Genomic DNA, 55969 nt, shown 5'->3' with positions numbered 1-55969 from the left:
CGTTTACCGACCTGCAGCGCATGACCACCCTCACGCATGAACAGCTCAACGCTTTGTGTCCTTCCCAGATCCGCCAGGTGATCGACCTGTGCAAGGAACTGAACCCCGATTTTTTCGCGTTCATGGGGCTCCTGGCGGGCGCCCCGGAGATGGGCTGAGAGAGCTGGACGAGTGCATAGCGGCCATGGTTCGCCTTGGTCACGTGCACGCCCCGTACTACCCCTGGTCGTTTTTCCTGGCCGCGATGAAGGCCTCAGGAGGCAAGAGTGTCGGACGTTGAACTGACGGTTTCCGCGAACGTCGACGCGGCGATGAAGGAGGTGGCCGGCTTCCGCAAGGAGTACGCCGACCTCGTCAAGCAGGTGGAAAAGCCCCTGCGCCAGGTCAACAGCTTCCGCGAGCTGGAAACCACCCTGGAGCAGACCGGCCGCAAGATGGCCGAGGCCCGCGAGCGTGTGCGCGACCTCGGCACCGCCATGGCCAGTGTCGAGCAGCCGACCAAGCAGATGACCGCCGACTACCGCCAGGCAGTCAACGAGCTGAAGCGCCTCGAGCGACAGGAGCAGGCGCAGATCGGCAAGCTCGGGGCAATGCGTCGCGAGTTGCAGGCCTCAGGCGTCGACACTCGCAACCTAGCTGCCGAACAGCGCCGGCTCGCCCAGGAGCTGTCGGCAGGCCTGAGCGCAGGACGTGCAGACGCCTCGATGTCTGCTGCCAAGGATGCGCTTGGCGTCGGAGCCATCGAGGAGACTCAGCGCGGGCTCGTCGAGCTGCGCCGGCAGTACCAACTGGTCACCAGTGACGGCACGCTGTCTGGCAAGCAGCGCGCGGAGGCAGAGGCGGCCTATCGCCGGAACGTTGCTGCCACGCTGGCAAAGCTGCGTGAGCTTCGCCAGGCGAATGCCCAGCAGGCCAGTAGCGCCGAGCGGGCGGCTACGGCAGAGGCGGCTCGGTTCGCTCAGGCCAGGGAGGGTATTCGTCGTGTCGCCGCAGAGCAGAAGCGGGCTGCGATCGAGGCCCGCGGCGCCGCTGTCGAGGCCGCGCGAAACGACCTTGGAGTGAGCCAGGCACGCGCCGCAGAGGCTGCCATTGGCCGCCTGCAGCGACAGTACCAACTCCTCAAGAGCACCGGCGGCCTGACCAAGCGTGAACTGGCCCTGGCGCAGGAAACGCTGAACAGCAAGATCCGCGAAGCGAGGCGCGAGCTGTCAGGACTGAACAACGATCAGCTCCAGATCGCCTACAGCGCGAAGGTTGCTGGCGGCCTGATTGCGGCGGCGATGGCTGGCGGAGCGTTCGCCGGCTGGATCAAAGGGGCCTCCGATGCCGCGGCGGAGATGGGGCGGTTGGCCAGGGTGGCCAACAGCACGTCCGAAGTGTTCAGCGCCTGGACGTATGCGGCCAAGTCGGTAGGCGTCGGCCAAGACCAACTGGGCGACATCCTGAAGGATACCCAGGACAAGATCGGTGACTTCATCGCCACCGGTGGCGGAGAGCTGAAGGACTTCTTCGAGAACGTCGCCCCGCTCGCCGGGGTGACTGCGGAGCAGTTCCGCAACCTGTCTGGCCCTGATGCCCTGCAGCTGTACGTCAGCACGCTGAAGCGGGCGAACCTCTCCAATGCGGAAATGACCTTCTACCTGGAGGCCATCGCCAACGACTCGACGAAGCTGCTCCCACTGCTGGAAAACAACGCCGCGGGCCTGAAGAAGCTCACTGCCGAAGCGGAGGAGTTCGGGGTCGTCGTCAGTAGCCAGACCTCCGCCGAGGCCAAGGAGTTCAACGCCCAGCTCCAGAAGCTCGGCGCTGCGACGAGCAGTGTCGGCCAGCAGGTCACCGCCGAGATGCTGCCGGCGATGACCGACATGACTGGCCTGATGGCGGATTTTGCCAAGGACTCGGAGGCGGCCTCGACAGCTGCGGGCGTGATCAGCACTGCGATGAAGATCCTGGCAACCGTGACGATCATGGGAGCCACCGCCTTTGCGAATCTGGGCAGGACAATCGGCGGTACCGCCGCATCAGCCTACGCGGCGCTCAGGGGGGACTTCAGCCAGGCCGCGGGCATCATGCGTCAAATCGGAGCCGATACGGAGAGAGCGGCCAGGGACGCCGCCATCCGGGTTGGGAAGCTGTGGGACGGAACCTACGCCACCCAGGCCGCGACCAAGGCGGCCGAAGGGCAGAGGACGGTGCTGTCGGAAACCGAGCAAAGCATGGTCAACCATGTGAAGCAGATGAAGGGACTGCAGGAGCAGGCGGTCAAGAATGCCGAGGCGGCGCTGAAGAAGCAGGTTTCAGCCGAGAAGGAGGCTGCGAACGAGCTGGAGCAGGCCAAGAAGACCCAGCTCGAAACCCAGAAGCGCTATGCCGAAGCGCTGGCCGGCCTGCAGGGCGCCGGTGGCGAGGCGAGCTATGCCGCCGCACAGGCGCTGAAAGCGAAGGCTGCGCAGGCCCTTGCTGCCGGCGATGTCGAAGGCGTGAAGCTCAATGCTCAGGCCGCTCTCGAGATGCTGCAGGAGCTGGCCGATGAAGGGGAGAACACCTTCGGCTTCGAGGGCTTCATCAAGTCCCTGCGGCGCATTGAGGAGGCCGCCGACCAGATCAACGTCGACAAGGCCAAGAAGGCGCTCGACGAGGTCAAGCAGAAGGGCGTCGACCTGAAGAAGCTGCTCGACAGCGTCAAGACCACCACCATCACGGTGAAGATGGACGATGCGGCGCTGGCCAAGGTGCGGCAGGACATCGTCAATCTGAGCAGCCTGGCTGGAAAGCCTGTTGAGCTTCCGGCCCCTGTAGCGTGGCCTGCGGGCGGCCGCGTGGCGCCTGCTGCGGCATCAGCGAACGTCTCGGTCAGCATCCCTCCGGCTGCTGCGGACCAAGCCACCAAGCAGGCCGCCGAGCTCGCCAGTCGGATGGAAGAGCAGCTCAAGGTAGAGCCGACCGTCGAGCCGCCGAAGATGTACCGGGACGGCAACAGCTTCACGCAGTTCCCGCCGGTGGCGGTCACGCCCGAGCTCGACCAGGCCGCAGCGGCAGCAGCTCAGCAGCAGGTTGCAGGCCTGGCGCAGAGCCTCCAGCAGCAACTGGTGGTTCCGATCACGCCTGTGCTCTCTGGCGGTGGAGCACCGGCCTACTACCGGGATGGCAACAGCTTCAGCCAGTTCCCCCAGCCTGATGGCTATGCCTCTGGCGGCTATATCACCGGCCCTGGTACCGGAACCAGCGACAGCATCCTGGCGCGCTTGTCGAACGGGGAGTATGTCCTCAGGGCAGATGCGGTCCGGCACTACGGAAAGGCGCTGCTCGACCAGATCAACAGCCGGCGCTTCCCCGGGTTCGCTACCGGTGGGTTGGTGACCAGCCGACTGAGCCCGCCCAGCATCCCAGCAGGCATGGCTGGCGCTGTGCAGGCCGCAGCAGCGCCGCAGGCTCCAAGCTTCCCGTTCCTGGGCGAGGTGAAGCTCGAAATCGGCGGGCACTCCGGGACCGTCTATGCCACGGAGGACTTCGCGCAGACCCTGCGCAGAACAGCCATGAAGCTCGGCAGAACGCACAGGCGCTGATGGCTCGGTTCGGAGCCATGCCGGCGGCCAGGGTCGGCCTGTGCTGATCGAAGAGCAGGGCACAGCGGATGTGCCCATCCATCGCTGGGGGCGAAACCTCCGCCCACCCTCGCATAATTACATTAGACGGGCCTTTACCCATTTCGCTGCGCCAGACTCTGCAGCCAGAATCAGCCGGTTTCAGATGGCTCGGCACGCCCTCGATCCGTTCGCGCCTGGCGCACCCTCCGGCTCGAAGATGTCTCCAGGCTACGCATCGTCGGCGAGTGGCCAACGCTGCCGGCTGCCGGGGTTCGCCCTGTTGGTCGCACCTGCCCCGTTAAAGCGACGGGGTAGGCGTCACGCGCTGGCCGAACCCATTCCCGGATCCCGCCCCGGATTGAAATACCACCGATCGGTGGAGTTTCCGGCCTGGCCGTACATATCTGGAAAGCCGGGTATGGTAGTGCGCCCGGCGAGCTGCCGGAGAACCGGGAGAATCCCTGAATAGCATCGCGGTGGGCGAGGGGAAGCCGCAGGCAATCCGGAGAGCCGCCCCGGAATACTCCGGTTTGAAACCGGAAAATCCGGCATCAACCATGACGGGCGGGCAGCCCTCAAAGCAGGAATTCCTGCTTTGCCCACCCGGTCTGGCCTCCTGAGGTCCGAAAATCGGACATCAACCGGCGAGCAACTGTCGGCTTGCAAAGGTGTCTCCGAGACAGATTTGCCCAGCTACGGAAACCCACCCGGTTTGCGCTGGGTTCCGATCCGCTTCCTGTGGCAGCGCAAACTACCCAGAATCGGGGTAGTTTCCCCATCGGCCCCTGTGCGCGATGAGCTGGCGCCGGCTGGTAACGTTGGCACCGTTACTTCGCCGTTACAGCAACGGGGCCAGCACTGCCCGCACCATCGGAAAATTCTCCTACCCAGCCGAGCACATCGGAGAAGCGTTCCGCCGATCTTCCAGCGCCGCCCGCGCGCCGGTCTGGGCTGGCGGATGGGGTGGCGAACACCACCCCGAGGAGCCGGCGCTACATCGCCGTTACAGCAGCAGGCGCCGCACTGCCCACAGTATCGGATTTTTTTCCGACCCCCAGAGGGGCGACAGCCGCGCCCTGCCTGGTGGCACACTACGCCGACCAGACCACCAGCGAGGCCTACACCATGCCCATCATCCAACGCGACTACCTGGACGAGTACGACCGCCAGCGCCAGCCGGTGCCGTTCCCCCGCGCCCTGGCTGCCGGCATCGCCCGCAAGGCCGAAGCGTTGGCCCGCCGCTTCGAGGAGCAGGCCACCGCGCAGCTGGTGAGGGATGCTCAGCGCGCTCTGCTCCGTGGGCAGTCGCCGGAGGAGGTCGCCGAGCAGTTGGGGCTGTGAGCACCCTGGCCCAGCTTGGGCCGTTGCGCGCCACGAAATGACGCGCGCGAAAACGTGGCGCAGAGCCCCGTAGCCGTGAAGTCCGAGCGGGTGAGACTAGGATAAATCGGGCGAATAGGGCAGAATCTCTGGCCATAAATAGCGCCCAGAACGTTGGTACCTCCCAGTTTAGGGATACGTTTAGGGATACGAGGCATCATCAGCAGCACTTGAACGACCATTTTTCGCGCTCTACAGATGGCTTGTTCGAGTCCGGCTTCGGCACCATACAAGTCGTTCTGCCTCTGCAAGGCAGTGCGGCAATCCGAGGAACCGGCCCTTGCGGCCGGTTTTTTGTTGTCTGTGCTGGCAGGCGTCAGCCCGCACATCCAGCGTCGATGGTCGCCAATGGTTGTCTTTGGTATTTCGCAGGCAGGGGCACGCCCATGAGCAATGGACAACAACCACGCTGGACCTCGAGTCGGATCAGGGATGGCATCGAGGAAATCCACATCCGCAAGTGGAACTTCTTCATCGACTACATCCAGGAAGCCTTCTCGCCGGGTTGCGGCTGGGTCCATCGCGGGCATCGCAAGGACTACTACAAGCTCGAGTCGACCATCGATCGCAAGATCGCCGACAAGTCCAAGACCGAAGAGCTGCGCCGCCAGCAGCTGGAGCGCTTCAAGATGGCGATCCGTGGCAAGCGTGGCGCCAACCCGCCGCAGTACGAGGAGCCCTTGGAGTGGTGGGCGCTCGGCCAGCACTTCGAGCTGCTGACGCCGTTGCTGGACTGGACGCACTCGCCCTATACCGCGGCTTTCTTCGCCTTCGCCAATACCGGCAAGGACGACACCCGCAAGCGCATCATCGTGTCGCTGAACAAGAACGAGGTCGAGCGCTGTCCGAACCTGGCGAAGACGGTGCGCTTCTATACGCCCAACTCCGACGAGAATGCGCGGGTCCTCGGCCAGAACGGCCTGTTCTCGTTCTCGGAGTCCGGCGAGGAGCTGGAGTCGCTGATCGCCCAGGAATTCGCTGGCGCGAAGAAGGCCATCCTCAAGAAGATCTACCTGCCCAATGCCGAGCGGATCAGCGTGCTGCGCGGCCTCGAGCAGATGAACATCAACCATCTGACCCTGTTCCCCGACCTGAGCGGTGCGAGCAACTACGCCAACATGCAGTTCGAGCTCTACTCCAACCAGGCCGTGCCGGAAGAGTCCGAGCGGGAGTCGGCCTGAGCCCGCCTCAGCGCTGGTGCACCGATACCCCGGCGGCGAAGCTCTCGCGCACCGCGCGGTCGTCGCCGAGGATGGTCAGGGCGAACAGGGTTTCCGCCAGGCTCTGCGACTGCGCGAGGCGGTGTTCGAGCAGCGGGGTGGCCTTGAGGTCGAGGACCACGAAGTCGGCGTCCTTGCCCGGCAGCAGGTTGCCGATCCGCTCGTCCAGATAGAGCGCGTGGGCGCCGCCGAGGGTGGCCAAGTACAGCGCCCTGAATGGATCGAGCCGCTGGCCCTGCAGCTGCAGCACCTTGTAGGCCTCGTCGAGGGTGGCCAGCGCCGAGAAGCTGGTGCCGGCGCCGATGTCGGTGCCCAGGCCGACGCGCACGCCGTGGGCGTCCATCCGCGCCAGGTCGAACAGCCCGCTGCCGAGAAACAGGTTGGAGGTCGGGCAGAAGGCCACCGCCGAGCCGCTTTCGCCCAGGCGCCGGCATTCGGCGTCGCACAGGTGGATGGCGTGGGCGAACACCGAGCGTGCGCCGAGCAGGCCGTGGTGGTCGTAGACGTCCAGGTAGCCGCTGCGCTCGGGGAACAGCTCCTTCACCCACGCGATCTCCGCCTGGTTCTCGGCCAGGTGGGTATGCAGGTAGAGTCCCGGATACTCGCGCAGCAGGCGGGCGGCCAGATCGAGCTGCTCGGGCGTGCTGGTGGCGGCGAAGCGCGGCGTCACCGCGTAGTGCAGGCGGCCGCGGCCGTGCCAGCGCTCGATCAGCGTCTTGCTCTCGTCGTAGCCGGAGGCGGCGCTGTCGCTCAGCTCCTCAGGGGCGTTGCGGTCCATCAGCACCTTGCCGGCGATCATGCGCAGGCCGAGCCGCTCGGCCTCGACGAAGAAGGCGTCCACCGACTGCGGGTGCACGGTGCAGAACACCAGCGCGGTGGTGGTGCCGTTGCGCAGCAGCTCTTGCAGGAAGAACGCCGCCTGCTCGCGGGCGTGCTGCGGATCGGCGAAGCGCGCCTCGGCGGGGAAGGTGTAGGTCTGCAGCCAGTCGAGCAACTGGGCGCCACAGGAGCCGATCACTCCGACCTGCGGGAAGTGGATGTGGGTGTCGACGAAGCCGGGAACGATCAGCGCGTCGCGGTATTCGCTGACCGGCACGCCGGCCGGGAGCTGGGGAAGCAGTTCGGCCGCATCGCCGATCTGCGCCACCTTGCCGGCCGCGACGACCAGCAGGCCGTCGGCGAAGTACTGGCAGGCGGCGTCGCCGACCTCGCACGGGTCGGCCAGGCAGTGCAGCAGGGCGGCGCGGTAGGCGTGCATGGGGGCAGTCCTTGGTGGTGGCACTACGCTCATGATGGTGGCCGGGGCGCCGCATGGGAACCCCGTTGCCCGGATTGACGTCAGCGGGGCCGCTGCGTATACAGGCCGCCCCTCTATATCGGGATGCACAGGAGCGATCATGCAGGACGACTTCGATGCGGACGGCTACGAGCCGGAGCACGACCAGTACCTCGACAACGACGAGGAGCTTTCGCAGCTGTTCGACGACGAAGGCGACTTCGACGACGAGGATGCGGCTGGCGACCGCGACGAGCTGGACCCCGACGACGAGGAAGTGCCGGACGAGGACTATGACAGCCCGCACTGGGACGATCTGTAGCGCGCATCCTACGCGGGATGTTCCTCGGCCCGCACCGGCAGCGTGAGTCCGCTGCGCTGTTCGCCGTTGTAGCTGGCGATGATCTCGCCGGCCACGGCGATGGCGATCTCCATCGGCAGCTTGCCCTGCACCTGGGGCAGGCCGATCGGGCAGCGCAGGCGCGCGAGCGGCCCGGCGGCGATGCCGCGCTCGCGCAGGCGGTGCTCGAAGCGGGCGCGCTTGGTCTGCGAGCCGATCAGGCCGCACCAGGCGAAGTCGCCGCGGCGCAGGATGGCCTCGGCGAGCGCCAGGTCGAGGGCGTGGTCGTGGGTCATGACGATGAAGTGGCTGCCCGGCGGCATGCGCTCGACTTCCTCGAGCGGCTCGTCGTTGACCACCCGTTCGACCCCGGGCGGGATTTCGGCGGGGAACTCGCCCTCGCGCGCGTCGATCCAGCGCAGCTGACAGGGCAGGGCGGCGAGCAGCGGGGCGAGGGCGCGGCCGACGTGGCCGGCGCCGAACAGGGCGATGCGTGCCCGCGGCTGGCCGAGTGGCTCGAACAGCAGCAGGGTGGCGCCGCCGCAGCACTGGCCGAGGCTGGCGCCGAGGCTGAAGCGTTCCAGCTGAGGCGCCTGCGCGCTGCGCTCCAGCATGTCGCGGGCGATCTGCATGGCGCGGTATTCCAGGTGCCCGCCGCCGATGCTGTCCCAGGCGCGCTCGCCGGATACCAGCATCTTCGCTCCGGCGCTGCGCGGGGTGGAGCCGCGCTCCTCGACCACGGTCACCAGCACGCACGGCTCGCCGCGCCGGTGCAGTTCGGCGAGGGCGTCGATCCAGCCGTTCATGGGCGCGCCTCCCTGATTTTCTCGATGGCCCACAGCACCCGCTCCGGCGTGGCCGGGGCGTCCAGCTCGGCGTGCAGACAGTAGTCGGCGAGGCTGGCGATGGCGTCCTTGATCGCGCACCACACCGAGATGCCGAGCATGAACGGCGGCTCGCCGACCGCCTTGGAGTGGAACACGGTGTCCTCGGGGTTGCGGCGGTTCTCCACCAGCTTCACCCGCAGGTCGGCCGGCACGTCGCCGGCGGTGGGGATCTTGTAGGTGGATGGGCCGGCGGTGAGCAGGCGGCCGCGCTCGTCCCACACCAGTTCCTCGCAGGTCAGCCAGCCCATGCTCTGGACGAAGCCGCCTTCCACCTGGCCGATGTCGATGGCCGGGTTCAGCGAGGCGCCGACGTCGTGGAGGATGTCGGCGCGCAGCAGGCGGTGCTCGCCGGTCAGGGTGTCGATGACCACCTCGGCGCAGGCCACGCCGAAGGCGAAGTAGTAGAAGGGGCGGCCGCGCGCCTGCTCGCGGTCGTAGTGGATCTTCGGCGTGCGGTAGAAGCCGGTGGCCGACAGCGACACCTGGCCCATGTGCGCTGCCCGGGCCAGCTCGGCGAGCTCGATCTCCAGCGCGCCGACGCGCACCCGCCCGCCCCGGAACTCGATGGCCTCCTCGGGCTCCTGCCAGTGCCTGGCCGCGAACTCCACCAGGCGCTGGCGGATGGTCAGCGCCGCGGCCTGGGCGGCCTTGCCGTTGAGGTCGGCGCCGCTGGAGGCGGCGGTGGGCGAGGTGTTGGGCACCTTGGCGGTATTGGTGGCAGTGATCTGGATGCGCCCGATCTCCACCTGGAACACCTCGGCGACCACCTGGGCAACCTTGGTGTTGAGGCCCTGGCCCATCTCGGTGCCGCCGTGGTTGAGGTGGATGCTGCCGTCGGTGTAGACGTGCACCAGCGCGCCGGCCTGGTTGAGGAAGCTGCTGGTGAAGCTGATGCCGAACTTCACCGGGGTCAGCGCCAGGCCCTTCTTCAGCACCGGACTGCGCTCGTTGAAGGCGCGGATCTCGGCGCGCCGGCGGGCGTACTCGCAGCTCGCCTCCAGCTCCGCGGTCATTTCGTGGAGCACGTTGTGCTCGACGGTCTGGTGGTAGTGGGTGACGTTGCGACTGTCCGTGTCGTAGTAGTTGCGCTTGCGCACCGCCAGAGGGTCGAGGCCGAGCTGGCGGGCGATGCGCTCGATGATCTCCTCGATGACCAGCATGCCCTGCGGGCCGCCGAAGCCGCGGAAGGCGGTGTTGGAGGCATGGTTGGTGCGGCAGCGGTGGCCGGTGACCTGGGCATCGCCCAGGTAGTAGGCGTTGTCGGCGTGGAACATGGCGCGGTCGACGATGGCGCTGGACAGGTCCGGCGAGTAGCCGCAGTCGGCGGCCAGCTCGATGCGCACGCCGTGCAGGCGGCCATCGGCGTCGAAGCCGACCTCGTAGTCGCTGAGGAAGGGGTGGCGCTTGCCGGTCATCAGCATGTCCTCGCGGCGCGGCAGGCGCATCTTCACCGGCCGTCCGGTGAGGCGGGCGATCACCGCGCACAGGCAGGCCGGGCCGGCGGCCTGGGTCTCCTTGCCGCCGAAGCCGCCGCCCATGCGCCGGGTGTCCACTTCGACCTTGTGCAGCGCCACGCCGAGCACCCGGGCGACCAGTTTCTGGATCTCGCTGGGATTCTGCGTCGAGCTGTGGACCAGCATGCCGCCATCCTCGGTCGGCAGCACCGCGCAGGCCTGGGTTTCCAGGTAGAAGTGCTCCTGGCCGCCGCTGCGCAGGCGGCCGGCGAGCCTGTGCGGCGCGTTGGCCAGCGCCGCCTCGGCGTCGCCGCGCTGCTGGGTGTGGCTGGGGGCGACGAACTGCTGGCGGCGCAGCGCCTCCTCGATATCCAGCAGCGGCTCCAGGTCCTCGTAGTCGATCCGCGCCAGGGCGGCCGCCGCGCGCGCCGCCTCCAGACTGTCGGCGGCCACCGCCAGCACCGGCTGGCCGACGTACTCCACCACGCCCTCGGCCAGTAGCGGATCGCCCGGCAGCACCGCGCCGATGTCCAGCGCGCCGGGCACGTCCTGGCTGGTGATGACGATGGCCACGCCGGGCACCGTGTAACAGGGCGCGGTGTCGATGCCGAGGATGCGCGCGTGCGGGCGGTCGGACAGGCGCGCGTAGACGTGCAGCTGGTTGGGGAACTCCAGGCGGTCGTCGACGTACTGCGCCGCGCCGCTCACGTGGCGGGTGGCGCTCTCGTGGGGCACCGGCTGGCCGACGCCGCTGTGCAGGGCGGAGCGGAACTCGGCTTGCGGGTCGAAGGCGGGGGAGTCAGACATGGTCGGTCACCCGGGTCGGCAGGTCGGGTTGGCTGGTTTCGAGCCAGGCTTTGCGCAGCAGGTTCTGTGCCACGCGCAGGCGGTAGGCGCGGCTGGCGCGCAGGTCGTCGAGCGGGGCGAAGTCCTGCTCCAGCGCGGTAGCGGCGCGCTCCACCGCCGTCTCGCTCCACGGATGGCCGAGCAGCGCCTGCTCGCAGAGGCTCCCCCGCTTGGGGATCGCCGCCATGCCGCCGAAGGCGATGCGCGCCTCGCGCACCAGGCCGCCGTCGATCTGCAGGTGGACGGCGGCGCACACCGCGGAGATGTCGTCGTCGCGGCGCTTGGAAACCTTGAAGGCGCGGAACAGCTGGTCCGCCTGCGGGCGCGGCACCAGGATGCGCTCGATGAACTCGCCGGGCTCCAGCGCGGTGACCCGGTAGTCGAGGAAGAAGTCCTCCAGCGCCAGCATCCGCCGCCGCTGGCCCTGGCGCAGCAGCAGGCTGGCGCCGAGGGCGATCAGCAGCGGTGCACAGTCGCCGACCGGCGAGGCATTGCCGAGGTTGCCGCCGAGGGTGGCCTGGTTGCGGATCTGCGTGGAGGCGAAGTGGCCGAGCAGGGCGCCGAAGTCGGGGTAGTCGGCGGCCAGCAGCGGCGCGCAGTCGCTCAGCGGCACCGCAGCGCCGATGTCGAGGGCGGCCTCGTCGACGACGATGGTCCTCAGCTCCTCGACCTGGCCGAGGTGGATGATGAGCGGCAGGTGGCGGTGCTGCTGGGTGATCTCCAGCACCAGGTCGGTACCGCCGGCCAGCAGGCGCGCCTCGGGATTGGCCGCGTACAGAGTGGCCAGTTCGTCGAGGTCGCGCGGCAGCCGGCAGCGCGCGCCGTCGCCCTCCAGTTCGGCCGAGTCCTGCGCGCCGATGGCCGCCAGTTGGGCGAGGATGTCCGCCTCGTGGGCGCTGAACTGGTCCGCGCCGCCCTGGCCGAGGGCCTGCTCGGCAGCGGCCAGGATCGGCCGGTAGCCGGTGCAGCGGCACAGGTTGCCGGCCAGTGCAGAACAGGCCTGCTCGGGCTCGAAGCCGGCGGCGCTCTTGTACTGGGCGAACAGCGACATGACGATGCCGGGGGTGCAGAAACCGCACTGCGAGGCGTGGCAGTCGACCAGCGCCCGCTGCACCGGATGCAGGTGCTCGCCCTGCTGCAGGTCCTCGACGGTCAGCAGCTGCTTGCCGTGCAGGCTGGCCAGCAGGGTGATGCAGGCGTTGATCGCCCGGTAGCGCAGGCGTTCGAAGCCGGTGTCGTCCACTACCCGCTCGCCGATCACCACGCTGCAGGCGCCGCAGTCGCCCGAGGCGCAGCCTTCCTTGCTGCCGGTGCGCCGGCGCTGTTCGCGCAGCCAGCGCAGCACGGTGAGATTCGGGTCGAGCCGCTCGATGCGGCACGGCTCGCGGTTGAGCAGGAACTGAATCAAGAACGCCTCCCCAGGCTCTTGTCGTGTCCGGACGGGAGCGTCCCGACGGGAATAGGCCTTTTCCCTACTTTCGCTCGAATAACGCCGCCTGTCAGGTATCTGCTGCAGCGAGATGCTGGCCGGGGCGATGGGCGTGAGCGTGACGGGGTGAGTCGTCTGTAACAGATTCGTTACGCGGCGAGCTGTGGGAGGCTGATTCGGCGCAGCTTCCCGGATCTGTAAGGAAAAGCTGCCACTTTGCCCGGCTGGCGCCGCCTCCGTGGCCGCAGACGGCTCTTGTCCGCGCCGCGCGCACAGGGTGATATGCGCCCATCGCCGCGTGCGGCAGAACAACAACAAGTGGAGGCGCCATGAACGCTCTCACCCCGATCCGGCATTCCCCCCGCGTCGCGAATGTGACCCCAGCGGCCAGTCGCGCATCCCCTATGGCGCCGAGCGTGCCTCGCCCTCCACGGCCTTGTGCCTGAGCGGAGGTGCAGTCCGATCCATCCCGATCCTCGATACCTAAGGTGTATCCGCCTTGCCAATGCCGCCACACCACAAGCGTGGCGGGTGATTTCTCGTCACGATAAAAACAAGCAGGTGACGCATGTCCCGTGAAAAACCGAAGAACCTCTGGCAATCCCGCTGGGGCTTCATCCTCGCTGCAACCGGCTCGGCCGTAGGCCTGGGCAACATCTGGAAATTCCCCTACATCACCGGCGAATACGGCGGTGGCGCCTTCGTGCTGATGTACCTGGCGTGCATCCTCGCCATCGGCATCCCGGTGATGATGACCGAGATCGCCCTCGGCCGCCGTGGTCGCGGCAGTCCCATCGATGCCATCGCCCGCGTGGCCCGCGAGAACGGCAGCCATCCGCTGTGGAAGGCGGTCGGCGGCATGGCCATGCTCTGCGGCTTCATGATCCTCTGCTTCTACGTGGTGGTGGCCGGCTGGGCCTTCGCCTACACGTGGAAGATGGTCGACGGCTCCCTGGCCGCCACCAGCGTCGATGCGCTGGCCGGCGTGTTCGAGGCGCACAACGCCAATCCCTGGCAGCTGGGCGGCTGGAGCATCGTGGTGTCCCTGCTGACCATCTGGATCGTCGGCAAGGGCGTGCAGGCCGGCGTCGAGAAGGCCTTCCGCTGGATGATGCCGGGCCTGGCGGTGATGCTGCTGGTGCTGGTCGGCTACTCCTGGACCAGCGGCAGCTTCAGCCAGGGCTTCGACTTCCTGTTCACCTTCGACGCCTCGAAGATCACCGGCGAAGCGCTGCTGGCCGCCTTGGGCCACGCCTTCTTCACCCTCAGCCTGGCTTCCGGCGCGATCCTGACCTACGGCTCCTACCTGCCGGATGGCCAGTCCATCACCCGCACCTCCATCGTCGTCGCCATCGCCGACACCTGCGTGGCGCTGCTCGCCGGCCTGGCGATCTTCCCGGTGATCTTCGCCAACGGCATGAGCCCGAGCGCCGGTCCCGGCCTGATCTTCATGAGCCTGCCGCTGGCCTTCCAGCAGATGCCGCTGGGCACCGTGTTCGGCGTGCTGTTCTTCGCCATGGTCTCGGTCGCCGCGCTGACCTCGGCCATCTCGATGATCGAGGCGGTGGTCGCCTACCTCAACGAGAAGCACGGCATCAGCCGCGGTCGCGCCGCCATCGGCTCGGGCGTGGTGCTGCTGGTGATCAGCCTGCTGGCCATGCTGTCGTTCAACGTCGGCGCCGAGTGGAAGCTGTTCGGCACCACCCTGTTCGACGGCCTGGACTACGTGACCTCGCGCTGGATGATGCCCCTGGGCGGCATCCTGATGGTGATCCTTGCCGGCTACTGCCTGCGCAGCGACATCATGCGCGACGAGCTGCAGCTGCCCAATGCCGGCTACGCCCTGTGGCTGTTCATGGTGCGCTACGTCAGCCCGGTGATGATCGTCATGGTGTTCCTGCACGCCCTCGGCTGGCTGGGCTTCGACCCGCTGGAGCGCTGGTACTGGATCGCCGGCGCCATCGGTGCCCTGGCCGTGCTCGGCGAGGCGTTCGTGCCGCGCGTGCGCCTGGAGCTCGCCGCGCGCTGAGCCTGCGCCCCTTCGTGGTAACCCCGGAACCCGGCCTCGCGCCGGGTTCTGTCATTTCCGGGGCGCCGCTATACTGCGCGCCCCTTGCGCCGGCCATGGCAAAACGGCCGCGCTCGACCATGCTTGTAGCCGGCAGGCGCAGGCAACCCGTTCACCCGACGTGAATCACTCCGGCGCGTCGGCCCACGAGGCCGTTGCGGCGCCGATCTCCATCCTGAGGGACGCCAGACCATGGACACCCACCCGCATTCGGGCGAGCTGCAGCGCAGTCTGAAAAACCGCCACATCCAGCTGATCGCCCTGGGCGGCGCCATCGGCACCGGCCTGTTCCTCGGTTCGGCCGGGGTCCTGCAGACCGCCGGGCCGTCGATGATCCTCGGCTATGCCATCGCCGGTTTCATCGCCTTCCTGATCATGCGCCAGCTCGGCGAGATGATCGTCGAGGAGCCGGTGGCCGGCTCGTTCAGCCACTTCGCCCACAAGTACTGGGGCGGCTACGCCGGCTTCCTCTCCGGCTGGAACTACTGGGTGCTGTACATCCTGGTGGGCATGGCCGAACTGACCGCGGTGGGCAAGTACATCCAGTTCTGGTGGCCGGAGGTGCCGACCTGGGCCACGGCGGCGGCGTTCTTCGTGCTGATCAACGCGATCAACCTGACCAACGTGAAAATGTTCGGCGAGGCCGAGTTCTGGTTCGCCATCATCAAGGTGGTGGCGATCATCGGCATGATCGTCCTCGGCCTGTACCTGCTGCTGAGCGGCGCCGGCGGCGAGCAGGCCGCGGTCAGCAACCTGTGGGCCCACGGCGGCTTCTTCCCCAACGGCGTCGGCGGCCTGGTGATGGCGCTGGCCTTCATCATGTTCTCCTTCGGCGGCCTGGAGCTGGTCGGCATCACCGCCGCCGAGGCGGCCGAGCCGCGCAAGGTGATTCCCAAGGCGATCAACCAGGTGGTCTACCGCATCCTGATCTTCTACGTCGGCGCGCTGACCGTGCTGCTCTGCCTGTATCCCTGGGATGCGCTGCTGCAGACCCTCAGCGCCGCCGGCGATCCCTACAGCAGCAGCCCGTTCGTGAAGATCTTCGCGCTGATCGGCAGCGATGCGGCGGCGAACATCCTCAACTTCGTGGTGCTGACCGCGGCGCTGTCGGTGTACAACAGCGGCGTCTACTGCAACAGCCGGATGCTCTACGGCCTGGCCGAGCAGGGCGATGCCCCGCGGGTGTTCATGCGCCTCAACAGGCGCGGCGTGCCGGTGCTGGCCATCGCCGTGTCGGCGCTGATCACCCTGCTGTGCGTGCTGGTCAACTACCTGCTGCCCAAGGGCGCGCTGGAGATCCTGATGTCGCTGGTGGTGGCGGCGCTGGTGATCAATTGGGCGATGATCAGCTACTCGCACCTCAAGTTCCGCGCCAGCAAGGTGCGCGAAGGCGTGCAGCTGGGCTTCCCGGCGTTCTGGTATCCGTTCGCCAACTACCTGTGCCTGGCCTTCGTGCTGCTGATCCTGGGGGTGATGCTGCAGATCCCGGGGATCAACCTGTCGGTCTATGCGATCCCGGTGTGGCTGCTGCTGATCTGGGGCGGCTATCGCCTGAAGCTGGCGCTGGCGCGCCGCTGAGGGGGAGGGTAAACAGAAACGGGGCGCCAATCGGCGCCCCGTTCGTTTTCAGCAGCCTTCGTTCAGCAGACTTTGGCGATGGCCGCGGCAAGCTCGCCCAGGCGCTGCTCGTCGAGGCCGGCGACGTTGGCGCGGCCGCTGCCGACCATGTACACGCTGGACTCCTCGCGCAGGCGGCGCACCTGCTCGGGGCTGAGGCCGGTGTAGGAGAACATGCCGCGCTGCACGGCGATGTGGGCGAAGCGCTCGGCCAGGCCGAACGGCTGCAGGGCCTCGACCAGGCCCAGGCGCAGGCGCAGCACGCGCTTGCGCATGCTCTCCAGCTCGGTCTGCCACTCGGCGCGCAGCTTGGCGTCGCCGAGGATCGCGGCGACCACCGCGGCGCCGTGGGCCGGCGGGGTCGACCACAGGTTGCGGGCCAGCGAGGCCAGCTGGCTGCGCACGTCGAGCAGCTTGTCGTGATCGGCGGCGCAGACGATCAGCGCGCCGGTGCGCTCGCGGTACAGGCCGAAGTTCTTCGAGCAGGAGCTGGTGATCAAGAGTTCCGGCAGCTCGGCGGCGAACAGGCGCACCGCCCAGGCGTCCTCCTGCAGGCCGTCGCCGAAGCCCTGGTAGGCGAAGTCGATCAGCGGCAGCAGCTCGCGGCGGCGCACCACGTCGAGCACCCGATACCAGTCGTCGCGCGACAGGTCGAAGCCGGTGGGGTTGTGGCAGCAGGCGTGCAGCAGCACCACGTCGCCGCTCGGCACCTGCTCCAGGGCCGCCAGCATCCCTTCGACGTCGAGGCGGTTGTCGGCGCCGACGTAGGGATAGTGGTGCACCGCCAGGCCGGCCTCGGCGAAGATGGTCTCGTGGATCGGCCAGGTCGGATCGCTCAGCCAGATGCCGCGCCCCGGCAGGCAGTGGTAGAGGAAGTCCGCGGTCAGGCGCAGGGCGCCGGTGCCGCCCGGGGTCTGGGTGGTGCCGGCGCGCTGGCCGCCGCGTTGACCGGCCAGCAGCGGAGAGTCCTGGCCGAGCACCAGGCGCAGCAGCAGCTCGCCGAACTCGGCGTCGCCGTGGCCGCTGGTGTAGCCCTTGGTGGTCTCGCTGGACAGCAGGCGCTGCTCGGCCAGCTTGACCGCCGCCATGATCGGCGTGCGGCCCTGGGCGTCCTTGTACACGCCGACACCGAGGTCGAGCTTGGCCGGGCTGGGATCGGCGCGGAAGGCCTCCATCAGGCCGAGGATCGGATCACCGGGCACGCGGGCGACGGACTGGAAGTGACTCATGGATGTTCCTCTGCAGTGGGCCGGCGGTGCGGCCTCTTCTTGGCGTTGTCGGCGCCATGGATACCGCAAGGAGCGGGCATGCGCAGCCGGGGCCGGGGCAGGCGCCGGGCGTGGCAGTGGTGTATCTGTAATTTCGTCGTTACGAATCGCCGCCGATGTCCCGCCGGCAGCGGCCTGCGGGGGCTTTCATCCGTCCGGATTGTCACATATTCTTGACGCAAGAATGCGCCGCCAGGCGCTCCCCGTCCCGACAACAAGCACAACCCGGGCTTTCCCATGCGTCTCAAGGTTCACTGTCAGAACCGCGTAGGCATCCTGCGCGACATCCTCGACCTGCTGGTCGACTACGGCGTCAACGTCGCCCGCGGCGAGGTGGGCGGCGAGCAGGGCAACGCCATCTACCTGCTCTGTCCCAACCTGATCAACCTGCAGTTCCAGTCCCTGCGTCCCAAGCTCGAGGCCATTCCCGGGGTGTTCGGCATCCAGCGGGTCGGCCTGATGCCCAGCGAGCGGCGCAACCTGGAACTCAATGCGCTGCTCGGCGCCCTCGAGTTCCCGGTGCTGTCGGTGGACATGGCCGGGCAGATCGTCGCCGCCAACCGCGCCGCCGCCCAGTTGCTCGGCGTGCGCGTCGACGAGGTGCCGGGCATCGCCCTGGCGCGCTACGCCGAGGACTTCGACCTGCCGGCGCTGGTGCGCGCCAACAAGGCGCGGATCAACGGCCTGCGCGTCAAGGTCAGGGGCGACGTGTTCCTCGCCGACATCGCCCCGCTGCAGGCCGAGGGCGAGGACAGCGAGGCGCTGGCCGGTGCGGTGCTGACCCTGCAGCGCGCCGACCGCATCGGCGAGCACATCTACAACGTGCGCCGCCAGGAGCTGCGCGGCTTCGACAGCATCTTCCAGAGTTCCAGGGTGCTCGCCGCGGTGGTGCGCGAGGCGCGGCGCATGGCGCCGCTGGACGCGCCGCTGTTGATCGAGGGCGAGACCGGCACCGGCAAGGAGCTGCTGGCGCGCGCCTGCCACCTGGCCAGCCCGCGCGGCAAGGCGCCGTTCATGGCGCTCAACTGCGCCGGCCTGCCCGAGTCGATGGCCGAGACCGAGCTGTTCGGCTACGGCCCGGGCGCCTTCGAGGGCGCCCGCCCCGAGGGCAAGCTGGGCCTGCTGGAGCTGACCGCCGGCGGCACCCTGTTCCTCGACGGCGTCGGCGAGATGAGCCCGCGCCTGCAGGGCAAGCTGCTGCGCTTCCTGCAGGACGGCGGCTTCCGCCGGGTCGGCAGCGACGAGGAGGTCTACCTGGACGTGCGGGTGATCTGCTCGACCCAGCAGGATCTCTCGGCGCTGTGCGCGCGCGGCGAGTTCCGCAGCGACCTCTACCACCGCCTCAACGTGCTGTCGCTGCTCATCCCGCCGCTGCGCGAGTGCCTGGACGGCCTCGATGCGCTGGCCGCGCACTTCATCGACCAGGCCAGCCGGCAGATCGGCTGTCCGCTGCCGCAGCTCGCCCCGCGCGCGCTGGAGCGCCTGCGCCACTACCACTGGCCGGGCAACGTGCGCCAGCTGGAGAACGTGCTGTTCCAGGCGGTGTCGCTGTCCGACGGCAAGCTGATCAAGCCCGAGCACATCCGCCTGCCCGACTACGACGCGCCGCAGCCGCTGGGCGCCTTCAGCCTGGACGGCGGCCTCGACGACATCGTCGGGCGCTTCGAGAAGGCCGTGCTGGAAAGCCTGTACCGCGACCATCCGAGCAGCCGCCAGCTCGGCAAGCGCCTCGGCGTGTCGCACACCACCATCGCCAACAAGCTGCGCCAGTACGGCATAGGTGCGGATAAGAGCTGAGCCTGGCCCTTGCAGGTCGCCGGCGCTGGGCTAGCTTGAGTCGAGGCCGGTCGAGGTGGGGGAAAGCCATGAAGACGCTGTTCCTGGTGCGTCATGCCAAGTCGAGCTGGGACGACCCCAGCCTGGCGGACCACGAACGTCCGTTGGCCGAGCGCGGCTGGCGCGACCTGGCGAAGATGGCCCGGCGCCTGGCCAGGCGCGAGGTGCTGCCCGACCTGATCCTTTCCAGCCCCGCGCTGCGCGCGCGGACCACGGCCGAGGCCATGGCCAGGGCGCTCGGCTATCGGCGCGGCGACATCCGCCTGGAGGAGCAGCTGTATGCCTGCCCGGCCGACGATCTGCTCGCCGTCATCCACGGCCTTGACGACGGCTGCAAGCGGGTGATGCTGGTCGGCCATAACCCCGAGCTGGCCGAACTGGCCCGGCGCCTGGCCGAAGAGATCGCCCGGCTGCCGACCTGCGCGGTCGCCGAACTGCGCTTCGATACCGATACATGGCTGGACGTCGGCCACTGCAAGCTGGCGAAGGTGCGGCTCGACTATCCGAAGAAGGGCAGGGAATAGGGGCTCAGGGCTTGCCGGCCGGTGCCGGCGATGGCGCTGCCGGCCTGGCGGGAGCCGTGCTGGCGCGCAGCGCCTGCGCCACCTTGCGCTGCATCTCGTAGCCCGGCGCCTCGACGGCGTCGTAGTCGCGGGTATAGCGCCGGGCGAACTCGGCCACGCCCCATTGCAGGTACTGCTCGACGTGCTTGAGCTCGTGCGCCCAGAGCGCGACGTTGTCCTGGGCGTCCTTCGCGCTGCGGAACACGATGATGTCGATCAGGGTCACCGCTTCCACGTCGGGGTTCTGCAGCATGGTGTTGGCCGCGTTGAACTCGGTGTCGTCGCCGACCTTGTAGCGGGCGATCTCCAGCACCTGCATGTCGAAGTAGGGTTCCAGCTGGGCGCGGATGTGCAGCGGGATCGGCTGCACGTTGCCGGCGGCCGCGGTGTTGCGCGACTCCACCAGCCAGGTTTCCAGCCCCGCGGCGGCCATCTGGCCGACGCCGTCGTAGAGCTCGCCCATGTCCTCCTTGCTGCCGGGAGCGCAGAAGCAGGTCAGCACGCAGAGCTCGTGTTGCCCGGCCGGGCATGCCAGCCCGGCAGAGGCGCTGCCGGCTGTCAGGAGCAGGGTGGGGATGAGCAGGTGGCGCAGGAGGACGGCAGGCAAGGGACACTCTCGAGGATGGTCGCGGTCGGCGGCGTGGCTTTGGCCAGCGCTGCGCCCATTGTGCTACGAGCGGTTTGACCGTGGCGACGCAGGTTGGTTGCGGCCGCATGTCCGCAGGACAGGTGCTGGCGGCTACGGACGTGTCACCGTCAGCGTGAACCAGACGTCCTGCACGGTCTTCTCCTCGGTGATCAGGCTGATGCAGTAGTCGCCGGGCTCGACGGGCAGGGACCACTGCGTGCCGAAGCCCAGCCGCACGAAGCGCTTGCCGGTGCTGTCGCCCGCGCAGCTGACATCGATGCTCACCGCGGCGAAGCGCACGGGCGGCCGGATCTCGGACAGGGCGATGTCGAGCATGCCGGCACGCTGAACGGGAATGTTGATGTTGTAGCCGATCACCCCGAAGCCGCGTGTGCCGGGAAAGCACCAGGGGATCGAGCGTGCGCGCGGTGCATCGGCGGCAAACAGCACCAGCCCGTGTGCGCTTGGATAGGAGGTTCTCAGCCGCTCGCACGCCGAGGACGGGTCGATGACCTGCACGGGCTGCTGGACGTTGCACGAGGCTGCGCCAAGCAGCAGGGCGAGCAACGTCAGGCGGGGGAGCGTGGTCAGCGGTGTCATCGGCGTGCCTCATGTCCGTTGGCGCCAGGCCAAGTATGGCCAGACAGCGGGAAGCTTTCCCGGGAAGCAAAAAAAACCGCCCGTACCTTGCGGTACGGGCGGCAAACCGGGCACCGCCGACAAAGAATGTGCCCGGACCACTTTGCCTCAAGCGGGATTCTGTTCGGCCCTCGCCGGCTGGATGTGCACCACCTGCACCGGCATCGCCTCGACCGCCGTCGCTTTGGGAGCCTGCGGCTTGGCGTAGCGCTGCGGGGCGAAGGCGTGCAGCAGCTGCGCCTCGCGAGCCCTGACGCGCTCGACGCTGGCCAGCTTGACGTGGCCGTAGCCGCGGATCTCCTCGGCCAGCGCGGCGATGCGCACGGCGGCGTCGAGGTTGTCCTGGCTCAGCTGCGGCAGCAGCTCGCGGATGCGCGCGGCGTACTCCTCGATCAGCCGGCGCTCCATGCGCCGCTCCTCGGTCTTGCCGAACAGGTCCAGCGCGCTGCCGCGCAGGCCCTTGGCCTTGGCCAGCAGCGGGAAGACCTTGGCAAGCCACGGACCGATAGTGATCTTGCGGGCGCGGCCGTCCGCGCCCGGGCGCGACAGCAGCGGCGGGGCCATGTGGAACTCCAGGCGGAAGTCGCCCTCGAACTGCGCTTCCAGCTGCTGGCGAAACGCCGGGTCGCTGTACAGGCGGGCCACCTCGTACTCGTCCTTGTAGGCCATCAGCTTGGCGTAGCCGCGCGCCACCGCCGGGCTCAGGCGCAGCTTGGCGTCCTTGCCGAGCAGGGCGCGTTCGGCGCTCGCCACTTCGTCGACCAGCGCGCGGAAGCGGCGGGCGTAGGCGGCGTTCTGGTAGTCGGTGAGCAGCAGCACGCGGTGGGCGACCAGCTCGTCGAAGTCCTCGATCAGGCGGAACTCCTCCACCTCGGCGCTGCGGCTGAGCAGCTGGCGCAGGCCCTGCGGGTTGGCGCGGGCGAGACGGCCGAGGCCGAAGGCGGCCAGGTTCATCGGCACGGCGACGCCGTTCAGCTCGATGGCGCGCTGCAGCGACTCCAGGCTCAGCGGGATCAGCCCGGCCTGCCAGGCGTAGCCCATCAGCAGGATGTTGGCGCCGATGCTGTCGCCCAGGGCGCGCTGGGCCAGGCTCTGTGCGTCGCACAGCTCCAGGCCGGCTGCGCCGACGGCGTGGCGGATCTTCTCCAGTAGCCCTTCGGTCTGCAGGTTGGCGTCCGGGTTCTGCACGAACTCGGCGGTGGGCAGCACGTGGCGGTTGGCGATCACCTTGGTGCGGCCGTGCTTGACGCTCTGCAGGGCATCGCTGGAGGCGGCCACCACCAGGTCGCAGGCGAGCAGGGCGTCGGCCTGCTGGGTGTCGATGCGCACCTGGTTGAGGCGCTCCGGCACGTCGGCCAGGCGCACGAAGGACAGCACGGCGCCGCCCTTCTGGGCGAAGCCCATGAAGTCGAGCACGCTGGCCGACTTGAATTCGAGGTGGGCGGCCATGCTGATCAGCGCGCCGACGGTGACCACGCCGGTGCCGCCGACGCCGGTGACCAAGAGGTCGTAGGGCGCGTTCCAGACGTGGGCCGCCGGGCGCGGCAGGTTGTTCAGCAGTTCGGCCAGGGCGCGCTGGCCGGCCTCGCCCTGCAGGGCGCCGACGCCCTTGCGCACGCGGCCGCCCTTGACCGAGACGAAGCTCGGGCAGAAGCCGTTGACGCAGGAGTAGTCCTTGTTGCACGACGACTGGTCGAGCTGGCGCTTGCGGCCCAGCTCGGTTTCCAGCGGCACCAGCGACAGGCAGTTGGAGGCCACGCCGCAGTCGCCGCAGCCTTCGCAGACCGCCTGGTTGATGAACAGGCGGCGGTCCGGGTCGGGGAATTCGCCCTTCTTGCGGCGGCGGCGCTTCTCGGCGGCGCAGGTCTGCTCGTAGATCAGCACGGTGACGCCGGAGGTCTCGCGCAGCTCGCGCTGCACCTTGTCGAGATCCTCGCGCGGGTGGAAGGCCGTGCTGGCCGGGAAACGGTCGCGCTGGCTGTCGTACTTGGCGATGTCGTCGCTGAGCACCACCACCTTGCGCGCACCCTCGGCAGTGACCTGCTGGGCGATGGCGTCGACGGTGATGGTGCCGTCCACCGGCTGGCCGCCGGTCATGGCCACCGCGTCGTTGAACAGGATCTTGTAGGTGATGTTGGCCTTGGCGGCGATCGACTGGCGGATCGCCAGGTAGCCGGAGTGGTAGTAGGTGCCGTCGCCGAGGTTCTGGAACACGTGCGGCACCTGGGTGAAGCGCGAGTGCGCGGCCCAGTCGACACCTTCGCCGCCCATCTGGATCAGGCCGCTGGTTTCGCGGTCCATCCAGTTGGCCATGAAGTGGCAGCCGATGCCGGCCAGCGCGCGCGAGCCTTCCGGCACCTTGGTCGAGCTGTTGTGCGGGCAGCCGGAGCAGAAGTACGGCGAGCGGCGCACGGCGTCGGCCAGGTTGCTCAGCTGCGACGGCGCGGTGAAGTCGCGAACCAGGTGGCGGCGGTCGAGGCCGGTGGTCTGCCGCGCCAGCCAGTCGGCCAGCACCGGCATGATGCGCGACGGGCGCAGTTCGCCGAGCGCGGAGAGCAGCGGCTTGCCGGCGGCATCCTGCTTGCCGAGCAGGCGCGGGCGCAGCTCGCTCGGCTGGTTGTAGAGCAGCTCGCGCAGCTGGCGCTCGATCACCGGCGCCTTCTCCTCGATCACCAGCACCTCTTCCAGACCCTTGACGAAGTCCAGCGCGCGGTTCGGCTCGATGGGGAAGGACAGGCCGATCTTGTAGACGCGGATGCCGGCGCGAGCCAGGTCGTCGAGGCCGATGTCGAGGCGGCGCAGGCACTCGAGGAAGTCGAGGTGCGCCTTGCCGCAGGTGACGATGCCGAAGCGCGCCTGCTCGCAGGCGACGATGGTCTTGTCGATGCTGTTGGCCTTGGCGAAGGCGCGCACCGCGTCGAGCTTGTCGGCCTGGCGGGCTTCGAGCTGCAGCGAGGGCAGGTCCGGCCAGCGATAGTGCAGGCCGCCGGCCGGCGGGGTGTAGTCCACCGGAGCGTCGAAGCGGGTCTGGATGCGGTCCAGGTCGACGGTCGAGCCGCTTTCCACCACCTCGGACAGCGCGGTGAAGCCGACCCAGGCGCCGGAGAAGCGCGACAGCGCCCAGCCGTACAGGCCGAACTCCAGGTATTCGGCGATGGTCGCCGGGGAAACGGTCGGCACGCTCCAGGCCTGGAAGGCCAGGTCGCTCTGGTGCGGCATGGAGGAGGACACGCAGCCGTGGTCGTCGCCGGCGACGATCAGCACGCCGCCGTTGGGCGAGGAGCCGTAGGCGTGGCCGTGCTTGAGGGCATCGCCGGCGCGGTCGACGCCCGGACCCTTGCCGTACCAGTAGGCGAACACGCCGTCGACGGTGCGCGCGGGATCGGACTCGACCTGCTGGGTGCCGAGCACCGCGGTGCCGCCCAGTTCTTCGTTGATCGCGGGGAGGAATTCGATCTGGTTGTCGGCCAGCAGGCGCTTGGCCTTCCACAGCGCCTGGTCGACCATGCCCAGCGGCGAGCCGCGGTAGCCGCTGATGAAGCCGGCGCTGTTGAGGCCGCGCGCGCGGTCGAGGGCGCGCTGCATCAGCGGCAGACGGACCAGGGCCTGGGTGCCGGTGAGGAAGATCTGGCCGCTGGTGGCTTCGAGGCTGTCGCTCAGGCGGTAGTCGCTGCGCAGCTGCACGGTGCTGGCGCGCTCGGTCGCATGGGTCATTGTTGTTGTCCTGCGAGGGTGTTGTTCTGTGGCGAATAGTGTTCCCCAGCGCAGGCGGTTTTTTGTTTCTCTTTTTCCCTGCATGGCGGTAGATTCGAGAAAAAATGAATCGCCATATCGGCAAAAGGAGAATACCATGCTCGACAAGTTCGCCCGCCAGCTGCTCCGCGAGTTGCAGCGCGATGCCCGGCAGACCATGCAGCAGCTCGCCGAGCGGGTCGGCCTGTCGACCACGCCCTGCTGGCGGCGCATCAAGGAGCTGGAGGAGGAGGGGGTGATCCGCCGCTACACGGTGCTGGTGGATCGCGAGAAGGTCGGCCTGCAGAACTGCGTGTTCGCCGAGGTGGCGCTGAGCCGCCACGCCGGTGACGTGACCGCCGAGTTCGAGGCGGCGGTGGCCGCGACCCCGGAGATCGTCGCCTGCTACGCCACCACCGGCAAGGCTGACTACCTGATCAAGGTGGTCACCAGCGACATCAAGGCCTACGACGAGGTGCTGCAGCAGCGCATCTTCCGCCTGCCCGGGGTGGCCAGCGTGCACACCAGCGTGGTGCTGCGCGAGGTGAAGGACGAGGTGAGCCTGCCGTTGTGAGGGGCAGGCCGCTGCGGCCGGATCGGTGCGCGGCGCGTGCTACCACAGCCGATACGTGGCGTCCTCGTTTCCCTCTTCGGGTTGTGGCTGCAGAGGTTGCACCTCCAGTTCGGGCGCGGCCTGCGCTGCCGGCTCTTCATCCTGGAGCGGCTGCATGGCGCGCTCGGCGAGGCTGCTCTCGATCTGTCCGGAGATGTGGTTGACCCCGGCCAGCACACCGGTCTCGGGGTTGTGCAGCAGATCGAGCCATTCCTCGTCGAAGGTGGCGTGCAGGTTCTGGCGCAGCTGGTTCTCCATTTCCGGACGCTGTTTTTCGCGCAGCATGGCGGTGAAGCCCGTCGTGCCCAAGGAAATCAGCATGCCTGCCACCCGTCCGACCGCTGCCGAGATGGCGCCTGCGACACTCCGGGTGGTGAGTTCGGTCACCAGCGTTTCACTGGTTTGCCGCGCCACGGAGGATATGCCGGCATCGGTCGTCCAGTCGCCGGAGCGTCCGGGCGTGCTGTGCAGGCGAGCGACCAGGGCCGCATAGGCCGGCTGGCCGTCGATGGGTTCGGCGCGGGCAAGCTGGTAGAGCGACGCGTTGTGGGCGGGGGGCGGTGCCAGCGCGATGGCGGGAATCTCCTGGAGGTGGCCGTCGAACTGGTCCAGGGGAACGCCGTAGCGTGGCGGCATGCCCTGCAGGTGTTCGCGGAGCAGGCGGATGTAGAGTTGCACCGTCTGTCCCGTGATCCAGTCGGGGTTGATCTCCCGGGCGACGGGGGCCAGCACGCGGTCGTGGTATTGCTCCTGCAGATAGGCAGCCAGACGCTCGACCGTCGGGTCCCTTTCTCCCCCGGCGTTCAGCTTGTACCAGGTCACCTTCATGGACAGCCATTGGCGGGTCCAGTAGCCGGAAAACCAGGGAATGAACGCTTCGTCGGTGCGCTGGTAGATGCGCTCCCGCCAGCGCTGCATGACGTCGCGGGCGTAATCCGAGGACTGCGCCCGGGCGTCCAGCGACGCGGCCGCGATGTCGCCGTCGATCTGCATCCAGGTGCTTTGCGGAACTACCACCGCAGGCGGGGGAGGGGGTGGCGGCTCGCGAGTGGCGCAGCCGCTCAGCGCCGTCAGCAGGACGACGATCAGTGCGCACAGCAGCGGGGTCGCCGGGGCCATGAACCGATTCGCCGGCGCCTGCCCGCTCGTCAGCGGAACTCTCGCAACCGGGTTCGCAGGGCTGTTCATGCACGAACTGCCTGCTCCGCAGACCACAAGGGGCTGCGCTTTCCCTCCTCGCAAACTGCATGCGGAGCCTTCGCAGATTTGCCAGCCTCGCCAGCGGAACGTCCTGCGCGTCCGCGACCGTTCCTCAAGTCTAGGTGACGCAGCACTGCGGCGGAGCATTCTCCGGCGAACGGTCGGGGTGAACGGTCGGGGCGGGCGGCGAAGGCGGCCGTGGCCGGCGGCAAGGCGGTAGCCGGGGGGCGTTGCGGCCACCCCCCGGGAGATCGGCGAGGGTCTATTGCCGGGCCTCTACCTCCGCCTCCACTCGGCGGTTGATAGCCCGTCCTTCCGGAGTGGCGTTGTCGGCCACCGGGCGGCTTTCGCCGTAGCCGACAGCGTCGACGCGGTCGGCCGCCACGCCGTACTCGTTGACCAGCACGTCGCGCACGGCGTTGGCGCGCCGCTCGGACAGCCGCTGGTTGTAGGCGTCGGGGCCGACCGAGTCGGTATGGCCTTCGACGGTGGTGGTGGTCTGCGGATACTCGCGCATGAAGTCGGCCACTGCCTTGATGTCGACCTTGCTGCCTTCCTTGACCTCGGACTTGTTGAAGTCGAACTTGACGTCCAGCTCCACACGTACCGGGGCGGCGGGCATCGGTTCCGGCGCAGGAGCGGGAGCGGCGGCGACCGGTTGCGGGCAGCCGGTGGCGTCCACCGGGGTGCCCTTCGGCGTGTCGGGGCACTTGTCTTCCTTGTTCACCACGCCATCGCCGTCGGCGTCGCCGCGGACCCAGCAGTAGGCCGCGCCGGTGAGGGCGCCGATGCCCAGGCCGCCGGCTGCCCATTCCGCGCTTTCGATGGCACCCAGTGCCGCGCCGGTGACACCGCCGACGGCCGCACAGGGCGGCCAGTCGCTCTGGACCAGCCCGGCACAACCTGTGAGCAGGCTGCTGGCCAGTACCAGGGGTACAGCTGTTCTTGCGATATGCATTGCCAGTTCTCCTCGATGGAACGGGAGGTACTACTTGTCTTGCCGGCCGTAACGGGCTGAGCAATGCAGCAAGTCTTGCACCGGATGTGGGGTTGTCAAAATGACGAGCCGCCCGGCGCCGCGGATGGCGCAGGCCGCGGCGGACCTTCTGACGAATGGCCGTGCCCGGGGGGCCATGCCGCGCGGATCCTGACCTAACGTGAGTGTTTGTTCGCCTATGCCGGTGCCACCGGCCGACCGGGGCCGATGCGACCGAGCCCCTGCAATCCCGCCCTCGCCAGGAGGTCATCATGAGCACTCCCTACACGCGTCTCGACAGCAGGCAGGCCGCCGTCCTGCTGGTGGATCACCAGACCGGCCTGTTGTCGCTGGTCCGCGACCACGACCCGGACCGTTTCAAGAACAACGTGCTGGCGCTGGCCGATCTGGCCGCCTACTTCAAGCTGCCGACCATCCTCACCACCAGCTTCGAGAGCGGTCCCAACGGCCCGCTGGTGCCGGAGCTGAAGGCGCAGTTCCCCGACGCGCCCTACATCGCCCGGCCGGGCCAGATCAATGCCTGGGACAACGAGGACTTCGTCAGGGCGGTCAAGGCGACCGGCCGCCGGCAACTGATCCTCGCCGGGGTGGTGACCGAGGTGTGCGTGGCCTTCCCGGCACTGTCGGCCCTCGCCGAGGGCTTCGAGGTGTTCGTGGTCGCCGATGCCTCCGGTACCTTCAACGAGGTGACCCGACAGGCGGCCTGGCAGCGCATGGCGGCAGCCGGGGCGCAGCTGATGACCTGGTTCGGCGTGGCCTGCGAGCTGCATCGCGACTGGCGCAACGACGTCGAGGGACTGGCGGCGCTGTTTTCCAGCCACATTCCGGACTACCGCAACCTGATCAACAGCCATGCGGCCTTCACCGCGGGCAAGTAGTTCGGGCCGCTTCGCTCCGGGGAGGGGTGTGCGGCCGGGTCGACCGGCGGTATTTTGTCGGCCGGGGCGCGCGGAGTCGGTGCCTGCGCAGGTCTTCGCCTAGAGTAGATAAGGTGCTTTACCACCCTGTAGTTGCCCTGCCGCTTCGCAGCGCAAGCGCAGGGCTTGCGAGCAGAGACGCTGCGCAGGTAAGCCACCATGTACACTCCGCGATACCCCATGGCCCTGTTAGGCAGCCTGCTCTGCCTGACCACCCCCGGCGTGGCCAATGCCGGGAGCATCGTGTCCTCCCCCTCGTCCGCCGCTGACGACCTCGGCCTGGTCTACCAGCTGCGCGAGGACACCCGCATCGGCCTGTTCTACAGCTTCCCGGTGGCGGGCGAGCAGGGTGCCGGCAACCCGCCGCTGGCTCGAGCGAGCCTGCTGGATGCGCGCGGCCTGAGCAGCGCCCCGATGCCCGACATGAACCTGCCGCAGGCGGCGACCCTCAGCCTGCACCAGGCCCTGGGCGAGCAGTGGGTCGTGCAGATCAGCGCCGGCTGGCAGGACTGGTCGGCGTACAGCCGAACCGGTGTCGAGTGGGATGCCGCCACCGCGAGCGCCGTTGCGGCCAGGCGCAACTACCGCGACACCTGGCACCTGGCGATCGGCACCCAGTACCGGCCCAGCCCGAAACTGCTTCTGCAGGCAGGGGTGGGCTACGAGACCTCTGCGCTGACCGACGGCAGCCGGGCCTTCTCCGCCTCCATGGCGCCCACCTGGCGCCTGGCGTCGGGTCTCAGCTATGCCTACGACCGGAACACCGAACTCAACTTCAACTATGCCTTCACCCGGGTGGGCGACATGCCGGGGATCCAGGGCGGCGCGGAAAGAACCGGGCGTTTCGGCATCTCCGACGAGTTTGCCAATGCCTACTTCCATACCCTGACCTGGTCCGTGACCTGGCGTTACTGAAGCTTCCTGCACGGTGGCGACAGCGGGATGCGCGCCACCGGCTGGCCTGGTGTCGGGCTCCGCTGGCGGGGCGGCTCATTGCCGGGGGCAGGGGGGGCGAATAAAAAAGCGTGGCCGCGAGGGCCACGCGAAGGGCGAAGGGCAGGACTGAAATCCCTCCGCCTTGGAGATGGAGCGGCTGGACGCGGGCGGATGCCCGGCAGGGCGCGCAGAGGAAAAACGCGCAGGATTCTCCTCCGGATGGCCAGCCGCGGTGGGTCAGGCGCCGCTGCGCGCCGGCAGCAGCACGCCGCGGCATTCGCCGAAGCCGATCGAGGGCTGGCCCTCGCGGCGGCAGCGGGCACGCAGGATCACCTCGTCGCCGTCCTCGAGGAAGGTGCGGGTCTCGCCGCTGGCGAGCGTGAGCGGCTGCTTGCCGCCGAAGGTGCTCTCCAGCAGGCTGCCGAACTGGCTGGGCTCCGGGCCGGACAGGGTGCCGGAGCCGAACAGGTCGCCGGGCTGCAGCTTGCAGCCGCCGACGCTGTGATGGGCGACCATCTGCGCCACGGTCCAGTACATGTGGCGGGTGTTGCTCAGCGCCAGGCGCTGCGGGGGCAGGCCCCGCTCGCGCATGGCGGCGGTGAGCAGCAGCACTTCCAGCTCGATGTCGAAGGCGCCGCGGGCCTGGTCCTGGGCGTCCAGCAGGTAGGGCAGCGGCTGCGGATCGCCGGCCGGACGCGGCGGCTGGGCGGTGCGGAACGGCTCCAGCGCCTCGGGCATCACCACCCAGGCCGACACCGTGGAGGCGAAGTTCTTGGCCAGGAACGGGCCGAGCGGCTGGTATTCCCAGGCCTGCACGTCGCGCGCCGACCAGTCGTTGAGCAGGCAGAAGCCGGCGACGTGCTCGCCGGCCTCGCCGATGGCGATGGCCTCGCCCATCGCGTTGCCCTGGCCGATCCAGATGCCCAGCTCCAGCTCGTAGTCCAGGCGCTTGCTCGGGCCGAAGCTCGGCGCTTCCTGGCCCGGCGGCAGGGTCTGGCCGAGCGGGCGGCGAACCGGAGTGCCGGAGACGCACACGGTGGAGGCGCGGCCGTGGTAGCCGATCGGCACGTGCTTGTAGTTGGGCAGCAGCGGGTTGTCCGGGCGGAACAGGCGGCCGACGTTGTTGGCGTGGTGGATGCCGACGTAGAAGTCGGTGTAGTCGCCGACCTTGGCCGGCAGCTGCAGCTGGCAGGCGGCCATGGCCGGCAGCAGGGCGTCGCCGAGGGCCTCCATCTGCGCCTGTGCCGGCGAGCCTTCGGCGAGCAGTTCGCTCAGCGCGGCGCGCAGGGCGCGGCGGGCCGGGGCGCCCAGGGCGAAGAAGGCGTTCAGGCAGTCGCCGCTGGCGGCTTCGGCGGCGGCTTTGGCCTCGCCCTCGAACAGCCCGGCCTCGCAGGCGACCTTGAGGTCGAGGATGCGCTCGCCGATGGCGACGCCGCCGCGCGGCGCCTGGCCCTGCGGGCTGAAGATGCCAAGCGGCAGGTTCTGCAGGGGGAAGTCGGCGTGGCCGTTGGCCGAGGCGATCCAGCTGTTGCGGTTGGCTGCGTTGCTCATCAATCAGTTCCCCTCCGGGGTGAAGGTCTTGGCCATGCCGGCCCAGCAGGAATCGTAGTCCTTCTGCAGCTGCGGGCATTCCAGGGCGTATTGGGTCGGGCGCAGTACCTGGCCGCTCTCGAACATGAAGGCCATGGTGTTGTCGATCTTGTGCGGCTTGAGTTCGGCGGCGATGGCCTGGGCGGTGGTGGCGTTGTCCGGGCCGTGGGCGCTCATGCAGTTGTGCAGCGAGGCGCCGCCGGGCACGAAGCCCTCGGCCTTGGCGTCGTAGACGCCCTGGATCAGGCCCATGAACTCGTTCATCAGGTTGCGGTGGAACCACGGCGGGCGGAAGGTGCTCTCGGCCACCATCCAGCGCGGCGGGAAGATCACGAAGTCGACGTTGGCCTTGCCGGGGGTGTCGCTCGGCGCGGTCAGCACGGTGAAGATCGACGGGTCCGGGTGGTCGTAGCTGACCGTGCCGATGGTGTTGAAGCGGCGCAGGTCGTACTTGCAGGGCACCAGGTTGCCGTGCCAGGCGACCACGTCGAGCGGCGAGTGGTCCAGTTCGGTGGCCCACAGTTCGCCGCAGAACTTCTGCACCAGCGTCACCGCCACGTCGCTGTCCTCGTAGCGGGCGACCGGGGCGAGGAAGTCGCGCGGGTTGGCCAGGCCGTTGCTGCCGATCGGGCCGAGGTCGGGCAGGCGCAGGGCGCAGCCGTGGTTCTCGCAGACGTAGCCGCGCGCCGAATCATCCAGCAGTTCGACGCGGAACTTCAGGCCGCGCGGGATCACCGCGATCTCCAGCGGCTCGACGTCGAGCAGCCCCAGCTCGGTGGCGATGCGCAGGCGGCCGGCCTGGGGGACGATCAGCAGCTCGCCGTCGGCGTCGAAGAACACCCGCTGCATCGAGGCGCTGGCGGCGTACAGGTAGACGCTGATGCCGCTGGTGGATTCGGCGGGGGCGTTGGCGGCCAGGGCGACCAGGCCGTCGACGAAGTCGGTCGGCACCTGCGGGATCTCCAGCGGGCTCCAGCGCAGGCGGTTGGGGTTGACCGGGCCGAGGCGGTTGCCGGCGATCTGCCGCTCCAGGCGCTCGAAGCGGCCGTGGGCGGCGGACGGGCGGATGCGGTACATCCAGGTACGCCGCGCCTCGCTGCGCGGCACGGTGAAGGCGGTGCCGGACAACTGCTCGGCGTACAGGCCGTAGGGCACCTTCTGCGGCGAGTTCTGACCGACCGGCAGGGCGCCGGGCAGCGCCTCGCTGGCGAACTCGTTGCCGAAGCCCGCCAGGTAGGTCAGGGCTTCGGGGGATTGTTGTGCGTGCATAGGCATCGGGGTGCTTGTTGTTATTTGCGTAAGTTTATTTTGATAAGCGTAATCATGGCGCCGTTTGGGCGTCAAGCGCAGGGTTTGCGAAAGCCTTACTGGAACATCTCCTTATAGCTGCCGTCGTGCATCCAGGCGGCGTGCCTGGGCGCGCGCTTGGTCTGCGCCCACTCCTCGAGCATGGCCCACTTCACTTCATCCAGCGCCGCGAGCATCTTCGGCGAGCCGGTGTTGGCGGCCAGCTCCAGGCGGTGGCCGTTGGGGTCGAAGAAGTAGATCGACTGGAACAGCGCATGGTCGGTCGGGCCGATGACCTTGATCCCGGCGGCCTCCAGGCGCGCCTTGGCGGCCAGCAGCACCTCCATGGACTCGACCTGCAGGGCCAGGTGCTGGGTCCACACCGGGGTGTTGGGGTCGCGGCCCATCTCCGGCTGGGTCGGCAGCTCGAAGAACGCCAGCACGTTGCCCATGCCGGCGTCGAGGAAGATGTGCATGTACGGATCGGCCTCGCCGGTCGACGGCACGGCGTCCTCGGCGATGGACAGGATCAGTTGCATGCCCAGGTGCTGCTCGTACCAGCGGGCGGTTTCCAGCGCGTCCTTGCAGCGGTAGGCCACGTGATGGATTTTCTGCACGATCGGATTCATGACGGTCTCCCTTGCTCGATGGATGCTGCGGGCTTGCCGGTTCGGAAGGGGGCCGATGGCGTGCGCGCATTTTGTTATGTGTAATCAACTTACGCAAAACGTAACTCGCGTGTCGGGGAGCGTCAAGCGTAGAATTCGCCCTCCATCGCCACGCACAGGAAGGACCATGACCAGCGATACCGAGCGCGCCGCAGCGCCGCGGCGGCAGAAGGTGCAATCCGCCGAGGTCGGCACCGACATCCTCAAGGGCCTGGCCGAGCTGGCGCCGGCCACCTCGCTGTCGCGCCTGGCCGAGCACGTCGGCATGCCGGCGAGCAAGGTGCACCGCTACCTGCAGGCGCTGATCGCCAGCGGCTTCGCCGAGCAGGACGAGAGCAGCGGCCACTACGGCCTGGGCCGCGAGGCGCTGTTCGTCGGCCTGGCCGCCATCGGCCGCCTGGACGTCACCAAGGTGGCGCTGCCGCGGCTGGTCGAGCTGCGCGATGCGCTCAACGAGACCTGCTTCCTCGCCGTGTGGGGCAACAAGGGGCCGACCGTGGTGCACGTCGAGCAGGCGGTGCGTGCGGTGACCGTGGTCACCCAGGTGGGCTCGGTGCTGCCGCTGCTGGGCTCGTCCACCGGCCTGGTGTTCGACGCCTTCCTGCCGGCAGTGGAGAGCGCCGCGCTGCAGGCCCAGGCGCTGGCCGAGCCGGGCGCGCCGAGTACCAGCGAGCTGGAGGCGCTGCGCGCGCAGATCCGCGCCCGCGGCCTGCACCACGTGCACGGACTGCTGATGTCGGGGGTGAACGCGCTGTCGGCGCCGCTGTTCGCGGCGGGCGGCAAGCTGGCCGGGGTGATCACCGTGGTAGGCACCGCGCCGAGCTTCGCCGCCGATCCCGAGGGTGCGCAGGCCGAGCGGCTGCTGGCGGTGGCCCGGGAGATCAGTGCGCGGATGGGCGGGTAGGGGGCCTGGCCTTTCTCTCGCCTATGGCCCCGCACCCCAGGCCTGACGCAGGGCCAGCAGGGCACGGGCGATGTCGGCCTCGGGGACGGCGGCGAAGCCCAGGACCAGGCCGGCCCTGGCATCCGCCGGCGTGTCGCCGCCGGGCAGCCAGTAGCGGCTCAGGTCGTTCAGCTCGACCCCGATCCGCTGCGCGGCGGCGAGCAGCGCACGCTCGCGGGCCAGGCTGTCGAGCCGCACGCACAGGTGCAGGCCGGCCTCCACCGCCGGCAACGGCGCGCAGCCGGGCACGTTCTCGGGCCAGCCGGCCAGCAGGGCATCGCGGCGGCTCCGCGCCGCCGCGCGCATGCGGCGGATATGCCGCTGGAAGTGTCCGGCGGCGATGAACTCGGCCATCACCGCCTGGGTGCCGATTTCGGAATGGCGCATGTCCAGCGCGCGGCGGCGAGCGAACGGCTGCGCCAGGGCCGGCGGCAGCACCAGATAGCCGAGACGCAGGGCGGGAAAGGCGATCTTGCCGAAGGTGCCGACGTAGATCACCCGACCGCGACGGTCGAGGGCGGCCAGCGGCGCCAGGGGGGCGCCGCTGTAGCGGTATTCGCCGTCGTAGTCGTCCTCGACGATCCAGCTGTCGTTCCGCTCGGCCCACTCCAGCAGCTGCAGGCGCCGCGCCAGCGACAGGGTCACGCCGGTGGGGTACTGGTGCGCCGGCGTGACGTAGACCAGCCGGCAATCCCCCAGCCGCTCCAGGGCCTGCGTGTCCAGTCCCTCGCCATCCACGGCGATGCCCTGCAGCTGCGCCCCGGCCAGGGCGAAGGCCTCGCCGGCGGCCCGGTAGCCGGGATCCTCGACCGCCACCCGCTCGCCGGGGCGGACCAGCAGCTGCGCGCACAGGCTGATGCCCTGCTGGGCGCCGCAGGTGATCACGATCTGCGCCGGGTCGCAGTGCAGGCCGCGGCTGCTGCGCAGATAGGCGGCGATCAGCTCGCGCAGCGATGCCTCGCCGGCCGGGTCGCCGTAGCCCAGGCGCGCCGGCGACGGCTTGCGCCAGAAGCGCGCCGACAGCCGGGCCCAGGTCTCGAAGGGAAACAGGTCGAAGGCCGGTACGCCCACGCGGAAGGCGCGCGGCGCGTCTGGTGGCGGTGCGGGCAGGTGATGCGCGGCCAGCTGCTGCAGCGCCGGGGTCGCGGCCGGGGCGCCGGCGGGCATGCTGACCGGCCGCACCACGCCGGCCAGTTCGGCGACGTAGGTGCCGGCACCGACCCGCCCCTCGACATAACCCTCGGCGTACAGCTGGTCGAAGGCACGGATCACGGTATTGCGCGACAGGCCGAGCAGGGCGGCCAGCTCGCGGCTGGCCGGCAGACGCGCGCCAGCGGGCAGGCGGCCGTCGAGGATGCGCTCGCGCAGGGTCTGGTACAGCTGGCGGGCGAGGCCCTGGCGCGGATCGAGCTGGATGCCGGAAAGATCGACCGGCAGCGGCGGGAGCGACATGGATTGGCTCCATGAAAGTGACAGTAAATGGATCTTACAGCAGACCAATATTCCGTTCAGGATGGCTGCATCACCCCGCAAGAGCCACCGCCATGTACCTGCCCCCCGCCTTCAGGCAGACCGATCTCGTCGAGCTGCACCGGCAGATCGCCGCCAGCCGTCTGGCCACTGGCGCGAACTGGCCGCATGCATGGCCACCGACTGACCCACCACGCAAAGGAACCCGCATGTCCAGCACACCGCTCGTCATCCGCCCGCTCGACGCCGCCGACCACGCCGCCTGGCTGCCGCTCTGGCAGGCCTACCAGCGCTTCTACGACACCGCACTCCCCGCCGCGACCAGCGCCGTCACCTGGCAGCGCTTCCTCGACCCATCCGAGCCCATGCATGCCGCCCTCGCCTGGCGCGATGGCGTGGCGGTGGGCCTGGTGCACTGGATCTTCCATCGCTCGTGCTGGACACCGGGCGACTACTGCTACCTGCAGGACCTGTACGTGGCCGAGGGCCAGCGCGGCGGCGGCATCGGCCGCGCGCTGATCGAGCACGTGCGCGCCCAGGCCATTGCCGCCGGCGCCAGCCGCGTGCACTGGCTGACCCAGGAAACCAACTACCCGGGCCGCCAGCTCTACGACCGCCTGGCCGAGCGCTCCGGCTTCATCCAGTATCGCCAGCTGCTGTGAAGGAGACGCGGCCGTGACCGACCTCGCCCGCTGGAAGCCCTGTCCCGTGCCGCCGCATGCCCCGCTGGCCGGACGCTTCGTCAGCCTCGAACCGCTCGACGCGGCGCGCCACGCCGGCGAGCTGTGGACGGCACTGCACGGACCGCACGTGGATCCGCAGCAGTGGCAGTACATGGCCTACGGTCCGTTCGCCGCACGTGACGCCTTCGACGCCTGGCTGGCGGAGCGGGCCGCCGGTCGCGACCCGCTGTTCTTCGCCGTGCGCGAGCACGCCGGCGGCCGCGTGGTCGGCCAACTGGCCCTGATGCGCATCACCCCGGCCCACGGCTGCATCGAGATCGGCCACGTGCTGTTCGGCTCCGCCCTGCAGCGCACGCCGGGCGCCAGCGAGACGGTCTATCTGCTGATGCGGCTGGTCTTCGCGCTGGGCTACCGGCGCCTGGAGTGGAAGTGCGACGCACAGAACGCGCGTTCGCTGCGCGCTGCCGAGCGCCTGGGCTTCGTCGCCGAGGGCCTGTTTCGCCAGCACATGGTGGTCAAGGGGCGCAGCCGTGACACCGCCTGGCATGCCTTGCTCGACCACCAGTGGCCGGCCCGGCGGGCGGCTCTGGAGCGCTGGCTGGCGGCGGAAAACTTCGAGGCCGAAGGGCGGCAACGGCGACGGCTGGAGGAGCTGCGCAGGGAGTGAGCGGCTATCCGGCGCGGATCGGCGTGCCGGCAGGTGCGCCGGAAAGAAAAACGGCAACCCGGAACCAAGCTGCCAGGCCGTCCGGATTGCCGTGGGAGAAACGTGGGGGCGCCGTGAGGGCCCTTTCCCCCGCAGCCCTCTCCCGCGAGCGGGAGAGGGGAAGGTGTCGCTTACTCGGTGGCCAGCACGCCGCGGCGGATCTGGTCACGCTCGATGGACTCGAACAGCGCCTTGAAGTTGCCTTCGCCGAAGCCGCTGTCGCCCTTGCGCTGGATGAACTCGAAGAACACCGGGCCCATCAGGGTTTCCGAGAAGATCTGCAGCAGCAGGCGCTGCTCACCGCCCTCGGAGCTGCCGTCGAGCAGGATGCCGCGCGACTGCAGCTCGGCCACCGGCTCGCCGTGGCCGGGCAGGCGGTTTTCCAGCATCTCGTAGTAGGTGGCCGGCGGCGCGGTCATGAAGCGCATGCCCAGTTCCTTGAGGGCGTCCCAGGTCTTGATCAGGTCGTCGGTGAGGAAGGCTACGTGCTGGATGCCCTCGCCGTTGAACTGCATGAGGAACTCCTCGATCTGCCCGCTGCCCTTGGAGGATTCCTCGTTGAGCGGGATGCGGATCAGGCCGTCCGGCGCGGTCATCGCCTTGGAGGTCAGGCCGGTGTACTCGCCCTTGATGTCGAAGTAGCGGATCTCGCGGAAGTTGAACAGCTTCTCGTAGAAGTCCGCCCAGTAGGCCATGCGCCCGCGGTAGACGTTGTGGGTCAGGTGGTCGATCAGCTTGAGGCCGGCGCCCTGCGGGTGGCGGTCGACGCCCTCGATGAACTCGAAGTCGATGTCGTAGATCGAGCTGCCCTCGCCGAAGCGGTCGATCAGGTAGATCGGCGCGCCGCCGATGCCCTTGATCGCCGGCAGGCGCAGCTCCATCGGCCCGGTGGGGATGTCGATCGGCTGGGCGCCCAGCTCCAGGGCGCGGGCGTAGGCCTGGTGGGCGTTCCTCACCCGGAAGGCCATGCCGCAGGCCGACGGACCGTGCTCGGCGGCGAAGTAGGAGGCGAGGCTCTTCGGCTCCTTGTTGAGGATCAGGTTGATGTCGCCCTGACGGTACAGGTCGACGTCCTTGGAGCGGTGGGTGGCGACCTTGGTGAAGCCCATCATGGCGAAGATGGGTTCCAGGGTGTTCGGCGTCGGCGCGGCGAATTCGATGAACTCGAAGCCCATCAGGCCCATCGGGTTTTCGAACAGATCGGTCATTTCGGTATCTCGCTTCTGTATCTTGTTGTCTTGAAGTTTGGCAGGTCAGCGGGCAGGTGCCGGCGCCGGTGGGGCGCAGGACAGGCCGCGGACGCTGCGCGCGAGGAAATCGCCGATCAGCAGCTGGAGGCCGAGGATTTTCATCTGGCGTGTGCTCAGGTCGGCCTGTCGGCCTGGGCGTCCGGGTGGGCCTTCTGGAAGGCCGGGTGTTCGAGGGCCAGGCGCTCGACGCGGGCAATGCGCGGGTAGGGCGACAGGTCCACGGCGAAGCGGTGCGCGGCGTACAGCTGGGGCAGCAGGTAGGCGTCGGCCAGGCCCGGTTCGCCGAAGCAGAAACCCTGGTCGCCGATCAGCGCCTCGACCGCGCGCAGGCCCTCGCCGATCCAGTGGGCGATCCACTGCTGCACCTGTTCCTCGTTCAGACCCAGGCCGCGCAGGCGGTTGAGCACCGCGACGTTGTGCAGCGGGTGGATGTCGCAGCCGATCAGCGCCGCCACGCCGCGCTGGCGGGCGCGCTCGACGGGATCGCTCGGCAGCAGGGGAGGCTGTGGGTAGCGCTCCTCGAGGTACTCGATGATCGCCGGCGACTGGATCAGCAGTGCGCCCTCGTCGCTGCGCAGGGCCGGCACGCGGGCCTGCGGATTGATGGCGAGGTAGACCGGCTGCAGCTGTTCGGTGACGCCCGGCGCCAGGTTGACCGGGATATGGCGGGCTTCCAGGCCCTTGAGCGCCAGGACGATGCGCACGCGGTAGGAAGCGGTGGAGCGGTAGTAGGTGTAGAGGTCCATGGGGCGCGCGCTCGTCGTTAATTGTTTTTTGCGTAATGCAGTTATGTTTTGTGCAATTTGCGGATTCGCGTGGCCGCTGTCAAGACGAAAAACGGCCGGTGCATCTCCCGTGTCGCGCCCCTGCACGGAGCGCAGGGCGAACCTTGCCATGTCATCGAATTCCGCTATCGTGCCCCGTTCTTCCGGCTGCACAAGGCAAGTCCATGGCCAGTTCTTCCGTCGACGACCGCAGTCCCTGGGCGGTTTTCCTCATCTTCCTGCGTCTGGGCCTGACCTCCTTCGGCGGCCCCATCGCCCACCTGGGCTATTTCCGCGAGGAGTTCGTCAGCCGCCGGCAGTGGCTGAGCGAGCGCAGTTATGCCGATCTGGTGGCGCTCTGCCAGTTCCTGCCGGGCCCGGCGAGCAGCCAGGTGGGCATGGCGCTGGGGCTGTCGCGCGCCGGCTACCGCGGTGCGCTGGCCGCCTGGCTCGGCTTCACCATGCCTTCGGCCATCGCCCTGATCCTGCTGGCGCTGGGCATCGCCAGCCAAGGCGATGGGCTGCCAGCCGGCGCATTGCACGGCCTCAAGGTGGTGGCGGTCGCGGTGGTCGCCCAGGCGGTGTGGGGCATGGCGCGCAACCTGTGCCCCGATGCGCCGCGGGTGACGCTGATGGCGGCGGCCGCCTGCATCGTCCTGCTGCTTCCCTCGGCCTGGACCCAGGTCGGGGTGATCGTGGCGGCGGCCGTGGTCGGGCTGCTGCTGTTCCATCCCTCGTCGGCTCCCGGCAGCGATGAGTTGTCGGTGACGGTAAGCCGGCGCGCCGGGGCGTGCTGGCTGACGCTGTTCTTCGTCCTGCTGGCCGGCCTGCCGGTTCTCGCCGCCGTGCTGCCGGGGCAGGCCGTCGATCTGGTGGATGCCTTCTATCGGGCCGGCGCGCTGGTGTTCGGTGGTGGCCACGTGGTGCTGCCGTTGCTGCAGGCCGAGGTGGTGCCGACCGGCTGGGTCGACAGCCAGGCCTTCCTCGCCGGCTATGGTGCGGCGCAGGCGGTGCCCGGCCCGTTGTTCACCTTCGCCGCCTTCCTCGGCGCCTCGCTCGAGGGCGAACCGTCCGGCTGGAGCGGCGGGCTGCTGTGCCTGCTGGCGATCTTCCTGCCGTCCTTCCTGCTGGTCGCCGGCGCCCTGCCGTTCTGGGAGCAGCTGCGCCGCAGCCTGCGCATGCAGGCCGCACTGGCCGGGATCAATGCCGCTGTGGTCGGCCTGCTGCTGGCGGCGCTCTACCAGCCGGTCTGGACCAGCGCCATCGGTGGGGCAGGGGATTTCGGCCTGGCGCTGATCGCACTGGTCGCACTGATGTTCTGGAAGCTGCCGCCGTGGCTGGTGGTGGCCGGCAGCGGCCTGGCGGGCTGGGGACTGAGTCTCGCTGCATCCACCTTCTGAGGGAGGAGGGGAGGCTGCCGCAGCATCCCCTGTTTCCCGTGTCCTTTCGGCCCCTCCGAACCTTCACCGGACCTGATCCGGCAACCGGCGTGCCCTTGCCCATGATCGAGGCGGCTCTGCAGCCCGATGGGCAAGGGTCGGCATGGCTCATCGAATTTATTCTTTGTTTAACATAATGAATTGTAGGAAACACATCTTCATCCTGAACCTCCCGGCCAGCCCGGCACTCAGTGCAAGAGCCGCCGGTGGAGCAGGGGGCAACGAGCCACGGCCACGATTGAAGGCGGCAGGCGCGATGATTAGACTTGCCGCCCAGAACCCTCCTACCTGTAAGGCTTCTCTCAGATGATCAAGAAGTGCCTCTTCCCGGCGGCCGGCTACGGCACCCGGTTCCTGCCCGCGACCAAGGCCATGCCCAAGGAAATGCTGCCGGTGGTGAACAAGCCGCTGATCCAGTACGCCGTCGAGGAAGCCCTGGATGCCGGCCTGAACGAAATCGCCATCGTCACCGGCCGCGGCAAGCGGGCGATCGAGGACCATTTCGACATCAGCTACGAGCTCGAGCACCAGATCCGCGACACCGACAAGGAAAAGTACCTGGTCGGCATCCGTCGCCTGCTCGACGAGTGCACCTTCTCCTACACCCGCCAGATCGAGATGAAGGGCCTGGGCCACGCCATCCTCACCGGCCGCCCGCTGATCGGCGATGAGCCGTTCGCCGTGGTGCTGGCCGACGACCTGTGCCTGAACCTGGAGGGCGACGCCGTACTGGCGCAGATGGTCAAGCTGTACAAGCAGTTCCGCTGCTCCATCGTCGCCATCCAGGAAGTGCCGCGCGAGGAAACCAACAAGTACGGCGTGATCGCCGGCGAGATGATCCGCGACGACATCTACCGGGTGAACACCATGGTCGAGAAGCCCAAGCCGGAGGACGCGCCGTCCAACCTGGCGATCATCGGCCGCTACATCCTGACCCCGGACATCTTCGACCTGATCGAGCAGACCCCGCCCGGCAAGGGTGGCGAGATCCAGATCACCGACGCGCTGATGAAGCAGGCCCAGGACGGCTGCGTGATCGCCTACAAGTTCAAGGGCAAGCGCTTCGACTGCGGTGGTGCCGAGGGTTACGTCGAGGCCACCAACTTCTGCTTCGAGAACCTGTACAAGGCCGGCAAGGCCTACTGATCCGCCAGCAGCTCCGGCAGCGAGTCCCGGCCGCCCCGTACCGCATGGTCCGGGGCGGTTGCGTTTGGGGTGGTGGTATCCTGCCGGCCATCTGCAAGGAGATCCGACATGGCTTTCGATTTCGACCTGTTTGTAATTGGCGCCGGCTCCGGTGGCGTGCGCGCCTCGCGCTTCGCCGCCGGTTTCGGCGCCCGCGTGGCGGTGGCCGAAAGCCGCTACCTGGGCGGCACCTGCGTCAACGTCGGCTGCGTACCGAAGAAGCTGCTGGTCTACGGCGCGCACATGGCCGACGAGTTCGAGCAGGCGCGCGGCTACGGCTGGTCGCTGGAGGGCGCGCAGTTCGACTGGCCGACCCTGATCGGCAACAAGACCCGCGAGATCCAGCGCCTCAACGGCATCTACCGCAACCTGCTGGTCAACAGCGGCGTGACCCTGCTGGAAGGCCATGCGCGCATCGTCGGCGCCCACGAGGTCGAGGTGAACGGCCAGCGCTACAGCGCCGGGCACATCCTCATCGCCGTCGGCGGCTGGCCGCAGGTGCCGGACATCCCCGGCCGGGAGCTGGCGATCACCTCCAACGAGGCGTTCTACCTGGAGCAGCTGCCGCGTCGCGTGCTGGTGGTCGGCGGCGGTTACATCGCCGTCGAGTTCGCGTCGATCTTCCATGGCCTGGGCGCGCAGACCAGCCTGCTGTACCGCGGCGAGCGCTTCCTGCGCGGCTTCGACGAGGCGGTGCGCAGCCACCTCGAGGAGGAGCTGCGCAAGAAGGGCATGGACCTGCAGTTCAACAGCGACATCGCCAGCATCGAGCGTCAGGCCGACGGCAGCCTGCTGGCGACCCTGCGCGACGGCCGCGCGCTGGAGGCCGACTGCGTGTTCTACGCCACCGGGCGGCGGCCGATGCTCGACGACCTCGGCCTGGAGAACGTCGGCGTGGCGTTGGATGCGCGCGGCCTCATCGCCGTGGACGACGAATACCGCACCAGCGTGCCGTCGATCCTCGCCATCGGCGACGTGACCGGCGGCGTGCAGCTGACCCCGGTGGCGCTGGCCGAGGGCATGGCGGTGGCGCGCCGGCTGTTCCGCCCGGAGGAGTACCGCCCGGTCGACTACGCGCTGATCCCCACCGCGGTGTTCAGCCTGCCCAACATCGCCACCGTCGGCCTGACCGAGCAGCAGGCGGTCGAGCAGGGGCACAAGGTCAAGGTGTTCGAGAGCCGCTTCCGCCCGATGAAGCTGACCCTCACCGACTGCCAGGAGCGCACGCTGATGAAGCTGGTGGTCGACGCCGACAGCGACCGCGTGCTCGGCTGCCACATGGTCGGCCCGGAGGCCGGGGAGATCGTCCAGGGCCTGGCGGTGGCGCTGAAGGCGGGGGCCACCAAGGCGGTGCTCGACGAGACTCTCGGCATCCACCCGACGGCGGCCGAGGAGTTCGTCACCATGCGCACGCCGCGGGCGGACTGAGTCCAGCCAGGAACGACGAGGCCCGCCAGATCGGCGGGCCTCGTCGTTTCAACCGGGGCTCAGTGGCCCTTGTGGTTGCCGTGCTCCATCGGCATCTGGTGGCTCATGCCCTGGCCGTCGGCGCCTTCCACCTGGACCTGCACCTCGACCTTGCCGGCCTTCTCGAACTCCAGGCTCAGCGGGAATTCTTCGCCGGCCTTCAGCGGCTGGCCGAGACCGAACAGCATCACGTGGTTGCCGCCCGGCTGGAACACCACCTCGCCCTTGGCGGGAATCTCCACGGCGGGGATCTGCTGCATCTTCATCAGGCCGTCCTTGTGGACGTGGGTGTGCAGTTCGCTCTTCTGCGCGCGCGGCGTGCTGGCGCCGATCAGGCGGTCGGCGGCGGCGCCCTGGTTCTTCAGGGTGAAGTAGGCGGCACCGGCCGGAGCGTTGGGCGGCAGCTCGCGTGACCAGGGGTGATCGATGGTCAGCTCGCCGACCTTGTAGTCATGGGCGAAGCTCGGCAGGGCGCAGGCGAACAGGGCGGCCAGGCTCAGGGTGCGGATCAGCATCTGTGGATTCCTCATGATGGCGGGGGCCCGACGGGCGACTGCGCGCACCATAGCACGCCCGACGGACGGCCAGCAGGCGACCAAAGCGCGCAGATCCGGCGCACAGGCGGAAAGCTATACAAGAAAGACCGTGGTGTTCAACCTGCCCCAGTCAGGGCCCCGATATTCGCTGCGCTGAGCGCTCTGGCTGTCTGTGCCCGCACAATTTTATTGTACATATTTTGCGTTGTCGTATAGATTTCATGCAGGGTTCAGCTGGCGCGCCGTCGCAACTTGTCAGGTACCCGGTGACGCGACACTGAGCCCTGCCATTTCCGTGTGAGGACCCGTGCGATGTACGACTACCTGTCCGTGACCGGAACTGCCGTGACGCACAGTCTGCGGGTCGTCCTGCTCGGCCTCTGCCTGCTCAGCGGCAGCGCACTGGGCAACTGGCGCGAGGCTCTCCCCGAAGCCCGCCTGCTCGGCGAGGGGGAGCTGAGCCTGTTCGGCTTCCGCCTGTACAGCGCCCGCCTGTGGAGCCCGGCCGAGCGCCTCGCCGCCGGGGTGCCGTTCGCCCTCGAGCTGATCTACCACCGCGAGATCAGCCGCGAGCGGCTGGTGGAGGCCAGCCTCGACGAGATCCGTCGCCTGCACGGCGACCGGGTCGGCAAGGCGCAGCTCGCCGAATGGGCCGGGCACATGCAGCGCGCCTTCGTCGACACCGCGCCGGGTTCGCGCATCACCGGCGTGTACCTGCCCGGGTTCGGCGCGCGCTTCTACGCCGGCGACCGCCTGCAGCACGAGGTGCGCGACGAGGAGTTCGCCCGCATCTTCTTCTCCATCTGGCTGGATGCCCGCACGCGCAACCCCGAGCTGCGCGCCAGGCTGCTGGGCGCCGCCGCACCCTGAGGACCCTCCATGCTGAAGAAACTCCTGCTGTCGCTCTGCATCTGCCTCGGCGGCTGCAGCCAGATCGACGTCGAGCACTACCGCGACCAGCAGCCGCAACTCGACCTGCCTGCCTACTTCGACGGCCGGGTGGACGCCTGGGGCATGTTCCAGAAGCGTTCGGGCGAGGTGATCAAGCGCTTCCACGTGGTGATCAACGGCCGCCGCGAAGGCGACCGGCTGATCCTCGACGAGGACTTCACCTACAGCGACGGCAGCAAGCAGAAGCGCGTGTGGACCCTGCGCCCCGACGGTCCCGGCCGCTGGCGGGGCACGGCCGGCGACGTGGTCGGCGAGGCGCGCGGCGAGGTGGCCGGCAACGCCCTGCGCTGGCGCTACGTGCTCAGCCTGCCGGTGGACGGCAAGGTCTACCAGGTCGACTTCGACGACTGGATGTACCTGCTCGACGAGCGCACCATGGCCAACCGCTCGTTCATGACCAAGTTCGGCTTCGAACTGGGCCAGGTCACCCTGTTCTTCCGCAAGGAAGCGCCCTGATGGATTCCTTCCCCGACGGCTACCGCGCCTTGGTGATCGGCGCCTCGGGCGCCATCGGCTCGGCGCTGGTCGCGGAGTTGCGTGCGGACCCGCGCTGCGCGGCGGTGCTCGGCCTGTCGCGCGGCTCCCGGCCGGCCATCGACTTCGCCGACGAGGCGAGCATCGCGGATGCGGCCGAGGCACTGGCCGCGCAGGCGCCGTTCCAGCTGATCGTCAACGCCGCCGGCGTGCTGCACGGCCCGGCGTTCATGCCGGAGAAGAAGCTCGGCGATCTCCACTACCATCAGCTGCTGGACACCTTAAGGGTCAACACCTTCGGGCCGGCGCTGCTGATGCGCCACTTCGCCCGCCTGCTCGACCGCCGCCGCGGCGTGCTGGCCATGCTCTCCGCCAAGGTCGGCAGCATCGGCGACAACCGTCTGGGCGGCTGGTACAGCTACCGCGCCTCCAAGGCGGCGCTGAACATGCTGGTGAAGACCGCCGCCATCGAGGTGCGGCGCAGCAATCCCAACGCCGTGCTGCTGGCCCTGCATCCGGGCACGGTCGACTCCGCGCTGTCGCGGCCATTCCGCGGCGCGGAGATCGGCCGTGCGCCGGCGCTGGCTGCGCGCCAGCTGCTGCAGGTGATCGACGGGCTCGGCCCCGAGGCCAGCGGCGGCTTCTATTCGTGGAACGGCGAGCAACTGCCCTGGTAGCCGCTCAGCGAGCCCTCGCCAGGCGCAGGCGCAAGCCGTGCAGCAGCGGCACCAGCAGCGCCCAGATCAGCGCCAGCAGGAGCAGGGTCGGCCACAGCCCCAGCGGCAGGCCGACGCCGGCCAGGCGAGCGCCAAGCAGATAGGACAGCGGCCCGCCGAGGGCGCCGAGCAGGCTGCCGAGCCACCAGGGCCGGGCGCTCCAGGCGAGGCTGTGGCCGAGGGTGGTGGCGAACAGCGCCCACAGCAGGGCCAGCCAGAGCGGCAGCACGCGGCTGTCGCCGGCGAAGTCGAAGACCCCGAGATTGAGCAGCAGGCTGTCGAGGGCGCAGCCGGCGAGGGTCAGCGCGCCGACCCTCGCCAGCTCGCCGCGCCCGCGGCCGACGAAGGCGAAATGGGCCAGCAGGCAGGCGCCGGCGAGCAGCAGCAGGGCCGGGCGCTGTGCCCCCAGCACGCAGGCGAACCAGCCGAGCTGGAACAGCGCCGCGTTGGCCAGCAGGCGCATGTCAGGCCTGCTGGCGGCCGAGCAGCGGCGCCGGGCGGGCCGCCGGCTTGGCCAGCAGCAGCTGCGCGGTGCCGATGCTGCGCTCGAGGAAGCCCCCTTCGCAGTAGCACAGGTAGAACTCCCAGAGACGGAAGAACTGCTCGTCGTAGCCGAGCTGCTCGAGGAAGTGGCGGGCGCGGCGCAGGTTGTCGTGCCACAGGCGCAGGGTGCGCGCGTAGTGCAGGCCGAAGTCCTCCATGTGGAACAGGTTGAGGTCGGTGTCGCGGCCGACGACCTCCAGCATGCGGCTGATCGAGGGCAGGGCGCCGCCGGGGAAGATGTAGCGCTGGATGAAGTCCACCGAGCGGCAGGCCTGCGCGTAGCGCTGGTCGCGGATGGTGATGGCCTGCAGCAGCATCAGGCCGTCGTCCTTGAGCAGGCGGGCGCACTGGCGGAAGTAGGTCGGCAGGTAGCGGTGGCCGACCGCCTCGACCATCTCGATCGACACCAGCTTGTCGTACTGGCCCTGCAGGTCGCGGTAGTCCTCGAGCAGCAGGGTGATGCGATCCTCCAGACCCTGCTCCTCGATCCGCCGGCGGGTATAGGCGTACTGCTCCTGGGACAGGGTGGTGGTGGTCACCCGGCAGCCGTAGTGGGTCGCCGCATACATCGCCATGCTGCCCCAGCCGGTGCCGATCTCCAGCAGGTGGTCGCCCGGCTGCAGGTCGAGCTTGCGGCAGATGCGCTCGAGCTTGTTGAGCTGGGCCTGCTCGAGGGTGTCGGCCTCGTCCTGGAACATCGCCGCCGAGTACATCATGGTCGGGTCGAGGAACTGCTCGAACAGCGCGTTGCCGAGGTCGTAGTGGGCGGCGATGTTGCGCCGCGAGCCCTTGCGGGTGTTGCGGTTGAGCCAGTGCAGGCCCTGCAGCAGCGGCCGGCCGAGGCGGGCGATGCCGCTGTCCAGGGCGTCCAGCACCTCGAGGTTGGCGACGAAGATCCGCACCACGGCAGTGAGGTCCGGGCTGCTCCAGTAGCCGTGGATGTACGCCTCGCCGGCGCCGATCGAGCCGTTGCCGGCGACCATCGCCCAGGCGGCGACATCGTGGATGTGGATCTCGCCGTGCAGCTCGCTGCCGGGCTGGCCGTAGCTGCGGCGTTCGCCGTCCTCGCAGACGGTGAGCTGGCCGTGGCGCAGGCCGGCGAGCTGGCGCAGCACGGCACGCTTGAGCAGGCCCGCGCCCAGTCCGTTGCCGGCGAACAGGCCCGGTTTGGCCGGGGAAAGGCTAGTGCTCTTCATGGCTGGGCTCCGGTCGGGTGGTACGGTGGTCGCCGTCCGCAGGTTGGTGGTCGAAGATCGGCACGCGCTTGAGCGCCAGGCGCAGGGCCTGCCAGTAGATGGCGGCCACGGTCTTGGCGGTCATCGCGGGGAAGGCCAGCAGGTGGCGGTGCAGGCTGCGGCGGTCGAGTTCTATGCGGCTGAGGCCGAGCGCGGCCTCGAACAGCTTGGCGTCGCCCTGCCAGTCCTCCATGTGGATGCGCAGCTGCTCCCCGGGGGGGGAGAGGCGCATGCGGTACTCCAGGTCGCGCGGCAGGAAGGGCGAGACGTGGAAGCCCTTGGCCACCCGGTGGCGCGACTCGCCGGTGGCATCGACCGGCAGCACGTAGTGGTAGCGCTCCAGCCAGGGCGTGTTGCTGACCTCGCAGAGGATCGCGGCGAGGCGGCCGTCGGTCTCGAAGCAGTAGAAGAAGCTCGCCGGATTGAAGGCCAGGCCCCAGCTGCGCGGCTGGGCGAGCAGGCAGATGCGGCCATGCGGCGCATGGCCGAGCGCCTCGCCGACGCGCTGGCGCACCGCATCGGCCAGCGGCATGCCGCTGCGCGTGTACTGCGGCAGGAAGTCCGTCTCGCGCAGGGCGAACGGCGCCCAGCGCGAACGCCCGGCCAGCGGCGACAGTGCAAGCACCGCGTCCAGCTCGGCGAGATCCAGGTAGAGCAGGCCGATGCGGTAGCGGAAGGCGTGGCCGCGCGGCAGGAAGCGCCGGTGGCCGACCCAGCCCTGATAGAGCGCGCTGTTCACAGGCGCTCCCCGAAGGCCTCGGCCACGCGCAGCGCGCTGACCACGCCATCCTCGTGGAAGCCGTTGGCCCAGTAGGCGCCGCAGAAGAAGCTGTGCTGCTGGCCGTGCAGCTCGCGCCAGCGCGCCTGGGCGGCGATGCCGGCGAGGCTGTACTGCGGATGGGCGTAGTTGTAGCGGCCGAGGATCCGCGCCGGGTCGATGGCGGCGGTCTGGTTGAGGCTGACGCAGAAGGTCTTTGGCGCCTCGATGCCCTGCAGGATGTTCATGTTGTAGGTCACCGCCGCCGGCTGGTGCGCCGGGCCGCCGAGCCGGTAGTTCCAGCTCGCCCAGGCCAGCGGACGTTCCGGCAGCAGGCGGGTGTCGGTGTGCAGCACCACGTCGTTGTCGGCGTAGCGCAGCGCACCGAGGATCCGCTGCTCGGTCAGGCTCGGCGCGGCGAGCAGCGTCAGGGCCTGGTCGCTGTGGCAGGCGAACACCACCTTGTCGAAGCGCTCGCGGCCGGCCGGGCTGAGCAGGGTGACACCGTCCGCGTCGCGCTCGACCAGCCACACCGGGCAGTTGAGGCGGATGCGCTCGAGGAAGCTGGCGGTCAGCGGCGCCACGTAGGCGCGCGAGCCGCCCGCGATGACCCGCCACTGCGGGCGGTCGTTGACCGACAGCAGGCCGTGGTTCTTGAAGAAGCGCACGAAGAACTGCAGCGGGAAGTCGAGCATGTCCGCCAGCGACATCGACCAGATCGCCGCGCCCATCGGCACTATGTAGTGGTCGACGAAGCGCCGGCCGTAGCGGCCGCGCGCCAGGTAGTCGCCGAGGGTGATGTCGCCGCCGATGCGCTCCTCGGCGAGATCCCTCAGCGCCTCGCGGTTGAAGCGCAGGATGTCGCGCAGCATGCCGAGGAAGCTCGGCGACAGCAGGTTGCGGCGTTGGGCGAACAGGCTGTTGAGGTTGTTGCCGTTGTACTCGCAGCCGCTGTCGGGGTCGTGCACCGAGAAGCTCATCTCGGTGGGGCGCGAGGCGACGCCGAGTCGCTCGAGCAGGCGGATGAAGTTGGGGTAGGTCCAGTCGTTGAAGACGATGAAGCCGGTGTCGATGGCGTAGTCGCGCCCGTCCAGCTGCACGTCCACGGTATGGGTGTGCCCGCCGATCCAGTCGCTGGCCTCGAACAGGGTGATCTCGTGGCGGCGGTTTAGCAGGTAGGCGGCGGTCAGGCCGGCGATGCCGCTGCCGATGATGGCGATCTTCATGGACGGTCTTCCGTGGTGGTGCGGGACATGCGCCGGCCCAGCGCCAGCTGCAGGCGGCGCGGCAGGTGGGCGAGCAGCAGCAGGATGGCGACGAAGGCGCCGGGAAAGGCGATCTCGAACGGCCGCCGTGGCAGCCGCTCGGCGATGTGGCGGGCGGCGCGCTCCACGGGCCAGCGCATGGGCATGGGGAAATCGTTGCGGCGGGTCAGCGGGGTATCGACGAAGCCGGGACTGACCAGGGTGACGGCGATGCCCTCGGCGGCCAGGTCGAGGCGCAGCGACTCGCACAGGTAGCGCAGCGCCGCCTTGGACGCGCCGTAGGCCTCGGCGCGCGGCAGCGGCAGGAAGGTCACCGAACTGGCCACCGCCACCAGGTGCGGCTGGTGGCCACGGCGCAGCAGCGGCAGCGCCGCCTCGATGCAGTGGGCGGCGGAGAACAGGTTGGCGCGCACCACGCGCTCGACCATGGCCGCCTCGAAGGCGCGCGCGTCGATGTACTCGCAGGTGCCGGCGTTGAGGATGGCGCAGTCCAGCGCGCCCCAGGCCGTGGCGATGCGCTGGCCGATGGCGCGCACCTGCTCGGCGTCGCCGAGGTCGCCGGGCAGCACCAGCACCTGCTGCGGCCAGCGGTCGGCCAGGGCCTGCAGGGGCGCCTCGCTGCGCGCGCTGAGCGCCAGGTGGTGGCCCTGCTCGAGGAGGATTTCCGCCAGCGCGGCGCCGATGCCGCTGCTGGCTCCGGTCAGCCAGATGCGTTTCATGCCAGCCTCCGTTTCAGCCAGGCGATCACGCCGCCCAGCACGGGTAGGTGTTCGTAGAGCAGGGCGCCGGCATCGAAGTAGTCGCGGTGGCGGTACACCCGGTCGTCGTGCCAGCGCAGGTGCGAGCAGCCCTCGACGCGGATCGGCGCACCGCGGCGCAGGCGCGGGTGGCGGTAGCTCATGGTCCAGCGCAGGTAGCCCTCGCCGGCGCCGACCTGGTCGAAGCCGTGGAAGTCGAAGCGCAGATCCTCCACGCTGGCGTACATTTCGCCGAAGTAGTCGCGCAGGGCCTCCAGGCCGCGGATCTCGTGCAGCGGATCGCGGAACACCACGTCGCGGGTGTACAGCGCATCGAGGCGCTGCAGCCGGTGCTTGTCCAGGCGGGCGAAGTCGTCGGCGAAACGGCGCAGGAAGTCAGCCATGGCCGGCGTCCTGCCGCGCCCGCTGGCGCAGGTCGTCACGGGGCCAGGTCGATCGGCGCATGGCGCAGTTCTCCTTGCAGGCCGAGCAGGCCGAGGCGATGCAGGCACTGCTGGGCGTCGAGCGGGTCGAGGGTCAGGTGCAGATCGGCGATCGCTGCTAGCTGGTCGCGCTGGCGCTCCGCCGCCGGACCGCACAGCAGGCACGGGCAGGCCACTCCCTGCAGCAGGCGGGCGAGGGCATCGCGGTCGAGCGCCTCGCTGGCGTAGAGCAGCACGGCACGCGGCTGCATGCGCTGTACCGCCAGCGCCAGCTGGGGCGCCGGCAGCGGCCAGTCGAGCACGCTGACCGGGCATTCGGCACTGCCGACCAGCCAGGCGCACAGCCAGAGCGCCGGCTCCAGCGGCGCCGAGGAGCAATTGACCAGCAGCAGCGGGGCGCTGCCGAGCAGACGGTTGCTGTGGTACAGCCGCGCGCCCAACTTGCTGCGCAGCCAGGACAGGAAGAACGCACGCTCCAGTTCGGCATTCGGCAGGCTGACCCAACGCCGGTGCAGGTCCTCGAGCAGCGGCAGCAGCAGATGGCGGCATACCGTCGCCGGCGGATAGAGGGCCACGGCCTGGTTGAAACCGTCGTCGAGGGCGCGTTCGGCCAGGTTGGCGATGGCGCCCAGCAGTTGTTCCCGGCGCGCCCGCCAGCCGTGGTCGTCGGCACCGCTCGGCACTCGGGCGTCGCTGAGCAGGCCACGCACCTGGCTGACCGACACGCCGCGCTCCAGCCAGTCGAGGATCTGCTGCACCTGCGCCACCTGCGCCTGCGAGTACAGGCGGTGGCCCTTGGCGGTGCGCTGCGGGACGATCAGCCCGTAGCGGCGCTCCCAGGCGCGCAGGGTCACCGGGTTCACCCCGGTGCGCCGCGCCACCTCGCGGATCGGCAGCAGGCCGGCCATTTCGTCGTCCGAAAAATCGTCGCGTGGATCGCGGTCGTCGTGCATGGTCAGATCGCGTCACGCAGGCTGGAGGTTGCCCGATGCAGCTGCGGGCCGGCGCTGAGGCCGGGCTTGTGGCGGGGGAGCGTGAGGGACATGGCAGTCTCCAACTTGTACGTCGCAAGATTTGTGTACAACCTTGCTACAGGATAAGTCGTTGCTGCCGCCGGTCAATAGGTTATGTATAGATTTTGTATAAATATTTGTCTCGGGCGGCGAGGTCAGTGCCAGCCGATCCGCCAGCGTGCGCTGTCGCGCAGCTCGCGCCAGTCGAGCCACTGGCTGCGGCCGCTGTACACCGCCTGCAGCTCGACTTCGAGCAGGTTGCCCGCTTCGTCCTCGAGCAGTTCGACGACCAGGAAGTGCTTTTCCCGGTTGCACGGCTGGCGGGCGGTCCACTTGGAGAGCCGCAGCTTGCGCGGATTGAAGCGGTTGGGCGGATTCTTCGGGGTTGGCGGTTCGATCTGGCTCATCACGGGCCTCGCGTGGTTACCCCACAAGGCTACGCCGGACGGGCAAATCTGTACAAGATGGCGAGTCGTACAAGGCGGGTGCGTACAGCTCGCAGGCCGCTGAGACCACTGCGGGCACTGGCCGCACGCGGTGCGCCGGCGCCGCAGGCGGGCGGGCCGGAACAGGGGGAAGGCGTTGCCGGCGGACGACGGCAACGCCGTTCGGGTGGGAGCGGTTGTCAGCCTTTGGCTCGCAGCGCCGCGAGCTGGTTCTTCAGTTCGGCGACCTCGGCTTCCAGCTCGCGCACGCGCTGCTGCGCTTCGACCTCGGTGCTGACGTCCTTCTGGATGCCGATGTAATAAGTGAGCTGGTCGGCCTCGTTGAATACCGGGGTGATCGACAGCTCGTTCCAGAACACGCTGCCGTCCTTGCGGTAGTTGCGGATTATCTGTCGGCAGGGGCGGTTGTGCTTGACCGCCTCGCGGATCGCCGCGAGGCCCGGCTGGTCGCGGTCGCCATCCTGGAGGAAACGGCAGTCCTGATAGAGGATATCGTCGACGGAGTAGCCAGTCAGGCGCTCGAAGGCCGGATTGGCGTAGATCAGGATATTGTCGTCGCCTTCCTGTTCCGCGACCACGATTCCGTCGTTGGAGGCTTCGATCACCAGTTGCAGCAGCTTGGCATTGATCATCTTGCAGGTCCCGGGTGGTTTCCGCGCATTTTAAAGCAACTGCGCCATCCTGCATGCAGGCCGCGCGTTTTTCGTGGCCGGAAACGCCAGAAGACGGCGAATCGCTGCCATGCACCTGCCTTGCGAAGGCGAGCTCTGCGATACAATGGCGGCTCATCAAGTCCCTCGAGCCATTCGCCATGACCGAACTCACTGCAGCCCCGTCCCCCGCCAGCGGCCTGCCCTTGGGGGAGGAGCTGTTTCCGATCCGTGAAGTGGTCCGCCTCACCGGCGTCAACCCGGTCACCCTGCGCGCCTGGGAGCGTCGCTACGGGCTGATCCAGCCGGTGCGCACCGAGGGTGGCCATCGCCTGTACTCGCAGAGCGACATCGAGTCGATCCGCAGCATCATCGCCTGGACCGAGCGCGGCGTGGCGGTGAGCAAGGTCGGCAGCCTTCTGGCGCGCAACAGCGGGGACAAGGCCGAGGCTCCGGTCGAACAGGGCTCGTCCACCGGCGAGTGGGGCGAATGGCAGGACCGGTTGCGCGAGGCGGTGCGCCATTTCGACGAGGTGCGCCTGGAGCAGCTCTACGGCCAGGTGTTCTCCACCTATCCGCTGGCGTCGGTGTTCCAGGACGTGCTTATGCCGCTGTGGCTGGAGCTGCAGCAGCAGGACGGCTTCGGTCAGACCAGCCAGTGGCTGTTCCTCGATGCCTTCCTGCGCGCCCGCGTGCTGCAGCGCCTGCAGTTCTCGCGGGCGGCGGCGGGGCGAGACTGCGTGCTGGTCGCAGCGATTCCCGGACAGTGTCGCGAGCTGGAGCTGCTGGTCACCGCGCTGCTGCTCGGTGGCGACAGCAATCCGGTGCGGGTGCTGCCGCCGGGCCAGCCCCTGGAGGAGTTGTCGCTGGTCTGCCAGGAAGTCCGGCCACAGGCGCTGGTGCTGTATTCCACCCTGGCGCCCAGCGCCGCGCTGCTGCGCCAGCTGGCCCGGCTGGTGCTGATCCTGGACTGCCCGCTGGCCCTGGCTGGCGAGGCCGCGGTGCTCGGCGAAGGCAGCCTGGCGGGCAGCGCCATCGCCTGCCTGGGCAACTCCGGTCGTCTCATGCAGCGCCGTCTGGCGCAGTTCCTCGCCGGCCACCTCGATACCTGAGGCTGCCTTCTTCAGTCCCCGTCGCCGTAGGGCGGCGGCAGCCGCTCCCGCGAGCCGTCGGCTTCGGCCGGCCGCAGCGCCAGGCCGCCGAAGGAGATGGCCGGGTCGATGTAGCGCATCGCCGACTTCACGTCGCGCCAGCCCACGTAGCTCATCAGCGCCTTGAGGTCCCAGCCGTTGTGGGTGGCCCAGGTGGCGAAGCCGCGGCGCAGCGAGTGGCTGGTGTAGGCCTCGGCCGGCACGCCGGCGCGCTCGAGGATGCGGCGCAGCAGGGCGACCAGGCTGCTGGCGTGCAGGCCGTCCTCGCCCAGGTGCCCCCAGCGGTCGATGCGGCGGAACACCGGGCCGTGGGCGATGCCTGCCACCTCGATCCAGTTCAGGTAGGCGGCCACCGGGCACAGCCGCCGCAACGCCGGCGCCTGGTAGGTGGTGCCGTGGTGGTCGCGGTCGCCCTTGCTGTGCGGCAGGTACAGGGTCATCCCCACGCCGGCCTCGGCGCGGATGTCCTCGACGCGCAGGCGGCACAGCTCGTCGCTGCGAAAGCCGCGCCAGAAGCCGACCAGCAGCAGCGCCGCATCGCGCCGGCAGCGCCGCAGGCTGGCGAGGTCGTCACACTCGGCGGCCTGCGCCGCCTCGCGCTCCAGCCAGTCCACCGCCTGCTGCAGGTGCAGCACCTGCAGCGGCGCCGCCTGCTTGGCCTGCTGCGGGTGCAGGGCGCGGATGCCGCGCAGCACCTGGCGCACTGCCGGCGCCTTGGTCGGATCGGGAAAGCCCTGGCTGTTGTGCCACTGCGCCAGCGCCGCGAGGCGCTGCTTGAGGGTGCTGAAGGCCAGCTGGTCGGCGTAGGCGGCGAGGTAGCGGAGGATGCTCTCGCTGCTGGCCGGCAGGAAGCCGCCCCAGGTCACCTCAAAGTGCTCGACGGCCGACCGGTAGCTGCGCCGGGTGTTCTCCCGCGTGCCAGCCTCGATGTAGCGCTCGACCTCGTTCATTGCCATTGACCCTGCGCCGCTGCCGCTGCGCTCTCGAACCTGATGATTGGCGGCCATCTTATCCCAGGGCAGCGGCGGAAGCGGAGCGCCCTGCAGCTCGGCCTGCCCGGCCCATTGCGGCGCCTCCCGTAGGCGCTCGGGTCGGCCGGATAAAACTGACCCAGATCAAAGGTCGCTGCAGCTCACCGGTGGCGGCGGGGATCTGGTCATGAAATGAAAAGCCACTGTCGCCAAATGAAAGGCCGGCAGCCTGGCGCCTCCCTAAATTCCTCCTCACGGCCTGCCCGGCGAGCCCGTCATCCGGCGCCTCGCCCGGCCGAAGACCTTCGCCCAAGAGGAGAACAACAAGATGCGCGTAGAACCACTCACCTGCAGTATCGGCGCCGAGCTGATCGGCGTGAACCTCGCCGATGCCGTCCACGACGACGGCCTGTTCAACGAGATCAAGGGCCTGCTGCTGCAGAACAAGGTGCTGTTCCTGCGCGATCAGGACATTTCCCGTCCGGATCACGTGGCCTTCGCCCGCCGCTTCGGCGCGCTGGAAGACCACCCGATGGCGCCGAGCCATCCTGAGGCGCCGGGCCTGGTGCAGATATACAAGCGCCCCGACCAGCCGATCGACCGCTACGAGAACGCCTGGCACACCGACGGCACCTGGCGCGAGACCCCGGCGCTGGGCTGCGTGCTGCGCTGCGTGGAATGCCCGCCGGTCGGGGGCGACACCATGTGGGCGAACATGGCGCTGGCCTACGAGCGCCTGCCGGTGGAGATCAAGGAGCAGATCGAGGGCCTGCGCGCCAACCACAGCTTCGAGTCGTCCTTCGCTGCCGCCATGCCGCTCGAGCAGCGCCTGGCGATGAAGGCCCAGTACCCGGACGCCGAGCATCCGGTGGTGCGCACCCATCCGGAAACCGGCGAGAAGATCCTCTTCGTCAACGCCTTCACCACCCACTTCACCAACTTTCACACCAAGGAGCGGGTGCGCTACGGGCAAGACTACAGCATGGGCGGCAGCGACCTGCTGCGCTACCTGATCAGCCAGGCCTACATCCCCGAGTACCAGGTGCGCTGGCGCTGGAAGCCCAACAGCATCGCCATCTGGGACAACCGCAGCACCCAGCACTATGCGGTCATGGACTACCCGGCGTGCCATCGCAAGATGGAGCGCGCGGCCATCGTCGGCGACAAGCCGTTCTGATCCTCCCGAAAAACAAGCA

General features: G+C 68.9%; 50 protein-coding genes (1 of these 50 cut by a window edge). 23 read left to right on the top strand and 27 right to left on the bottom strand.

Annotated features, from left to right (window positions below; all coding sequences use genetic code 11):
* From SK095_RS04260 to SK095_RS04245, 4 genes are all read left to right on the top strand, one after another.
* A protein-coding gene (locus SK095_RS04260) for a hypothetical protein (protein WP_320547993.1) crosses the window boundary here: on the top strand, positions 1–158 show its 3' portion. 160 nt of this gene lie to the left of the window's left edge; 158 of the gene's 318 nt are visible here — the last part of the coding sequence; the start codon falls outside the window, past its left edge; it ends in the stop codon at positions 156–158.
* 108 nt (positions 159–266) lie between these two features.
* Positions 267–3566 (top strand): hypothetical protein, encoded by a 3300-nt coding sequence (locus SK095_RS04255; RefSeq protein WP_320547992.1) that lies wholly within the window; start codon positions 267–269, stop codon positions 3564–3566.
* A gap of 1146 nt (positions 3567–4712) precedes the next feature.
* Complete coding sequence (locus SK095_RS04250; RefSeq protein WP_320547991.1) at positions 4713–4928, top strand: hypothetical protein; 216 nt, start codon at positions 4713–4715, stop codon at positions 4926–4928.
* A gap of 425 nt (positions 4929–5353) precedes the next feature.
* Positions 5354–6148 (top strand): FRG domain-containing protein, encoded by a 795-nt coding sequence (locus tag SK095_RS04245; protein ID WP_320547990.1) that lies wholly within the window; start codon positions 5354–5356, stop codon positions 6146–6148.
* 7 nt (positions 6149–6155) lie between these two features.
* On the opposite strand, the gene guaD is transcribed toward SK095_RS04245, so the two are convergent.
* On the bottom strand, positions 6156–7445 hold the full coding sequence (gene guaD / locus SK095_RS04240; RefSeq protein WP_320547989.1) for a guanine deaminase: 1290 nt from the start codon (positions 7443–7445) through the stop codon (positions 6156–6158).
* Positions 7446–7584: 139 nt separating this feature from the next.
* Here guaD and SK095_RS04235 point away from each other — a divergent pair, with 139 nt between their 5' ends.
* Positions 7585–7785, top strand: a complete 201-nt coding sequence (locus SK095_RS04235; protein WP_320547988.1) for a hypothetical protein — start codon at positions 7585–7587, stop codon at positions 7783–7785.
* An 8-nt stretch (positions 7786–7793) separates the two neighbouring features.
* Here SK095_RS04235 and xdhC read toward each other — a convergent pair whose 3' ends face one another.
* Genes xdhC through xdhA form a run of 3 tightly spaced genes read right to left on the bottom strand, consistent with a single transcriptional unit; the run spans position 7794 to position 12398 of the window.
* A complete protein-coding gene (gene xdhC, locus SK095_RS04230; RefSeq protein WP_320547987.1) occupies positions 7794–8609 on the bottom strand; it encodes a xanthine dehydrogenase accessory protein XdhC in 816 nt (271 codons plus the stop codon).
* A complete protein-coding gene (gene xdhB / locus SK095_RS04225; protein WP_320547986.1) occupies positions 8606–10951 on the bottom strand; it encodes a xanthine dehydrogenase molybdopterin binding subunit in 2346 nt (781 codons plus the stop codon). The genes xdhC and xdhB overlap by 4 nt, the downstream gene beginning before the upstream one ends.
* Positions 10944–12398: a xanthine dehydrogenase small subunit gene (gene xdhA, locus SK095_RS04220; protein ID WP_320547985.1), complete on the bottom strand. Its 1455-nt coding sequence runs from the start codon at positions 12396–12398 to the stop codon at positions 10944–10946. Before xdhA ends, xdhB begins: the two co-directional genes overlap by 8 nt.
* Before the next feature lie 589 nt (positions 12399–12987).
* On the opposite strand from xdhA, the gene SK095_RS04215 reads away from it, so the two are divergent.
* Positions 12988–14448, top strand: a complete 1461-nt coding sequence (locus tag SK095_RS04215; protein WP_136488331.1) for a sodium-dependent transporter — start codon at positions 12988–12990, stop codon at positions 14446–14448.
* A gap of 231 nt (positions 14449–14679) precedes the next feature.
* Entirely contained in the window at positions 14680–16065 is a 1386-nt protein-coding gene (locus tag SK095_RS04210) for an amino acid permease (protein WP_320547984.1), read from the top strand.
* Between the two features lie 62 nt (positions 16066–16127).
* Here SK095_RS04210 and SK095_RS04205 read toward each other — a convergent pair whose 3' ends face one another.
* Positions 16128–17333 (bottom strand): amino acid aminotransferase, encoded by a 1206-nt coding sequence (locus SK095_RS04205; protein ID WP_320547983.1) that lies wholly within the window; start codon positions 17331–17333, stop codon positions 16128–16130.
* A gap of 276 nt (positions 17334–17609) precedes the next feature.
* Here SK095_RS04205 and SK095_RS04200 point away from each other — a divergent pair, with 276 nt between their 5' ends.
* Together SK095_RS04200 and SK095_RS04195 are read left to right on the top strand one after the other, a co-directional pair.
* Positions 17610–19169: a sigma-54-dependent transcriptional regulator gene (locus SK095_RS04200; protein ID WP_136488328.1), complete on the top strand. Its 1560-nt coding sequence runs from the start codon at positions 17610–17612 to the stop codon at positions 19167–19169.
* A gap of 68 nt (positions 19170–19237) precedes the next feature.
* Positions 19238–19732: a histidine phosphatase family protein gene (locus SK095_RS04195; RefSeq protein WP_320547982.1), complete on the top strand. Its 495-nt coding sequence runs from the start codon at positions 19238–19240 to the stop codon at positions 19730–19732.
* A 4-nt stretch (positions 19733–19736) separates the two neighbouring features.
* Here the strand turns inward: SK095_RS04195 and SK095_RS04190 are convergent, their stop codons facing one another.
* From SK095_RS04190 to SK095_RS04180, 3 genes are all read right to left on the bottom strand, one after another.
* Entirely contained in the window at positions 19737–20378 is a 642-nt protein-coding gene (locus tag SK095_RS04190; protein WP_372239856.1) for a DUF4157 domain-containing protein, read from the bottom strand.
* 132 nt (positions 20379–20510) lie between these two features.
* A complete protein-coding gene (locus tag SK095_RS04185; RefSeq protein ID WP_320547981.1) occupies positions 20511–20999 on the bottom strand; it encodes a hypothetical protein in 489 nt (162 codons plus the stop codon).
* A gap of 147 nt (positions 21000–21146) precedes the next feature.
* Positions 21147–24752 carry an indolepyruvate ferredoxin oxidoreductase family protein gene (locus tag SK095_RS04180; protein WP_136488325.1) on the bottom strand — a complete coding sequence of 1202 codons (3606 nt, stop codon included), beginning with the start codon at positions 24750–24752 and terminating at the stop codon, positions 21147–21149.
* 136 nt (positions 24753–24888) lie between these two features.
* Here SK095_RS04180 and SK095_RS04175 point away from each other — a divergent pair, with 136 nt between their 5' ends.
* Entirely contained in the window at positions 24889–25344 is a 456-nt protein-coding gene (locus SK095_RS04175; RefSeq protein WP_136488324.1) for an Lrp/AsnC family transcriptional regulator, read from the top strand.
* A gap of 39 nt (positions 25345–25383) precedes the next feature.
* Here SK095_RS04175 and SK095_RS04170 read toward each other — a convergent pair whose 3' ends face one another.
* Together SK095_RS04170 and SK095_RS04165 are read right to left on the bottom strand one after the other, a co-directional pair.
* Positions 25384–26571, bottom strand: coding sequence for a hypothetical protein (locus tag SK095_RS04170; RefSeq protein ID WP_320547980.1), 1188 nt, complete (start codon positions 26569–26571; stop codon positions 25384–25386).
* 274 nt (positions 26572–26845) lie between these two features.
* Positions 26846–27541: an OmpA family protein gene (locus tag SK095_RS04165; RefSeq protein WP_320547979.1), complete on the bottom strand. Its 696-nt coding sequence runs from the start codon at positions 27539–27541 to the stop codon at positions 26846–26848.
* Positions 27542–27831: 290 nt separating this feature from the next.
* Between SK095_RS04165 and ycaC the strand changes: the two genes are divergently transcribed.
* Positions 27832–28458 carry an isochorismate family cysteine hydrolase YcaC gene (gene ycaC, locus SK095_RS04160; protein ID WP_320547978.1) on the top strand — a complete coding sequence of 209 codons (627 nt, stop codon included), beginning with the start codon at positions 27832–27834 and terminating at the stop codon, positions 28456–28458.
* A gap of 198 nt (positions 28459–28656) precedes the next feature.
* Positions 28657–29412, top strand: coding sequence for an OmpP1/FadL family transporter (locus SK095_RS04155; RefSeq protein WP_320547977.1), 756 nt, complete (start codon positions 28657–28659; stop codon positions 29410–29412).
* Positions 29413–29670: 258 nt separating this feature from the next.
* On the opposite strand, the gene fahA is transcribed toward SK095_RS04155, so the two are convergent.
* The 3 genes from fahA to SK095_RS04140 all read right to left on the bottom strand — a co-directional run bounded on the left by fahA (position 29671) and on the right by SK095_RS04140 (position 32939).
* A complete protein-coding gene (gene fahA / locus SK095_RS04150) occupies positions 29671–30984 on the bottom strand; it encodes a fumarylacetoacetase (RefSeq protein ID WP_201486545.1) in 1314 nt (437 codons plus the stop codon).
* Positions 30985–30987: 3 nt separating this feature from the next.
* On the bottom strand, positions 30988–32292 hold the full coding sequence (hmgA, locus tag SK095_RS04145; protein ID WP_136488358.1) for a homogentisate 1,2-dioxygenase: 1305 nt from the start codon (positions 32290–32292) through the stop codon (positions 30988–30990).
* 95 nt (positions 32293–32387) lie between these two features.
* On the bottom strand, positions 32388–32939 hold the full coding sequence (locus tag SK095_RS04140) for a VOC family protein (protein ID WP_320547976.1): 552 nt from the start codon (positions 32937–32939) through the stop codon (positions 32388–32390).
* Between the two features lie 166 nt (positions 32940–33105).
* Here SK095_RS04140 and SK095_RS04135 point away from each other — a divergent pair, with 166 nt between their 5' ends.
* A complete protein-coding gene (locus SK095_RS04135; protein WP_320547975.1) occupies positions 33106–33882 on the top strand; it encodes an IclR family transcriptional regulator in 777 nt (258 codons plus the stop codon).
* 21 nt (positions 33883–33903) lie between these two features.
* Here SK095_RS04135 and SK095_RS04130 read toward each other — a convergent pair whose 3' ends face one another.
* The gene (locus SK095_RS04130; RefSeq protein ID WP_320547974.1) at positions 33904–35373 is read right to left on the bottom strand and encodes a PLP-dependent aminotransferase family protein; all 1470 of its coding nucleotides are present in this window, start codon (positions 35371–35373) and stop codon (positions 33904–33906) included.
* A 227-nt stretch (positions 35374–35600) separates the two neighbouring features.
* On the opposite strand from SK095_RS04130, the gene SK095_RS04125 reads away from it, so the two are divergent.
* Positions 35601–36053, top strand: coding sequence for a GNAT family N-acetyltransferase (locus SK095_RS04125; RefSeq protein ID WP_320547973.1), 453 nt, complete (start codon positions 35601–35603; stop codon positions 36051–36053).
* 13 nt (positions 36054–36066) lie between these two features.
* Positions 36067–36741 (top strand): GNAT family protein, encoded by a 675-nt coding sequence (locus SK095_RS04120; RefSeq protein ID WP_320547972.1) that lies wholly within the window; start codon positions 36067–36069, stop codon positions 36739–36741.
* Between the two features lie 170 nt (positions 36742–36911).
* Here SK095_RS04120 and hppD read toward each other — a convergent pair whose 3' ends face one another.
* A complete protein-coding gene (gene hppD, locus SK095_RS04115; RefSeq protein WP_320547971.1) occupies positions 36912–37988 on the bottom strand; it encodes a 4-hydroxyphenylpyruvate dioxygenase in 1077 nt (358 codons plus the stop codon).
* Between the two features lie 155 nt (positions 37989–38143).
* Positions 38144–38776 (bottom strand): maleylacetoacetate isomerase, encoded by a 633-nt coding sequence (gene maiA, locus SK095_RS04110; protein ID WP_320547970.1) that lies wholly within the window; start codon positions 38774–38776, stop codon positions 38144–38146.
* Between the two features lie 203 nt (positions 38777–38979).
* On the opposite strand from maiA, the gene chrA reads away from it, so the two are divergent.
* The 3 genes from chrA to gorA all read left to right on the top strand — a co-directional run bounded on the left by chrA (position 38980) and on the right by gorA (position 42846).
* Positions 38980–40194: a chromate efflux transporter gene (gene chrA / locus SK095_RS04105; protein ID WP_320547969.1), complete on the top strand. Its 1215-nt coding sequence runs from the start codon at positions 38980–38982 to the stop codon at positions 40192–40194.
* Between the two features lie 345 nt (positions 40195–40539).
* Positions 40540–41379, top strand: coding sequence for a UTP--glucose-1-phosphate uridylyltransferase GalU (gene galU / locus SK095_RS04100; RefSeq protein ID WP_090348120.1), 840 nt, complete (start codon positions 40540–40542; stop codon positions 41377–41379).
* Positions 41380–41487: 108 nt separating this feature from the next.
* The gene (gene gorA / locus SK095_RS04095) at positions 41488–42846 is read left to right on the top strand and encodes a glutathione-disulfide reductase (RefSeq protein ID WP_320547968.1); all 1359 of its coding nucleotides are present in this window, start codon (positions 41488–41490) and stop codon (positions 42844–42846) included.
* Positions 42847–42905: 59 nt separating this feature from the next.
* On the opposite strand, the gene SK095_RS04090 is transcribed toward gorA, so the two are convergent.
* Positions 42906–43400: a copper chaperone PCu(A)C gene (locus SK095_RS04090; protein ID WP_320547967.1), complete on the bottom strand. Its 495-nt coding sequence runs from the start codon at positions 43398–43400 to the stop codon at positions 42906–42908.
* 366 nt (positions 43401–43766) lie between these two features.
* Between SK095_RS04090 and SK095_RS04085 the strand changes: the two genes are divergently transcribed.
* Genes SK095_RS04085 through SK095_RS04075 form a run of 3 tightly spaced genes read left to right on the top strand, consistent with a single transcriptional unit; the run spans position 43767 to position 45523 of the window.
* Positions 43767–44291 (top strand): chalcone isomerase family protein, encoded by a 525-nt coding sequence (locus tag SK095_RS04085; RefSeq protein ID WP_320547966.1) that lies wholly within the window; start codon positions 43767–43769, stop codon positions 44289–44291.
* A 9-nt stretch (positions 44292–44300) separates the two neighbouring features.
* The gene (locus SK095_RS04080; protein WP_136488308.1) at positions 44301–44828 is read left to right on the top strand and encodes a DUF3833 domain-containing protein; all 528 of its coding nucleotides are present in this window, start codon (positions 44301–44303) and stop codon (positions 44826–44828) included.
* Complete coding sequence (locus SK095_RS04075; protein ID WP_320547965.1) at positions 44828–45523, top strand: SDR family NAD(P)-dependent oxidoreductase; 696 nt, start codon at positions 44828–44830, stop codon at positions 45521–45523. The genes SK095_RS04080 and SK095_RS04075 overlap by 1 nt, the downstream gene beginning before the upstream one ends.
* Positions 45524–45527: 4 nt before the next feature.
* Here SK095_RS04075 and SK095_RS04070 read toward each other — a convergent pair whose 3' ends face one another.
* The 9 genes from SK095_RS04070 to SK095_RS04030 all read right to left on the bottom strand — a co-directional run bounded on the left by SK095_RS04070 (position 45528) and on the right by SK095_RS04030 (position 52633).
* The gene (locus tag SK095_RS04070) at positions 45528–46025 is read right to left on the bottom strand and encodes a DUF2878 domain-containing protein (protein WP_320547964.1); all 498 of its coding nucleotides are present in this window, start codon (positions 46023–46025) and stop codon (positions 45528–45530) included.
* Between the two features lies 1 nt (position 46026).
* The gene (locus SK095_RS04065) at positions 46027–47301 is read right to left on the bottom strand and encodes a cyclopropane-fatty-acyl-phospholipid synthase family protein (protein ID WP_320547963.1); all 1275 of its coding nucleotides are present in this window, start codon (positions 47299–47301) and stop codon (positions 46027–46029) included.
* Positions 47288–48079, bottom strand: a complete 792-nt coding sequence (locus tag SK095_RS04060; protein ID WP_320547962.1) for a DUF1365 domain-containing protein — start codon at positions 48077–48079, stop codon at positions 47288–47290. Before SK095_RS04060 ends, SK095_RS04065 begins: the two co-directional genes overlap by 14 nt.
* Positions 48076–49323: an NAD(P)/FAD-dependent oxidoreductase gene (locus SK095_RS04055; RefSeq protein WP_320547961.1), complete on the bottom strand. Its 1248-nt coding sequence runs from the start codon at positions 49321–49323 to the stop codon at positions 48076–48078. Before SK095_RS04055 ends, SK095_RS04060 begins: the two co-directional genes overlap by 4 nt.
* Complete coding sequence (locus SK095_RS04050; protein WP_320547960.1) at positions 49320–50081, bottom strand: SDR family NAD(P)-dependent oxidoreductase; 762 nt, start codon at positions 50079–50081, stop codon at positions 49320–49322. Before SK095_RS04050 ends, SK095_RS04055 begins: the two co-directional genes overlap by 4 nt.
* On the bottom strand, positions 50078–50503 hold the full coding sequence (locus tag SK095_RS04045; protein ID WP_320547959.1) for a nuclear transport factor 2 family protein: 426 nt from the start codon (positions 50501–50503) through the stop codon (positions 50078–50080). The genes SK095_RS04050 and SK095_RS04045 overlap by 4 nt, the downstream gene beginning before the upstream one ends.
* A 35-nt stretch (positions 50504–50538) precedes the next feature.
* Entirely contained in the window at positions 50539–51495 is a 957-nt protein-coding gene (locus SK095_RS04040) for a MerR family transcriptional regulator (RefSeq protein ID WP_320547958.1), read from the bottom strand.
* A 215-nt stretch (positions 51496–51710) separates the two neighbouring features.
* Positions 51711–51962, bottom strand: a complete 252-nt coding sequence (locus tag SK095_RS04035) for a TIGR02450 family Trp-rich protein (RefSeq protein WP_320547957.1) — start codon at positions 51960–51962, stop codon at positions 51711–51713.
* 218 nt (positions 51963–52180) lie between these two features.
* Entirely contained in the window at positions 52181–52633 is a 453-nt protein-coding gene (locus SK095_RS04030; RefSeq protein WP_320547956.1) for a PAS domain-containing protein, read from the bottom strand.
* A gap of 179 nt (positions 52634–52812) precedes the next feature.
* On the opposite strand from SK095_RS04030, the gene SK095_RS04025 reads away from it, so the two are divergent.
* The gene (locus SK095_RS04025) at positions 52813–53763 is read left to right on the top strand and encodes a MerR family transcriptional regulator (RefSeq protein ID WP_320547955.1); all 951 of its coding nucleotides are present in this window, start codon (positions 52813–52815) and stop codon (positions 53761–53763) included.
* Positions 53764–53774: 11 nt separating this feature from the next.
* Here the strand turns inward: SK095_RS04025 and SK095_RS04020 are convergent, their stop codons facing one another.
* Entirely contained in the window at positions 53775–54752 is a 978-nt protein-coding gene (locus SK095_RS04020) for a site-specific integrase (protein WP_320547954.1), read from the bottom strand.
* Positions 54753–55101: 349 nt separating this feature from the next.
* On the opposite strand from SK095_RS04020, the gene SK095_RS04015 reads away from it, so the two are divergent.
* Positions 55102–55950 (top strand): TauD/TfdA dioxygenase family protein, encoded by an 849-nt coding sequence (locus SK095_RS04015; RefSeq protein WP_320547953.1) that lies wholly within the window; start codon positions 55102–55104, stop codon positions 55948–55950.
* Positions 55951–55969: the final 19 nt, after the last annotated feature.

The organism is Pseudomonas sp. AN-1, from assembly GCF_034057115.1.
Classification (GTDB): domain Bacteria; phylum Pseudomonadota; class Gammaproteobacteria; order Pseudomonadales; family Pseudomonadaceae; genus Geopseudomonas.
This window is presented reverse-complemented; position numbering and strand designations above follow the sequence as displayed.

Excerpts from the sequence above, each read along its gene's own strand:
- SK095_RS04250 (WP_320547991.1), top strand. The coding sequence starts at position 4,713 with ATGCCCATCATCCAACGCGACTACCTGGACGAGTACGACCGCCAGCGC.
- SK095_RS04245 (WP_320547990.1), top strand. The coding sequence starts at position 5,354 with ATGAGCAATGGACAACAACCACGCTGGACCTCGAGTCGGATCAGGGAT.
- guaD (WP_320547989.1), bottom strand. The coding sequence starts at position 7,445 with ATGCACGCCTACCGCGCCGCCCTGCTGCACTGCCTGGCCGACCCGTGC.
- SK095_RS04235 (WP_320547988.1), top strand. The coding sequence starts at position 7,585 with ATGCAGGACGACTTCGATGCGGACGGCTACGAGCCGGAGCACGACCAG.
- xdhC (WP_320547987.1), bottom strand. The coding sequence starts at position 8,609 with ATGAACGGCTGGATCGACGCCCTCGCCGAACTGCACCGGCGCGGCGAG.
- xdhB (WP_320547986.1), bottom strand. The coding sequence starts at position 10,951 with ATGTCTGACTCCCCCGCCTTCGACCCGCAAGCCGAGTTCCGCTCCGCC.
- SK095_RS04215 (WP_136488331.1), top strand. The coding sequence starts at position 12,988 with ATGTCCCGTGAAAAACCGAAGAACCTCTGGCAATCCCGCTGGGGCTTC.
- SK095_RS04210 (WP_320547984.1), top strand. The coding sequence starts at position 14,680 with ATGGACACCCACCCGCATTCGGGCGAGCTGCAGCGCAGTCTGAAAAAC.
- SK095_RS04205 (WP_320547983.1), bottom strand. The coding sequence starts at position 17,333 with ATGAGTCACTTCCAGTCCGTCGCCCGCGTGCCCGGTGATCCGATCCTC.
- SK095_RS04200 (WP_136488328.1), top strand. The coding sequence starts at position 17,610 with ATGCGTCTCAAGGTTCACTGTCAGAACCGCGTAGGCATCCTGCGCGAC.
- SK095_RS04195 (WP_320547982.1), top strand. The coding sequence starts at position 19,238 with ATGAAGACGCTGTTCCTGGTGCGTCATGCCAAGTCGAGCTGGGACGAC.
- SK095_RS04185 (WP_320547981.1), bottom strand. The coding sequence starts at position 20,999 with ATGACACCGCTGACCACGCTCCCCCGCCTGACGTTGCTCGCCCTGCTG.
- SK095_RS04180 (WP_136488325.1), bottom strand. The coding sequence starts at position 24,752 with ATGACCCATGCGACCGAGCGCGCCAGCACCGTGCAGCTGCGCAGCGAC.
- SK095_RS04175 (WP_136488324.1), top strand. The coding sequence starts at position 24,889 with ATGCTCGACAAGTTCGCCCGCCAGCTGCTCCGCGAGTTGCAGCGCGAT.
- SK095_RS04170 (WP_320547980.1), bottom strand. The coding sequence starts at position 26,571 with ATGAACAGCCCTGCGAACCCGGTTGCGAGAGTTCCGCTGACGAGCGGG.
- SK095_RS04165 (WP_320547979.1), bottom strand. The coding sequence starts at position 27,541 with ATGCATATCGCAAGAACAGCTGTACCCCTGGTACTGGCCAGCAGCCTG.
- ycaC (WP_320547978.1), top strand. The coding sequence starts at position 27,832 with ATGAGCACTCCCTACACGCGTCTCGACAGCAGGCAGGCCGCCGTCCTG.
- SK095_RS04155 (WP_320547977.1), top strand. The coding sequence starts at position 28,657 with ATGTACACTCCGCGATACCCCATGGCCCTGTTAGGCAGCCTGCTCTGC.
- fahA (WP_201486545.1), bottom strand. The coding sequence starts at position 30,984 with ATGAGCAACGCAGCCAACCGCAACAGCTGGATCGCCTCGGCCAACGGC.
- hmgA (WP_136488358.1), bottom strand. The coding sequence starts at position 32,292 with ATGCACGCACAACAATCCCCCGAAGCCCTGACCTACCTGGCGGGCTTC.
- SK095_RS04140 (WP_320547976.1), bottom strand. The coding sequence starts at position 32,939 with ATGAATCCGATCGTGCAGAAAATCCATCACGTGGCCTACCGCTGCAAG.
- SK095_RS04135 (WP_320547975.1), top strand. The coding sequence starts at position 33,106 with ATGACCAGCGATACCGAGCGCGCCGCAGCGCCGCGGCGGCAGAAGGTG.
- SK095_RS04130 (WP_320547974.1), bottom strand. The coding sequence starts at position 35,373 with ATGTCGCTCCCGCCGCTGCCGGTCGATCTTTCCGGCATCCAGCTCGAT.
- SK095_RS04125 (WP_320547973.1), top strand. The coding sequence starts at position 35,601 with ATGTCCAGCACACCGCTCGTCATCCGCCCGCTCGACGCCGCCGACCAC.
- hppD (WP_320547971.1), bottom strand. The coding sequence starts at position 37,988 with ATGACCGATCTGTTCGAAAACCCGATGGGCCTGATGGGCTTCGAGTTC.
- maiA (WP_320547970.1), bottom strand. The coding sequence starts at position 38,776 with ATGGACCTCTACACCTACTACCGCTCCACCGCTTCCTACCGCGTGCGC.
- chrA (WP_320547969.1), top strand. The coding sequence starts at position 38,980 with ATGGCCAGTTCTTCCGTCGACGACCGCAGTCCCTGGGCGGTTTTCCTC.
- galU (WP_090348120.1), top strand. The coding sequence starts at position 40,540 with ATGATCAAGAAGTGCCTCTTCCCGGCGGCCGGCTACGGCACCCGGTTC.
- gorA (WP_320547968.1), top strand. The coding sequence starts at position 41,488 with ATGGCTTTCGATTTCGACCTGTTTGTAATTGGCGCCGGCTCCGGTGGC.
- SK095_RS04090 (WP_320547967.1), bottom strand. The coding sequence starts at position 43,400 with ATGCTGATCCGCACCCTGAGCCTGGCCGCCCTGTTCGCCTGCGCCCTG.
- SK095_RS04080 (WP_136488308.1), top strand. The coding sequence starts at position 44,301 with ATGCTGAAGAAACTCCTGCTGTCGCTCTGCATCTGCCTCGGCGGCTGC.
- SK095_RS04075 (WP_320547965.1), top strand. The coding sequence starts at position 44,828 with ATGGATTCCTTCCCCGACGGCTACCGCGCCTTGGTGATCGGCGCCTCG.
- SK095_RS04070 (WP_320547964.1), bottom strand. The coding sequence starts at position 46,025 with ATGCGCCTGCTGGCCAACGCGGCGCTGTTCCAGCTCGGCTGGTTCGCC.
- SK095_RS04065 (WP_320547963.1), bottom strand. The coding sequence starts at position 47,301 with ATGAAGAGCACTAGCCTTTCCCCGGCCAAACCGGGCCTGTTCGCCGGC.
- SK095_RS04055 (WP_320547961.1), bottom strand. The coding sequence starts at position 49,323 with ATGAAGATCGCCATCATCGGCAGCGGCATCGCCGGCCTGACCGCCGCC.
- SK095_RS04050 (WP_320547960.1), bottom strand. The coding sequence starts at position 50,081 with ATGAAACGCATCTGGCTGACCGGAGCCAGCAGCGGCATCGGCGCCGCG.
- SK095_RS04045 (WP_320547959.1), bottom strand. The coding sequence starts at position 50,503 with ATGGCTGACTTCCTGCGCCGTTTCGCCGACGACTTCGCCCGCCTGGAC.
- SK095_RS04040 (WP_320547958.1), bottom strand. The coding sequence starts at position 51,495 with ATGCACGACGACCGCGATCCACGCGACGATTTTTCGGACGACGAAATG.
- SK095_RS04035 (WP_320547957.1), bottom strand. The coding sequence starts at position 51,962 with ATGAGCCAGATCGAACCGCCAACCCCGAAGAATCCGCCCAACCGCTTC.
- SK095_RS04030 (WP_320547956.1), bottom strand. The coding sequence starts at position 52,633 with ATGATCAATGCCAAGCTGCTGCAACTGGTGATCGAAGCCTCCAACGAC.
- SK095_RS04025 (WP_320547955.1), top strand. The coding sequence starts at position 52,813 with ATGACCGAACTCACTGCAGCCCCGTCCCCCGCCAGCGGCCTGCCCTTG.
- SK095_RS04020 (WP_320547954.1), bottom strand. The coding sequence starts at position 54,752 with ATGAACGAGGTCGAGCGCTACATCGAGGCTGGCACGCGGGAGAACACC.
- SK095_RS04015 (WP_320547953.1), top strand. The coding sequence starts at position 55,102 with ATGCGCGTAGAACCACTCACCTGCAGTATCGGCGCCGAGCTGATCGGC.